Raw genomic sequence first — 57671 nt, forward strand, 5'->3', positions numbered from 1 at the left:
ACTATTGAAGTTATTTCTTTTATTACTTCATTAAAGTCTCTTCCTTCTTTTGCTACTAATGATGGATTTGTTGTTACTCCACAAATTACTCCCATTTCATTTGCTTCTTTAATGTGTTCTACATTTGCTGTGTCTAAGAAAAATCTCATTTTAACATCCCCCTGAAATTCAGTTAACAGCTTCGAGTTAACTGTTACTATTTATTTTTTACTAATTGATAATGAATAATATTCAAGTAAATACATGTTATTTATTTTATACATTCTATAAGACCTTATAAATACATTTTCTTAAAACTATCCATCATCTTATATTTATTAAAAGGTTCACCTTATTTGAGTCACTTTAACTCTAAGACTTACCTCTAAATAACTTTATACTCACAACTTCAAAAATATGTTTTTAAAATTTATTTAATAAGTTTACAAATAGATAGAGTAGCTTTCACTACTCTTTTATTTAATTTCTAAAAATTCTTCAATAGGCATCATAGCTGCTCCTAATAAATATGCTTCTTTATAATCGGCTATAGATATAGTACAGTTGTTTTCATCTGTAAATAAATTATCTTTATAAATATTCTTTTTCAAAATATCTATTTTATCATTTAACAAATTATTTATATCTCCACCTATAATTACAATGTTAGGATCTAATAACATAATTAAATTGGATATTCCCATGCCTAATATTTTCAAATATTTATCTATAACTTTTTTTGTAGCTGGATCTCCTTTTAAATACAATTCTTCAAATTCTTCAATATCTGATATGTTGTCTGAAGACATATCATTGTAGCTTTCTATTAACGAATTCATAGAAGTGTATGCTTCTAAGCATCCTTTAGCTCCACATTTGCACTTTTTGCCGCTTATAGCAACTTTTATATGTCCAAATTCTCCTGATGAATTATTATCGCCTCTATATATTTTTCCATTTATGATTATTCCAAGGCCTAATCCATCTGTTATAGAGATATACAGCAGATTTTTCAATACATCTCTTCTGTTTAAAAACTCATAATATGCTGATAGATTTGCTTCATTATCTACATATATAGGTACATTTAAATATTCAAATCTTGCCTTTAAATTAAAATCTTTAACTCCAAGCAAATATGAATATTTTATTATCCCTTCTTGAAAATCTACAGTTCCAGGCAATGAAAAGCCTACTCCTAGCAGTTTCTCTGAGTCTAAACTATGTTTCTTCATTACTAAATCTATGTTTTCTTTAATGATTTCAATTAGATTTTCTATTCCATTATTTTTATGTCTTAGTTTTATATTTTCAATAATTTCTTTCTTTAAGTTAACTAAGGTTATTTTTATATGATTAGGTGTTAAAGCAATTCCAATTGAGTATCGGCAATTTTCACTTAACTTTATTGCAATTGCTTTTCTCCCACCTGTTGATTCTAAATGTCTAACATCTTCTACTATACCTTCATTTTTTAGTTCAGTAATATTAGTAGAAACTGTAGTTATACTTATATCTAAAATTCTTGAAATATCTAATTTAGTAATTTCACTTTTTTCTAATAATAATCCAATTATCTTTTTTCTATTTGTTTCTTTTATTTTGCTATGATTTACTTCTATCAAATTTGATAATACTCCTCTCATCCATAATATAAACAATTATAGCCTCATTTAAATAATATCACTATTATTGTTTTTGTTGAAGTATTGATAATTTACTATAAATACTTCAACAAATAATATTTATAACTACGTATTATCAATATATAAATAGATATTTAAAGCAATTACAAGTATACTAAATTATTTTTAAATATCTTTAATTCTAGGATATGATGAATTATATACTTCATAAACCTTAGAATATACTTCTTTTAAATCTGCATTTGGCTCTACTTTTAAATTACCTTTTACAATTTTACTGCAAGCATCTTCAACTGATTCATATATTCCAGCTCCAACTCCTGCAAGTATTGCTACTCCAAGTGCACCACCTTCAGATGCTTTAACTGTAGTTAACGCATATCCAAAAATGTCAGCTAAGATTTGTCTCCATATAGCACTTTCAGCACCACCGCCGCTTACTCTTATTTCATCGATGTTAACCTTCATATCTTCAATAAGGTCTAAACAGTTCTTTAAGCTAAAGCTTACGCCTTCAAGTATACTTCTTACAAAATCATCATGATTGTTTATTAATGTTACGCCTAAAAATGCACCTTTTACATTTGGATCTATATGAGGAGTTCTTTCTCCCATAAGATATGGTAAATACACTATTCCATTAGCACCTGGTTTAGAAGCTGCTGCTTTTTCTGTTAAGATATCATAAATATCTCTTCCTGATTTTTCACTTTCTTCAACTTCTTTAGCACAGAAAGTTCTCTTGAACCAATTTAATGAAAGTCCAGCTCCTTGAGTAACCCCCATTATATGCCACTTACCTGGTACTGCATGACATAAAGTATGAACTCTTCCTTCTTTATCAAATCTAGGTGTATCAGTTGCAGCAAATACAACACCTGAAGTACCTATTGTTGTTGATATAATTCCTTCACTTACTATTCCATTTCCTATAGCTCCTGCTGCTTGGTCTCCTGCTCCTCCAACAACTGGTGTATCTATAGCTAAATTTGTTAATTTAGCAGCTTCTTCTGAAACATGTCCACTAACTACTACTGATTCATAAACATCTGCTAAGATATTCTTATCTATGTTTAAATCTTTAAGAAGTTCATCGCTCCAGTTTCTAGTGTTAATATCTAACATTTGCATTCCACTGGCATCAGATACTTCTGTAGCAAAGACATTGGTTAATTTAAATCTGATATAGTCTTTTGGTAAAAGTATTTTATAGATTTTTTCATAATTTTCTGGTTCATTATTTCTAACCCATAATAATTTTGAAAGAGTAAATCCAGTTAAAGCAGGGTTTCCTGTTATTTTAATTAATCTTTCTTTTCCTATAACTTCTGTCATGTAGTCGCATTCTTTTTCTGTTCTTTGATCACACCAAATTATAGAATTTCTAATTACTTTATGATCTTTGTCTACCATAACAAGTCCATGCATTTGTCCACTTAAACCGATACCCTTAATATCAGAAGCTTGTACACCACTTTTTTCAATAACATCCTTTATTCCTTTAACACATGCTTCCCACCAGTCCTCTGGATTTTGTTCTGCCCAGCCTACTTGTGGTTGAAATAAATCATAACCATATGTGGCAGTTTTTATTGTTGTTCCTGCTTCATCAAATAATGCTGTTTTTGTTCCTGATGTCCCAATGTCTAAGCCCAGTAAATATCTCATTTAATATCTCTCCTAATTTATAAAAATTTTATTTAATATCTATTAATTTTCAAAAATATATTGATTAACAATAGCTTCTAGTAGCTCTTGTCTTCCTGATTTATTAACTATCTCATTGTTTTTCAATGCATATGCTTCTAATTCTTTAAGACCAACTTTACCTTCAACTATTTCTTTACCAATTCCTTCATTAAAGCTTGCATACTTATCCTTTATAAAGTTTTCTAATTCACCATTTTCTAATAGCTTATGAGCTACTTTTAATCCTTTAGCAAAAGTATCCATTCCTGCTATATAAGCTAAGAATAAATCTTCTTTTTCAAATGATGCTCTTCTTACTTTAGCATCAAAGTTAACTCCACCTGGTGCAAGTCCTCCATTTTTAAGAATTTCATACATAGCTAAAGTAGCATCGTATATGTTTGTTGGGAATTGATCTGTATCCCATCCAAGCATTGGATCTCCTTGGTTAGCATCGATACTTCCTAAGAAATTATTGATTCTTGCAAAATTAAGTTCATGTTGGAATGTATGTTGTGCTAAAGTAGCATGGTTTGCTTCAATGTTAACTTTAAAATATTGATCTAGGTTATACTTTTTAAGGAATCCTAAAACTGTTGCAGTATCAAAGTCATATTGGTGCTTTGTTGGTTCCTTTGGTTTTGGTTCTATTAAAAATTGACCAGTAAAGCCAATTTCTTTAGCATAATCAACAGCCATTTGAAGTAATCTAGCAAAGTTATCTAATTCTAATCCCATATCAGTGTTTAATAATGTTTCATAACCTTCACGTCCGCCCCAGAAAACATAATTTTCTCCGCCTAATTCTTTTGTTACTTCAAGAGCTTTCTTAATTTGTGCTGCTGCATAAGCAAATACATCGGCATTACAGCTAGTTCCAGCACCATGAACATATCTTGGATTAGTGAAACAATTTGCTGTTCCCCATAAAAGCTTTTTATTATATTTTTTCATCAACTCTTTACATAAAGCTACTATTTCATCTAAATTTTCATTAGTTTCTTGTAATGTTTCTCCTTCTGGAGCAATATCTCTATCATGGAAACAAAAATATTCTATATTTAGCTTGTCCATTAATTCAAAAGCTGCTTCCATTCTTGCTTTAGCTAAATCCATTGGATTTGTTACATCATCCCATGGACGTTGCATAGTTCCAGCGCCAAATGGATCTCCTCCATTAGCAGTTAATGTATGCCAATAAGATAAGGAAAATCTTAGATGTTCTTTCATGGTTTTATCACCAATCACTTCATCTGGATTATAGTATTTGAATGAATATGGATTTTTAGAACTAGGTCCTTCAAAATTTACTTTTTTTACATTTTCAAAATATTCTCTCATTGTAATAACCTCCTCATATTATTTGTTTAGCATAAATTTGTGTTTGTAACTTAACGTAATTTAAAATGACTTTTTAAATGTCTTTTAATAAGTTTATTTTACTTCTATTTTCATTTCTCGTCAATATATTTTAGTAAACTTTTTCACAATTATTTTTTTAAATATTTTATCTATATTTTAAACTTGCCAACTAGTTCATCAAGCTCATTAGAAAGCTCTGCTTGATTAATTGAAGATATTGAAGCTTCTCCAATAGCCACTGTGATCTCATTTATAGTTTTTGATATTTCTTCTGTGTTAATTTCAGATGTTTTAGCAATTTCCAATACATTTTGAATAGAATCTCTAACTTGAACAACCACCCGGTCAATTTGTTTTGAAGAATCAGCAAATTTCTCAATAAGATTATGCATAAGTTCAGCATCTTTTTCATATTTAATTCCTGTATTCATAAGCATTTCATAACTAGGTTTTACATCTTCAGCCATAAACTCTAAAACATCTTGGCCACTTTTAGACAAGCTGTTAAATGCTTCTTCAACTTGAAATACCATATTTTGAATTTTAATTGCAGCTTCTGAAGATTGTTTAGCAAGTTTTTTTACTTCATCAGCAACTACTGAAAAACCTTTCCCTTGTTCACCAGCTCTTGATGCTTCTATGGAAGCATTTAAGGCTAGCAAATTTGTCTCTTCAGCTATCTCTCCAATAGAAACTGTCATTTCTTTCACCTGTTCTACAATCTTTGAATCTTCTATAGCTTTTAAAATATTAGAACGATTTTCATTATAAATCAAATTGTTCTTTTCTATGTTGTTCAAAGCTCTATCTTTTATATCTGCTGCATTTTTATGTATTTCACTTATAGATATTGCTGCATCTTTTGCATTTTTAGCAAGGCTATTAGTTGTTCTGCTTATTTCTTTTGTAGAAACAGTTACCCTTTGGGTAGTAGCACTTAAATCCCGTGTTCCTTTAGATATTAAATTAACAGCTTCATTGACAATTTCCATTTTAGATGATATTTCTTGGGTTGTAGCAGATAATTCTTCACTTGCTGTACTTATATTTTTTGTTCTATTAATAACTTGAATTATTAGATTCCTTATACTTTCAGCCGCATTATTTAAACCTTTTGAAAGATTTCCTATTTCATCTTTTGAATTAATATTTATATTTTTAGTTAAATCACACTCTCCAAGCGCTTGACCAAATATTAAAACCTTATTTACTTGTTTTGAAATCATTAAAGATATTGTTAACCCTAAAATAATTGCAAAACAAAAACCTAATATTACAATTAAAATTGCAAGAAATAATGATGTTCTATAAGTTGAATTACTGGCTTGATTAAATTCATCAGCAGCTTTAGTATTCTTTTCTATTAAACTACTTAAATTTCCATAGGCTTTTTCTCTAGCTTCATTAACACTAATCATACTCTTTTCAGCTTCAGTATATTTATTGTCATGAACAAAGTTAATGACCTTATTACATTCAGCCAAATATATCCTCATATTTTCTTTTAACTCTAAAAAAATTTCCTTATCTGCTTCTGGAAGTAACGTACTTTCATATTTATCAATCAATAAATAGTTTTCATTAATCAACGAATATATTTCTTTTTCCAAAGTATCTTTCTTTTGATCTTTATCTTTTCCATAAACAAGCTCCAATAAATCAGCTCTCATATCTGCATAATTTTGCTTTATGGTTGTTAAATACTTTATTGTTTCAAAATTATAATCATGCATTGAAACTCCATTAGAATTAACAGTGTTCATATTATAAATTCCAACAAACCCAACAACTCCTATTAGTATTGCAATTACTATAAATGCAGATATTAATTTTTGTGCTATTTTTAAATTCCTAAAATAGTTCATAAATACATCCCCTTATATTTAAACCATACTAGAATGATATTTACTGAATTTATATTATGAAATCATACTAGAAATCTACTTGTAAATTCATATAACAGCAGATAATTTTATTTTAAAATAAGACTACCTGCTGCTATATAAAAAATACATTATTTATTCATTTCTTATTATTTAACTAATTACTTTTTATTTTTAGATGATATATCCATCCATACAGCAATTAATAAAATTAATCCTTTAACAATATATTGCCAAAATGTTGGAGTATTCATCATACTCATACCATTATCTATACTTGCCATAACTAGCGCTCCAACTAAAGCCCCAACTACTGTACCACTTCCACCAGCTAAGCTAGCGCCACCAATAACACATGATGCTATTGCATCCATTTCTGCATTTTGTCCTGCTGAAACTGAACCTGCATTTAATCTTGTTGTAAGAAGTATTCCTGCAACTGCACAAAGTAAACCAAGCACTGAATATATAACTATAATGTGTTTCTTTACATTAATACCTGATAATCTTGCTGCATCTCTATTTCCACCAATTCCATATACTCTTCTACCAAATATAGTTTTTGTTCCTACAAATCCAAGAATTAAAGCTAATACTAACATTATAAATGCTGGTATTGGAAAACCTTGATAATCATTAAGAATTACTACTAAGGCTAAGGATACAACTCCAATTCCTACTATTGTTAATACATCAACAATCATTGGTTTCACATCAATATTATATTTGATCTTATTTTTTCTGTTATTTAAGATTAAATATGCTGAACCTACAATTGCTAAAACCACTAAGACATAACCAAAAGCTGTTGGAAGATATGCTTGTCCAATTGCTTTAAAATCTGCTGATAATGGTGCTACAGTATTTCCACCTGTAATTCCTATTAGTATTCCTCTAAAAACAAGCATACTTGCTAATGTTACTATAAAAGAAGGAACATTTCTAAAAGCAATCCAATATCCATTCCAAGCTCCCATTAGTACACCAAGTATTATTGTTATTACTACTGTTGGAACTACTGAAAACCCAAACCATACATTTAATATTGCTGCAACTCCACCAAGTAACCCGAGGGTTGATCCTGCTGAAAGATCAATTTCGCCTAAGATGATTACAAAAACCATACCTATTGCAAGAACACCTGTAATTGACATCTGTCTAAAAAGGTTAGATAAATTTCTTGTTGTTAAGAAATTACCATCAGTTAAAATTGTAAACAAAACCCATATTGCTGCTGTTGCTATTAAAATTGTTGTCATCTTAGATTTAAATATTACATTTAATCCAAACTTCTTATCTTTTTCTGAATCTATACTTTTACTTAATTGCATTTCTAAATCCCTCCTACAGTACTTATAACTTCTTCATGATAATTTCCGTTTGTATCTTCATTCTTTTTACCTACAGAATATTTCATAATTTCTTCTTGTGTTAAACCATTATTCACTAAGCTAGCTTTTATTTCACCTTCATTCATTACCAATACTCTATCACTGATTCCCAAAACTTCTGGAAGCTCTGATGAAACCATTATTATAGAAATACCTTGTTTAGCTAATTTAAAAATAAGCTTATAAATTTCATATTTAGCTCCAACATCAATTCCTCTAGTTGGTTCATCTAATATTAATATTTTAGGCTCAGCCAAAAGATTTTTTGCAAGTATTACCTTTTGCTGATTTCCACCACTTAAATTCTTTATTGCCAATTCAGTTGTTGCAGTTTTGATTTTTATTTCATCGATATAATGAAGAACATCCATCATTTCTTTATCATTATCTATAACATTCAAACCTTTTTTATATTTTAATAAATTACTTATTGTCATATTTTTAGCTACGCTCATGCCTGCAATTATTCCATCTTTTTTTCTGTCTTCAGGAACCATGGCTATTCCCTTACTTAAAGCGTCACTAGGATTTTTTATGTTAATTTTTTTACCTTCAAAATATACTTCCCCATTCTTTTCTCCTTGAAAGCTTCCATATATACTTGCTACCATTTCTGTTCTTCCAGAACCAACAAGTCCTGAAATCCCAAGTATTTCTCCTCTTTTTAAAGTAAAACTTGCATTTTTAACTCTCTTAATATTTTTATTAAATGGATCTAAAACATTAAAATTCTTAATTTCAAAAAATTCTTCACCTATTTCATGGTCTTCTCTTGGAAATAAATTTTTCATTTCTCTTCCAACCATCATTTGAACTAATTTATCTTGATCTATTTCTTTAATAGGAACTTGTCCTATAGTTGACCCATCTCTGATTACAGTAACGTTGTCACATATTCTTGTAACCTCATTAAGTTTATGTGAAATATAAATACATGTAACTCCATCTCTCTTTAAATCTTCTAAAATTCCCATTAATACTTCTACTTCCCCTTCACTTAAAGAAGCAGAGGGCTCATCTAAAATTAATAATTTAGCATTTTTAGATAAAGCTTTTGCAATTTCTACTAATTGTTGATGTCCTATACCTAAATCACCAGCTCTAGTAAGAGGACTTACATTTAATTTAACTCTATTTAAAAGTTCATTTGTCTTATTTAGCTGTTCACTAAAATTAACTAATCCACCTTTACCAATCTCATTACCTATAAAAATATTTTCAGCTATTGATAATTGTTTAATTAGTGCTAATTCCTGATGAATAATTGCTATACCAACTCTTTCAGAATCTTTTATGCTTGCTTGATTTAATTCCTTGCCTTCAAAAATTATTTTTCCAGAATAAGAGCCTGTTGGATGCTCCCCACTTAAAACCTTCATTAAAGTAGATTTTCCTGCTCCATTTTCACCGCAAAGAGCATGAATTTCCCCTTTTTTAACTTTTAAAGACACTCCATCTAAGGCCTTTACTCCAAAGAATTCTTTGACTATATCTTTCATTTCCAAAATATACTCGCTCATGAAATGCTTAACTCCTTTCCTATATTGGGGTTTAAAATCATATTTTTAAACCCCAATATGTTATTTACTTGCTTGGTCTTTTATCTTGTGGTACATTTTTATATACATCTTCAAACTTTTGGAATCCATCTTTAATAACAGTATCTTTCATATTATCAGCAGTAACTGCAATTGGAGTAAGCAACACTGAAGGAACATCCTTTTGACCATTGTTAGTTACACTTCCATTAGTGTCTATATTTTCACCTTTAGCCATTTTTACAGCCATTTCAGCTGCTTTTGCAGCAATATCCTTAATAGGTTTGTATATTGTCATTGTTTGAGTTCCCTCTACAACTCTTTGACATCCTGCTAAGTCAGCATCTTGTCCTGATATCGAAATCTTTCCTGCTAAATTTTGTGCTTGCAATGCTTGAATTGCTCCTCCAGCAGTACTGTCATTTGAAGCAACAACTGCATCTATTTTATTGTTATTAGCAGTTAATGCATTTTCCATGATCTTTAAAGCTTCTTCAGCTGACCAGTCTTTTGCCCATTGGTCTCCAATTATTTTTATATCACCCTTATCTACGAAAGGCTTAATAACATTCATTTGACCTTGTCTAAATAATTTAGCGTTATTATCAGTTGGTGAACCACCCATCATAAAATAATTACCTTTTGGTGTTTTATCTACAATAGCTTTTCCTTGTAATTCTCCAACCTTAACATTATCAAAAGAAACATAATAATCTAAATCACTATTTGTAATTAATCTATCATAAGCTAAAACTTTAATTTTATTTTTGTGAGCCTCTTCAACTATTGGTGCTATCGACTCTCCGTTGTGTGGTATTACTACTAAAACATTTACACCTTGAGATATTAAATTTTCAGCTTGAGACATTTGTGTTGGATCATCTCCATTTGCTGATTGGAATACAACTTCTGCTCCAAGCTTCTTAGCTTCTGTCTCAAAAATTTCTTTATCGTGTTGCCATCTTTCAAGTCTTAAGTCATCCATACTTACACCGATTTTTATTTTCTTACCATCACCAGCAGCTCCTTGTCCACTTGATTTTGAACTACAGCCTGTTAATGCTGAAAAAATTAAAACTCCACTTAATGTAAGACCCAATAGTTTAATCATTTTTTTTGATTTCATAATTTGTATCTCCCCTTTTAATTCGTTAATGTAAATCTTCTTTACAGTCTTAATTATAGTTTTTTTAGTAAACGTTTCGAATAGACTGATTTGCTGACTTATAATTTTATTTTGCTTTTTTATAAGAGCAATTTTTTACTATAAGTAATCATCCAATAACCATACATGATCCAAGCTTCTTTGCTTATTTTATTTAAAAGGCAAATAACTTTGCTAAATAGAAATAATCCAGATCAAATCTTGTTATAAAGATTTGATCTGGATTATTTTGTTAATTAATTACGTTCTAGTAATTTTTTGCTGTATTTATTATGCTAAATTAAATAATTTCATTTTCATTTATTATTTTGTAGTTAGCTGGACTTATTCCTTCATATTTTTTAAACACCTTACTAAAATAATTAGGATCATTATATCCAACCTTAAAGCAGACTTCTTTAACATTCATTTCTCCAGTTGAAAGTAACTCCTTAGCTACATCTATTCTGCATTTATTTATATAATCTGAAAAATTTGTTCCTGTAACTTCTTTAAAAGTCCTGCTAAAATAATATACACTTAAACCAAAATTACCTGCAACTTTTTCCTGCTCTAATTCAGATGCAATATTTTCTTTAATATAATCCTTTACATCATCAAATAATTTTAGCTTTATCTTATTAATATTCTTGTTTTTATTATCTTTTCCATCTGTTATTTTGCTTTCATTTATAAACTTATCTTGAAGCATATTTTCATCAATATCATTTATATGAATAATATTAACATTATCAGAATTGTATACTAAACACTTAGTAGCTTGTCTATACGATTCAACTATTTGTTCTACAGAATTATAAATTTCTCCAAGACCAGCTCTAATTGAAATGTTGAATCTTTTCTTTATTTCTCTTCTTAAATTAAAAGCTAAATCAATCTCAAAATTTTTAAAGTCTTCTGTATCTTCATTTTCTATTTGAATAAAATAACTTAATTCTTCGTAGAACATATAATTTCCTATACACTTATACTTTCTATTAATATACTCCTTAATATAATCTCCTATCCTCATTTTAATTTGGTCTTTTTCATTTCTGTTTAAATTTTCGTAAGCATACTTGTCCTTAATTGATATAACCATAGCATAGCTATTTTCGAAATTCATATCTAAGCATCTTAAATACATTCCATAATCCACACCACTAAGTTTATCATTTATTATTAAATCGCTTAATTGACTTTCAAGTACAGGTAACAAGGTGTATATTTTTTCTTTATCCTCAATTTGGCTTCTGCGCTTATTTTGCTCTTTTTTTACAAATTCAATTGCTACAGAAATTTTTTCAATTATCTCTTCCTTTGAAAAAGGCTTTAAAAGATATTCTTTTACATTAATCTTCACAGCTTCCTTTGCAAAATCAAAATAGTCATAGGCAGTTAATATGATGCTATATAGATTTGGTAAACTTACAGTCATTTCTTTTAATGCCTGAATCCCATCTATTCCAGGCATTTTTATGTCCATTATAGCAATATCTGGTCTAATACTTTCAGATAATTCTATAGCTTCTCTTCCATTTCTAGCTTCATATACCTGCAGCTCATGAGAAAAATTCTCACTTATTATATGTTTAACAGTTTCTCTGTCATATTTTTCATCTTCAGCAAGTAAAATTTTTATCATTAATTACCCTCCCCTACTATCGGTATTTTTAAATATACTTTTGTTCCAATACCCTCTTGGCTTTCTATTTTAAACATATCCTCTTTATCATATAAATATCTAAGTCTCTTTTCAACTATATTTACCCCAAGTCCAGTAGTATGTCCAGTATGCTTTTTTTCATAATTATAATTATTTATCTTATCTAAAATATCTTTCGGAATTCCAACTCCATCATCTTCTATAATTACATTGCACAAACCATTTTCATCTTTTATTCTAATATCTATTTGTCCACCTTCCTCTTTTGACTCTATGCCATGAATAAATGCATTTTCAACTAAGGGTTGTATAGTCATACCTGGAATCTTAACCTTTCTCATATCCATATTAACCTCTAAATTAAATTTCACCCTGTCTTCAAATCTGCATTCCTGTATATAAATATAATCTTTAACAATATTTATTTCTTCTTCTAAAAGTGCATTTCTATTCATGCAGCTTAAAGAATATCTTAAAATATTTGATACTGACTTAATTAATCTGCTTGTTGTTGATGCATTTTCCATAATTGCTGTAGCATTAACACAATTTAAAGTATTGAATAAAAAGTGTGGGTTTATTTGAGATTGAAGTACTTTAAGATCAAATTCTTTTAAAGCATTTTCGTATTTGAGATTTTTCATTTCCTCTTCTTTTAATTTTTTCTCTAAAATAAGCTTTTCACTTATTGAACTAATAAGCTCTTTTATATCCTTTATCATAGTATTAAAAGCATTTGTAAGTACATCTAATTCATATATATCAGTTTTATTTCCTTCATAGTATTCAAATAATCCTTTAGAAACTTTATTTGAAGCTTCAACAATTCCTTTTAATCCTTTAGATATGTTTTTAATAAAGCCCATAGCATAAATTACACATACAGATAATATTAAGACAAGATAAACCGTTAAAAATCCATAAATAGCATTGCTGTTTTGGTTTAATTCTTTGTAAGCTACACTATTAGTTTCTAAATAATTTTGCATAAGAGCAGATGAATATATATTGCAATACGATGCAATATTTTTAGCTGCTATAAAATCATCATAATAAAAAATATAACCTTCTTTATTTTCATAAGCTGAAATTGTTTTTCCAGAATTTTCTTTAAAAGAACTTAAGGTATTTTCTAAATCCCTTAATATGTACTGGCTTTTATTATCCCCTTCATATTTTAAAATTTGAATTTTATTTTGAGCATAATATATTTCCTTATTATAGATTTCTTTATTTTTTTCATTTCCACTTAATATATATTGGTTGAAATTATCTAAAGAATTATCAATATTTTGTTTTATTTCATTTGCCATAAGCATATTGTTAAGCATATCCGAATATCGATTTTCAATTTTTCTACTCATTCCCAAAGAAATAATATTACAAACACCTATTGGAATAATAAGACAGATAACAAACAAAATGAATTTACTATTTAATGTTTTTATCTTCATTTTCTATCATCTCCTTGTTTATAAGTATTAATATTTTCCTTATTAACCACCTTTACATCAGTTAATATTTTTTGCTGCTCCTTGGTTTTATTTTGAATTTTATCCATAATAATATTTACAGCTTTATACCCCATTTCATCACTTTTTTGTACGATTGTTGCTGTAACTAAATCATTATTAATATTTTTTATAGTTTCCTCTAAATCATCAAAACATATAATTTTTACCTTACCCTTATCATTTAGATCCTTTACTGCTTTAGCTGCTCCAATGCCATCAAGTGCTGAGGTACAAAATAATGCATTTATATTATTATCATTTCTATTTAATATTTTCCTTGTTATTATTTCTGCTTCAAGAAGCATAGCATCAGAAGAATCTACATCAACAATTTTCAAATTAGAATTTGAAGTAATATAATTTTTAAAACCTTCTACTCTTTCCTTTTGATTTTTAACTTCTTTACCTCCTATAACAATTGCCACTTTTCCTTCTGTTCCTACCTGCTTAATCATTTCTGCTCCTGCTGCCTGTCCTGCTAAAATGTTATCTGTACCAACATAGGCAATTCTATTACTATCTTCTTCATCTGAATCTATAGTTACTACTGGAATACCTTTTTCCATTGCACTATTAATCTTATTTTTATACTTTCCTTCTTCCTGAACATATGTAATTATTCCACTTACCTTAGCTGATGTAGCCATTTCAAAAAGCTTTAACCCTTCTTCTGTACTTGCAGTTGTAGGTCCTAAAAATTCTATTACAGCACCTCTTTCTTTAGCAGCCCTTTCCGCACCTTCTTTTATATTAATCCAATAAGGGTTTGTCTTTATATGAGATATAAGAACTATTTTAGGTTTAATAGGCTCATTTTCAACTTTTTTATCCCTTAATAAATGTAAAAAATACAAATTACTTCCACAGAAAAGTAAGATTAAAGAAACAACTAATGTTATTTTTAAATACTTTTTCATAAAAAAACAAGCTCCTTAGTACTAATTTATTAATTACAAACTTCAAAATAAAGAAAACATTTACAAAAACGATTATATTAAACAACTTTTTAAATGTTATTTAACAATGTTATTCTATATTGATTAAACTATTTCGTCAACGTTTTTCTATAACTTCAGTATAAAACAGAGATTATCTTCACTTTCTTTTACTTAGTTATTCCACTCTTAACTACATTTGGATTTTAGCAAATAAAAAGAATCTGGTTACGCCCAAACTCTTTAATATTTGCTATTCTTATATTTTTCATACCGTTTCTCTCAATTTAATTAATATCTTCTCTTTATCTTAATTGAATTAGGAAATCTGTCCAAACAAGATATAAAATTATTAATAAAGGCATAAACACAACTATATAAGCCACTATATGTAACTTTTTCCAAACAGATCTCTTCTCATTTCTAAATTTATATTTAATTAATCTGTTTACATATATAGTACTTAATAATGTAACTATTGAAACTATTATTAACGGAATCAAATTCATACCTCCAAAATATTTATATAATTAAAACATTAACGTTTTTACACTTGTCTAATATAAATGATTTAAAGTTGTAACCATCATCAAATGTGAAACCAGTTTTAGAAATCATAATAGCTTTTTTATTAGTCAATCATTACAATATCAAATGCAAACGAAAATTCCTCAGCCGTCTTATTTTCAAAATCAACTTTATACCCAGTTCCATCTTTATAAAAGAAGCCTTGTTTTAATTCTATTTTTACAAAACACATATTTTCATCACTTTCATTATTGTGCGCAAAATACCAAGGTTCAAATACCTTAATTAATTTTTCTCTGATTCCTTGATTTTCTTCTAATAACGGATGTCCAATATTATAAGCCTTTCCACTAAATCTATAAAGTTTATTACATAAGGATATTTCAGAATTCTCTTCAATTTCTTGTACTTTTTGTGACTTTGCATAAGAAACAATATAAAAAGCTCCATCATCATAAAAAGTATCTATAAATCTAACCGATGGAACATTATCCTTTGATGTTGCTAATGCAAATTGATAGTCTCTTGCAAATAATTCCTTTAAAACATTCAAACTTTTTTCGTAGGTGTTCATTTTAAATCTTCCCTTCACAAATTAATATTTACTATATAATCTTTTCATATAATAACGTTTATGCTCCATAGGACAATCATCTAATACGCCAAAGACCTCATATCCATGTTTTAAGTAAAAGTCTTTTGCTTGAAAATCAAAGGTATCTAAGTGAAGCAAATTGATATGATTAAAAACGCTTTTCTCAAAATCAGACAACTGACAATTATAATCTAATATCAATTGAGCTTTAGCAATTTCTATAATATCGGCCTTTATGTTCATGAATTTATCCCATTTATATTTTATACCTAATCTTCATATTACAAATTATTTATTTCTTATCTAATGGTTCTTCAATAAATACTGGCGAAAATCTATTAGTTTCAATATATTCCATTAATTCTTTATGTATATAAGGTAAATAGTTAATATCTTTTAAACTGGATATTTCTACCCACTTCGGCATGCTTATTAACTCTTGATTATTAGGATCTACATCTGGTATCGATGGTTGTTTAATATTTTCATCACCCTTTAAAAAGCAACGAAATACAAGGCTTATGCTAGCCCTTTCTCCATAGATAAAATTACATTTATTAGGTTCATATTCAAGTACATATATCAAATCACCCACAGTGACATCCAAGCCAGATTCCTCAAATATTTCTCTTACCACTGCTTGTTTAACAGTTTCTCCCGATTCAACACCACCTCCTGGTATATTATAATATTTACCACCACCAAATTCATTTAATAAAATCTTACCATTATTAATAACAATACCACGACCACTTACTCTAATATGAAAACTCATTTTAAATTTCCTCCAATAAAAATAAAAAGTTTATTACACTTTAAAATATAATTTTGTTTTATCTGGACATTGTGAATTGTATAATTTAATTTTATTATTTTTCAATAAGGTTATTATGACAAACGCTTTTCTTTTACTTGTTCATCAATCCATTTGTATACATTATTCATTTCTCCTGCATAATCATCATTAATCTCAAAAAATTTAGCATCATTTTTCTTACAGCGTTCTTTGACTTGAGAATGAAATTTAATAAAATTATCTTTATTCATATAAATATCATCACATTCCCTTTGTTCTATCTCACTTCTATGGTCAACAATTCCTGAATCAAAATGTTTCTCAATATAATCCTTTGAAAACCCTATATATAAAGCAATTATCTGTTTTAAATAATTAGGTTCAAAATCACTAATATGTTCTGGAGGTAAATAGCACCCTTCGATGATGATATGCTGTCCATTCTCAATATTGGTCATTATTATCCCTTTTACTATTGGCCATAGTTTATATGTAAGTTCATCATCACCATCAATTGCAGAAAAATCACAATATTTACTTCCACGAATCAATCCCATTTTTATATGGTCTATAGACAAATAGGGAATCTTATATTTTTCCAGTAATTTTTGAGCCATCAATGTTTTCCCTGTACAACTAACTCCACCAATTAAAATAACCATCTTCATTTCCCTCCCAAAATCAAATAATATAATAAAAATTGAAATCACTATATAAGTCACCAAAATTATTCTGTAAAGCTTAATTTAAACTACTTTATTAATCTTATATATTTTATTACCTAACTGTACTAAACATATAATTAAAATAGCTTCTATTATAATACCATTTTTTATAAATAAGCTCTATATTTACCATTAAATATATAATTCTTTTTATTTAGCCAAACTACTTTACAGCATATAGTAATTTATGATATAAGCAGTTATATAAGATGATATCTGTTGATAGCTTTTAGGAAAATCAGCTTAAGAAAAAGTATTAATCCTCTTTTAAAGCTTTTTATAATTACATGTATAATATCAAGTTTAGTTCTACTCATAATTTCCGCTTCCATAAATATTTATCATAATAAAAAATTAATTTTATGTAGCTAACAATATCTAAATTTATTGAGATTACAGTAAAACAAATTAATAACCATATAATAAATTACCTAATAGACAAGGAGGCGTAAGATTGAAAAAATCTGTAAAGAAATCTATTCTTCTTTCTTTAATAACTGTATTCTTTATAATAACTTATATATTTTGTCATTCCACTCCTGAGAGGTCGATAAAGTCATACTTGTTTTTTAACGGTTACTCTGTAAATGCTTTTATAACAGAAGTGTACATGTGCAATGATGACTCTTTTGCTGGAAAATACTACTGTAAAAATCCTGGTATAGGACCTGATTCTATAGCAGTAAAAAAAAGTAATTTTGAACTATGGTATGTTGATCTTCAAAATAGCGGAGGCGGCTGATATCACTAAAGTTTACAATAATTCAAAAGCTACCACAAATAAATCTTCTAAGTAACGATAATGAATCTCTAATAAATGATTTATTCTAAAACACAAAAGATGGACATTACTCAATTGTCCATCTTTTAAATTTATATAGCTATCTTAATATTCCATTTTCTATATATCTATTCTTTTATTTCCTTAATCATTAGCAAATTTAATTCGATTTCTTTATGATAATATTTTGATAATTAGCAGGTAAATCTAAATAATAACTTTTAATATGTTCAAACTTTTCAATTGTAACTTTATCTCCACCTTCTATTTTTAAAGTAATGTAATCATCCCCAATATTAAGATGTGGTCCAACATAGGAACTCACTTCAAGTTTTAATCTAAAAGAAAATGATCTATATCCCATTAGCCTTTCAGCATTTAACACATGAACATAATCTGGTGTGATAATTGGCTTTTTTGTTAAGAAATGTTTGTAATAGTCATCTACAGACTTTTGGATATCTGGAAGAAGTAGCGAAACAAAGATATCTTGATATAGCTCTTCTCTTGACTGCTTTGCAGGATTAGATATATTGTCTGAATTGGATAATTTGTTTTGCGCAGATTGAATCAATGCTCCATCTGAGCCTATAACATATCCATTAATGGTTGTATCACGTACCATATAACCATCTTGCCCAAAATAATACCATTTTCCATCAATCTCTTTCCAACCAACTGACCACAATGAACTTCCTTCTGTGTTCCACCAACCATTAGAATCTTGTTTCCACTCTGCATTTGCACATATTGGATTTAATGCCAACACTGAAATTGCTACTAATAACGAACTTACTATTAATCTTAATTTTTTCATTTTTACTTCCCCCATTTCATTTCGCTCATTACTTACAGTTCCTTTACTTCGATACAAACATCATCTGCAATAATTTTAATTTCATTCAAATTTAGAAATCCTTCAGATGAATAAAGCAAAACTTGAAATTCAAATTCACCAATATGAGACAAGTGAACTTCCTCATAAAGCCATGTATCTCCAACAATATCCTCGATTATTTCAAATTTACTTACTTTCTTAAATATTAAAGAATATCTATCTAGTTCTAAAACTAAATTATCATTTATATCTTTCTTAAAGGATAACACTTCGCTATCATGAAAATTATATTTACTTAATACCTGCATGCTTAATGGTAATTTATATTTTATATCTTCATATTCTGCTTTATAGCTATTACATAAATCTTTCCATTCATTTGCCATCTCATTAATTCTTGTATATAATTTTTCTGCCACCTCTTTATCCGTCATATTTTTCCCTTGAAGGATATCAGCTTTTACTTCTGGAATATGCTGAAGTAACAATTCATAATAAACTTTATCATAATAAGAAGACAATGTGCTAAACTCCTCCAACTGTTCAATCCAATTTTCTTTATTATCAATTTTTAATGGAAATCTACCTCTTATTTGCATTTTTTCATAGCTTTCACGTGTAAAATACATCATAACTAAATTATCAGCCTTTCACTTTTACTTATCCAATTTAATTTTCCCATTTCATCTTCATGAATAATATAAGAATTCTATGCGGACCAATACATTTACTTATTTTCAATAACTTTAGCACCATCATTAGTACCAATAATAATTCGCTTACACACATCAATAAATAATCCTGTTTCTAAAACTCCAGTTATTCCATTAACTTTATCATTAACATAGTTAATATCCATTGGTTTACCTATATGTAAATCAACTATATAATTACCATTGTCAGTTTTAAAAACATTACCATCTTTCATTCTTATTGCAGGATTTAAAGAGTACTGTTTTAATTTTGCAATAACCTGTGTATAACCATAAGGTAATACTTCTATTGGTAGAGGGAATTCACCAATACTATCAACTAATTTACTTTCATCCATAATCCATATAACTTCATTAGCTAAATTAGCAACAATTTTTTCCCTAAATAATGCTCCTCCACCACCCTTAATTGCATTAAATTGATTATCTATTTCATCAACACCATCAATTGCCAAATCAATTCTATCTACTTCATCTATATCTACTAAAGGAATTTGCAATTCTTTTGCTAAGATCTCCGTATTTTTTGAAGTTGCAACTGCCTTTAAATTCATACCTTCTTGAACCAGTTCTCCAACCCTTTTAATCATATAAAATGATGTAGAACCTGTTCCTAAACCTAATATCATTCCATCCTTTATGTATTCTGCTGCCTTTATCCCAGCAACTCTTTTTTGTTCCATATTTACCTCCTAGACTTCACCGTATTTTACTATCATGTCATTTAATTCTCTCGTCTAAAACTAAATTTTTCCTCAGACATCTTTAATTATAACCATTAATATATAGCTTACTTATTGATTTATGTGCAAAGTTAATTATGCCTTAATTTTGAATGCCTTTATACCACTTTATTTTTAATCTAATTCTATAGCTTTCCCGTATTTTTATTGATTAATATATCCTTTATCTTGGAATTCCTTGTATACCATCTCAATTTTATTTGCAAAATCGTCTGACAAATCAAAGTATTGAAGTAACTGATTTAGAACAATTACAACTTGAAATGCTTCATTAACAATATTTTCTTTATTATCCTTGCAATTTCTCTCAATACTTACATTAGTTCTTTCATAATGATTAAGTTCCCATGAAACCTTACCCCATTCTTCTAATAATCTAGACATAATTTTAAACAGTTCATAGCCATTGGGGAAAAGCTTAGATTGTGCTTGTGCAACTAATGATATCTTATTGAATAAATCCATAAAAACTTTCCTTTTATCATTTTAATATATAATAAATTTTGTTAATGTCGGGATATAGTTAGCAAACTCTGAGAATTAACATATCTATGATTTCACAAAAGTAGCTTTCATTCCGTCATGCCTATGCTTTGCTGTTATAGCTCTACACCATAAGGCATTATATCTCTTGCAGTATTATGATGAAAAAGATTCCATGATATATCATTAGTTTCTACTCCTCTAAGTGACCACCATAATGCCGATACTCGTGCGTAATATCGTGACCTGTCAATAAAGTTAGGTATATCAGGATAAACAGAACCCATTCTCTTGACAAATTTTTCACCGAAGTTATCCAAAATAACTCCAACATCATGTGCTGGGTCACCTAATCCTGAAACCCCAAAGTCAATTATTGCATTAATTTTATTTTCTTTAGTATTATATATAAAATGAAATGGTGCCAAATCTCCATGAATAAGCACAGGACTATAATCAAAAAAATTCTCATTAACAATAATTGGTTTAAAAATTTTATTAATACACTCAATAGTGTAACCACTCATAAGAGGAAACAATTTTTCTTGAATTCTTTCAAACTGTTTAATATGGTCATATCTTGTACCATTCCCAGGAAAATCGCCAATTTTATTTTCATTTATTTTCTTTAACGGAATAGAATGCAACTGTTTTAAAAAGATTCCTATTTGCTCTGCTAATTTATCCTGTTCATACTCCCGTAAACTAAGAATTTCATCTCTATAAAGAGGAATCCCAGAAAAAAATTTGCACTTTCCTATACCACGTTCAATATATTCATAATTAGGTACAGGTATATTAACAAAATCTTTTACAAGATTTAATATGTTAATCTCCTTTTCAAAGAATTCCACAGTTTCTTTTTGCTTTGCAAATCTAAATACCTCTGCATTTCTTACAATTACAACATCATTATGAAGTCCATAAGAAAATTCAAAATTTAAATCTTCAATGCAAACATCTCCTACTTTGTTTTTGATATATTCATAATATTTGTTTTGTTTCTCTTTATCCATTTCTTAATTTCTCCATTTATAGTTTAATAGTAATATAATACTTTATTAATAATTACAGCTATAATCCAGTAAGAACAAGGTGAATCAGTTGACCACTTTAATTTAAGTGCTCTGTATTTTTTCACAATAATCTGTTTTTAGTTTTATTTAATAAGCCGCAAATCAATCACATTTCTAATTCCATTATTTCGTTATTCATTAAAAATCCTTGTCTTTCATAGAAATCTACTGCCTTTTTGCTTGGCCAAACAAATAATAATTCAATTTTATTATTTGTAGCCCATTGTTTTACCTTTTTTAAAAGTTCAGTTCCTACTCCTTTATTTCTAAATTGAGCCTTTGTGTGAACATTTGTTACATAACCTATCTCTGCAAATAATTTTTGTGGCTTTGGTACTTTTCTTATTCTATTTATATAAATATTTGAAACAATTATATTATTTTCTTCTGCAATCCAATACTCCCAAGTTCCACTTTTAAGTCCATTAATTAAAAATGAATTGCACTCTTCAATAAACTCCTCTTTTGAAATATCAAAATTCCCGTTTTCATCATATTCATGTTCCCATCTCATTTCCGAAAGCATTGAAATATCGCTTTCAGTTGCCAATCTATATACCAAATTAACATCTCCTTATAAATAATTAAATTCAATTTTCTTGTTATAACACATTTGTGGGATATCAAATCTTAAATTAGCTGATTTTGTGTTTCACTTAATTCTTTTTCTAAATATTCTTTACTCTCTATCAACCACGAATGAGGATGTAGGATCATACCATTATCTATAATATAATTTATGTAAGATAGACATGCTTTTTCCAAAGAAGCAGATAAACTTTTAATTAGTAAATCATAAAATGGCGGGGTTCCTTTTTGGTCCCACGAAAGTTTATCAGCTATAAAAAGAGCCATATCATACTGCGAAGGATTTGACTTTAGAGTTGTATGACATTCAATAGCAGATAATATAGTTTCATCATGAATATTAAAAAAAGTTTTTGCCAATAACATTGAAATTCTTTGATGTAAAATAAAAGGATATTTACTTTCTGATTCATCAACAAACAAATCATTTTCCATCATATAAGATAGCATGTCATTTGGGTGAATTACTACACTTATATCATGCAAGTAACCACTTATAATACATATACTCTTATCTAGCCCATATTTTTCTGCTATTTTACTATTTGTATTTGCAACCTCCATAACATGTTTTAAAGTTTTTTCCTTATTGTTTTTTAATAGAAAGTTATTTACATCAACCACTATATCACCAGTTATTTCTGTAATATTAACATATTTATAATTATTTATATTCATCCATATACCTCACTCTATAATCTACTCAATTACAACTTAATAGGACGGGTGTAAAATATAGCAACTCCACATATTATACTTGCTTATGTAATGAAATGTACTCTGACTCCATTATTCCCATATAAATATCACTGCAGTAAACATTATTAATCAATGCACCTTCTCTATCTATACCTTCTTTTACAAATCCACATTTCTCATAACATTTTATAGCCCTAATATTAAAATCTAAAACTCTTAAATATACCTTGTGGTATTTTAAGACTTCAAAGGCATAATTTAAAACCATCTTAGTAACAGCAGTTCCTATTCCGCATCCATATACATTTTCATCATATATTTCAATTGAAAACTTTGCTTTATTATCCTCTTTATAAGGTCTAAGCCCTACTACTCCAATACAACTCCCATTATATTCGATAATCCATTTACAAGGATGTCGAATTATTCTTTCATACCATTTAACAGCTTCATCCATAGTAAATTCCCTTAATTTATTAATACTTCCACCACACATTTTAATACATTCTATGCACTCTCCTAACTTTAAACGTGTATCAATATCTTCTTTTATCGGTTTACGTAATACAATATTATAGTTTTCTAACTTTACAGCACCGTTCACATTATTCCTCCTGTAATATAAAAACAATTTGCAATTATTTACTACAATCCAATATTAATCTATTTATATTTTTTAACGAATCCAGTTTTCACACCTCTTGCAAAACCTGCTTCTTCATAAAACCTAAGTGTTTCTTCCTTCTTTGAGCCTGTTAAAAGCATTACCTTATAACAATTGTTTTCCTCTGCTATATCACTAGCCATGTTTAACGCTTTTGTAGCATATCCTTTTTTTCTATAACTATAATCAGTAATAACATTTTCTATTAATCCATATGGTCGCAAATTTCGAGTTAAATTTTTTATTATGGATATATTACAAGATGAAACTATCTTCCCATCTACTTCAACCACAATATAATAAAGATTGGGGTCATTATATATTGAATCCCACATATCTTTTAGTCCTTCATTTTCAAAGACGTCTGGATCACTGGGTTGTAATTGCCTATATAAATTTAATAGTTCATTTAATTCATCATATTTTATTAAACGTGTACTCTCTGTCATAAAAATCACCTCTGCTTTTATATAAGTTTGATACAACACTTGTTATTTGTTGCAACATAAATCATATCAATAATTTACAATCACTTGTACTAATTGTAAGTTAAACCACAATTTTATATTACACTACTTATTTCTTAATTTCTACTTACTTTCTAATTATAACCATACTTTATTAGCCTTCTAATAAATTCTACTGAAAGTGTCGCACTTAAAAATAATAAAATATTTTAATTATAATTCATATTTAGCTAGAAGCTTAATTGATAAAACTTCTAATTAATTGCTTAATCTTTTTCACACAAAAAAGAGCTGCGCACTAATTATTAGTGCAACAGCCCTATTTCTATATCCACTTTAATGCAAACCTATGTCATTGGTATTATTTTTATTAATTCTTCAATATTTTCGTCTTTTGATGGAATTCCAAAGTTTGGTGTTCCATCTTCATTCCATTTAATCACTTCAATTCTAGTATGTCTATTTGGATCATATAATGGATCACCTTCAATTTCAGTATAATTTCTAGCATGATACACTAAAATATCTTCTGTTCCATCTTCTGACACTGTAAAGCTATTATGCCCTGGTCCATATTGACCATTTTCCCATGAAGTTTTAAATACAGGTTCTTTTGATTTTGTCCATGAAGATGGGTCTAATAAATCACTATTTTCATCAGCAGTAAGCATTCCCATACAATAGTTTTCATCAGTAGCACTTGCAGAGTATGTTAAATATATCTTACCATTTTTCTTCAATATTGCTGGACCTTCGTTAACCCAAAATCTAACTACTTCCCAATCTAATTCAGGCTTTGTCAACAGTACATCCTTTGTTTTTAACGTCCAAGGGTTCTCCATTTCTGCAATATATAAATTAGAATGAGATTCCGGTTCTATCTCTGTTTCTTCCTGTGCCCATACATAATAAAGCTTGTCCTTGTTTTCAAATACAGTTGCATCAAGAGAAAAAGATTCCCATCTTGTTTTAATTTGTCCTTTTTCTACCCAATTATCTGTAAATGGATCTTCATTAGAATTTTCAATTACATACATACGATGATTAAATGTAATTCCTGTTACTTCACCATTTGGAGCAGCAGCAAAGTATATATACCATTTCCCTCTGATAAAATGTATTTCTGGTGCCCATACTAAATGGCTCATTTCTCCTTCATCATGTTTTAACCAAGCTACAAAAATTTCTCCATCACCTAAACCTTGCAAAGTTTTTGATCTTCTGATTTCAATTCTATCATATTCTGGGACTGATGCTGTTAAGTAGTAATATCCATCAGTATGTTTGTATATTAAAGGATCTGCCCTTTGAATTACTATTGGATTCTTGTAAACATTTTGTGACATTATTATTCCTCCTTAATTTTATTGCTTTGTTATAAGGGCTTGTCCCAACAATACTTAATATATTTTATAATTGTTTAAATCAAATTCTTTTATTATTAATTAAAATGCTGTTCTAATTATCAAAATAAAATATGCCTGCTTGCTGAATGCTGAGCCTTATATATCTTTTATAAATTAATTATATACTGCAGCTTCATTTTTATCAAGACTTTATTTTAAATTTAACTATATTTATTTAGCTTTAGTTAAAATAAATACAAAATTTATGAACCGGCATGCCATTCCATCAACTTCAATTAGAATTTTCATCGTTTCTTACTCCCTTAAATCTATTTCTCCACATGGAAAAGAGCCGAGATTTTATTCTCAGCTCTTTTCTTAGGTTGAATTTTGGTGGCTGTTATAGTTTTATAACTTATTTAAAAAATCCTGTAGCATTTCTGCCGTAATTCCCCAAATATTATAATCTTCATATTTATAGAATAGCGATCTATAGGTTGCCTCCCTAAATTTATAATTTTCTTTATTAACTATCAAATCATAAGGAAAATCTTTGGGTCTATCTATCTTTATTTTACTATTTACTTCTAAGTATTTGTGATTTATAAAATAATCTAATGGCACAAAAAATATGTGATCTACTTCATCTCCATTTACATTAATTTCTTCAACATCTTTAATTACTCCTACAAAAGGATGAATTATTATCCCATCATATCTAACCACAGTATCTAATTCATTTACTATTTCAATATTGCCTATACCAAGTTCTTCTGATATTTCCCTAAGTGCTGCTTCCTTTGGTGTTTCACCTTTATCTATTCTTCCACCTGGAAAACAAATATCACCAGGCTGGCTATTTAACTTTTTTGACCTTACCTCAAATAAAATCTGCACTTCCTCATTAATTTTTATAACAGGAATAATTACTGCTGATCTTCTCATTCTTTCCCAACCATTGATATATGGTTTAATGTCTTTAATTTTGCTCTTTATATTTTCTATATCCATATATATCACTAACCTTTCCTCTTATAAAATTTAACAGCCTCTATAATTAAATTATATTATAAACTTATTATCATTTAAATAAGGCAAAGTAATTCATTTAATATGTTTCAAGATGATTTCTACAATGTTAAAATAAGGTATAGTTTATTTTAATTGTGCTGGGAGGATTTTTAATGAAAGAGATTGCTTTTTTTGATATTGATGGTACTTTATATGGCTTCGATGGGACAAGTCATAGAATTCCTCATAGTACTGTGTTAGCTATACAAAAATTTAGAGAAAGGGGAATCTTAGCATTTATATGCACTGGTAGACCAATGCGATTCATATGACATTACAATGTTTGAAACTGTAAAACAAGGAATAGCAATGGGAAATGCAGTTAATGAATTAAAAAAGGTGGCTTCATATGTAACAGATGATATTTTTGCTGATGGCTTATATAATGCTATGATAAACTTTGGTTACATAGAAAAATAACTAGCACTAATTTTTCTATATTAGAAAGAGCATCTGCGTTAAGTTTATAATTTTAAGAACTCAAAAATTCATATTTATAATCAATTCTTGAGTTCTTATTTTATGTACTAAACAGATAATTCTTCGTACAACTCCTTAATAGTATCAAAACTATATGTAGGCTTAAATTCCGTATCTATTAAATCCTCTTTTTGAGCCTCTCCAGTAAATAATACACAAGTATCAACGCCTCCATTGATACCACATGCAATATCTGTATACAATCTATCACCTATAACTAAAGTTTCCTCTTTGGTAAATCCAGTTTGTTTTAAGCACATATTAACTATTTTCTTATTAGGCTTACCAATATAAATTGGTTCCCTTTTAACTGCATGACCTATCATTTCACAAATTGCTCCACAATCTGGAACAAAGCCAAAAGTTGTTGGGCATACCAAATCTGGGTTTGTAGCAATATAATCAATATTTCTAGTTAAGAGTAACTCGCATATATTTTCAATCTTTTTATATTGCAGTTCATTATCAAACCCTACAACTGCACAAACTATATCTTCCTCCTGCTCTTCAGTAACATTTATTCCAAACTTAATCAATTCTTCAATAAAAGATTTTGTTCCAAGTACGAATATTTTTTTATCTTCGTATGTTTCTTTTAAATATAGAGCCGTTGCATAAGATGAAGTTACAAAATTAGTTTCATCAACTTTTATACCAAGCTTTTCAAATTTCACAACATAATCATCTATGCTTTTAGTTGAATTATTGGTTATAAAAATATATTTTCCACCAATACCTAACACATGTTTCATGAAGTCTAAAGTCCCATCAATTAATGTAGTATCCAAAGCTATAGTTCCATCAATATCCAATAAAAATAGTTTCTTATCTTTTAACATATTGTACTTCTCCATATAATAAAATTTATTTTTTTACGGATTAAATTCTAAGAATTCAATTTATCTTAATTTTAATTCTAAAATTCAAGCATGCTTAATCATATTTTTTATTATAACATAAATATGATATGTACATATCCCATGCATATTTATTAATAAAATAATTTTGTTAATTTATCTGCACATTCTTCTAACTTATTTTCATTTTTAGCATATTGTAAAATAGTAAATCTAGGTCTGATTTCAAGGGCATGAATCACACTTCTATGAAACAATTCTTTTTCTATACCTAATGCTTTTGGATTTGATTTTGCCCCAATAGAGTTTAATAATTTTATAATTTGTTCTGGATCAGGTACCCTTATTCCATATTTTTCTTCAATTTTAAGTTCTTTATAAATCCATGCAGATATAATTGTTCCAACACCAACAGAATTTCCATGAAGAGGATGTTCTAGATTTCTTGAAAGTTTATCAATTTCCCAATAATGAGAAAGATGATGTTCAGCTCCTGAAGCTGGTCTTGAATTACCTGTTAACGTCATTGCAACTCCCGATAAAATAAGTGCTTCTGCTATATATTCTATTGCCTTAGGATCTCTATTAACAGCTCCTTCTATACTATCAAAACATTTATTCATTGCTTCTCTTACAAGTTTTTCTGTTGTTTGGCAAAAATATTCATCATATATTTTATGGGATAACATCCAATCTGAAAGAGCTGTGTACTTTCCAAGAATATCACCAAATCCAGCACATATCATTTCGAAAGGGGCCTCTTTCATAATAGTTGAATCAGCTAAAATTGCATATGGATGTGTTCCTGGATAAGTTAACTTTGTTTTATCAATTATTAAAGGAGAAACTGTTGATGCATATCCATCCATAGAGGGAGCTGTTCCTACAATGATGTATGGTATTTTTGTTCTTGCACTTACAATTCTGCTAACATCATTTATAGTTCCCGAACCTACTGCAATCAATAAATCCGTTTCATCACTTACTTCTACTAAAAGCCGTCCTATAGTTCTTTCATCTGGAACTAAATCTCCTTCTCCACTGCTTAAAATAATATTTTTAATATTAAATTGGACTTTATTTATTATAGCCTCCACATTTTCACCGAGTACACTATAAGTATTTCTATCCGAAACTATCAAAATTTCTTTAGGAGAAATTTCTTTTACAATATCAACTGTTTTAGTATATACACCTTCCCCAACATGAATATGTTTCATTTCGATTTTATGTTTTTTACCACAGCTACATTGAAACTCCATATCAGCCATTTCTTTTATTTGTTTGCTTAAGATCTCATCCATTATAAACACTCCTATTTACACAATCAATTTAATATATATTAAATTAATTTATTTATTTTTAAATCTTAAATATATTATACAATAATCTATTATGTATAAAAAGCTTACAAACTCTTATTTCAATAATATTTTCAATATAAAATATAGAAAATATTATATTAACCAATAAATATATCCTAAAATTTTCTTGTTATTTTTATAAATAATTACAAATTCCGTTTTGTTTTATAATTCCCTAAAATAATTGTTTTCTTTTATCAAATTTAAGGGTATAATTATATTAATTATTAATAATATATTAAAAGTGTATTAAAAGATTATTAACATATTACCTAATTAATATTTATATCCGCTGTTAATTAAGTAATTTATAATATTAATTTTATTAAGGAGATTACTATGATTCATATTACTAATTTAAAAGATAGTTTACCTGTTTTTAAAGCTTTAAGTTCTGATGTAAGAATAAATATTCTAGATATTTTATCTCAGCATAAACAATTAAATATGAATGAATTATCTGAGAAGCTAGATTTAACAAATGGTGCTGTTACTATGCACATTAAAAAATTAGAAGAGTGTGGATTGATAAAAACTACAAATCTCACAGGAAAGCATGGCTTACAAAAAATATGCTCTTTACATGAAGATAAATTTGTAATTGATATAGGAACACAAGATTTAGAAAATTCTTATGATATAGATTTAAATGTAGGACATTATTCTAACTATGATATTACTCCTACTTGTGGTATTGCAACTAAAGATAAACTTATTGGAGAAGTTGACAATCCAAATTATTTTGCAGATCCAGAAAGAATAAATGCAGATATTTTATGGTTCACTAAAGGCTATATCGAATATAGAATTCCAAACTATTTAAAGCCTAACGAAACATTCTCAGAAATTCAAATTTCAATGGAAATAAGTTCTGAAGCTCCAGGAATATGCAATGATTGGCCTTCAGATATACATTTTTATATTAACAGTGTAAATGTAGGTAGCTGGACTAGTCCTGGTGATTTTGGTGACAGCAAAGGAATACTAACTCCATCTTGGTGGTTCTCTAACTGGAATCAATATGGGCTTCTTAAGCTTTTAAGTATTAACTCCTTTGGAACATTTATTGATGGAATGAAAATTTCAGATGTTACTTTAGAAGATTTAGAATTAAATTATAAAAGTGATATATTATTAAAATTAGCAGTTCCAGAAGGCACAAAACATATTGGCGGCTTAACAATATTCGGTAAAAACTTCGGTAATTACAATCAAGGAATAAGCGTAAGATTAGTTTACAATGTTCTATCAGTATAGTTATTTATTATAATATAGCATGTTTATATAGATAATATCTGTATAAACATGCTTTTTTAATGGAGCTTCTATATAAAATCTTATTAAATCTTATAAAATCATTTTTAACAAAAATACTTTACAAACATCATATTAAACAAGTTTTCCCCATAAAGAAACTCCTTTTTTATCTATTGCTGTGAACACCAAAGTTTGTTTTTTGTTTTCCCAATCCCAGGATGCAATTACTTTCCCATTATACTCCACTTCTTCTCCTTTATCATTTGGTATTTTCACAGTAATTTTATTATCTCCTGTTAATTCCCATTTTCCTGACTGCTTTTCATTTTTTACCTTACTGCTACTTGTAAATTCATATTGCACAGAAGGTATTATCTTATTATCATTTTTATCTTGTACTATGAGTTGCCAATTTCCAACTAAAGCTGCTTTTTCAATCTTTTGCTCAGTTTCTCCTGCATATCTTTCAGGTGATACCATTGGCCAACCATCTTCTGACCACAAGATCTTTCTAACATTTAAATAAAACCAATCTGGCTTTTTCTCTGTTCTTACATGGTGAACAATATAATAATTTCCATTGTCATCTAAAACAGAATTATGTCCTGGAGCCAGCCATCCTTCTGCATCCCCAAATTTATATCCGCCCATAATTTTATTCCCAATTTCATTTGGATTAGATTTAGATACATCTGTCATATCTTTTCCATTAATATCTACATAAGGACCTTCAATATTATCTGCCCTTCCAACTCTCACATTATAATCTGAAGATAGTGAATCATATGAAACAAATAAATAATATTTATTTTGTTCTTTATTGTATATAATATATGGGCCCTCAACGGCACCACTTACAGATACATCTCTAGTAGCTATATTTTTACCTTTATCCTTAGGATCAGCTGGCTTACCAGTATTTTTATCAAGCTTTACTATATATATTCCACTCCAGAATGATCCATAGGACATCCACATTGCACCATCTTTATCGAAAATAATATTTGGATCTAATGCATTTCTGTCATCACCTTGATTAGTCTTTAACACAAGTCCCTGATCTTCCCATGACCCTTCAATTGATTTACTTTTTAGAAGTCCAATATAAGATTTATTTTTCCCAAAACTTGAAGCACAATAATATAAATAATACTCATCTCCTACTTTTGTTACTTCTGGTGCCCATAATCCTTGAGCACGACTCCATGTTTTAGCTTCATCTGGAATACTCTTTAAAGCTTGACCTACAAACTCCCAATTAATTAAATCCTTAGATTTTCTGATTTGTATAGCCGGAGTTGCATTTCCTCCAACTCTTGCATCTGTAGAAAATACATAATATGTATCTTTATCTTTATATATTGATGGATCATGAGCACCTAAAGTCCCCCATTTGCTTTTATCAATTGTTACACTTAAATCTCTAGACTCTTCTACTTTAGGATCTTGTGGAAATTTCACTTTTGCAAAACTCTTTTCTACATCTTCTTTTGATATGGATGTACACCCAATCATTCCAATTGAAAATATCACTAATAATAAAATCGAAATACTTTTTTTCATTCTATCACCTTTCTTTTAACAACAATAACTTTTCTCTAAAGAATAATTATTGTGTAATTTTACTCATCCACATTATAAAATTAATTAGAATTTCTATATTAAAATAGGATTTAGCCTTTCTATTTGTTAGCAGCTAAATCCTATTTTATATAAATCATAACAGATCTTCTAAATCTATTTTATTTACAAATCATAATATGTTAAGCAATCGAACTTCATTAATTATAGAAAAAATATATTAATATTTTTATTTATTCTTTCCTAAACGAATTACGTTCCAAGATGCTTTTCTTAAAGATGAAGTAATAATTCCATCTACTAATTCACTTCTATCTACATTCTTTGGAGTAACTGCTTCACCCTTTGGAGAATTTACTATTTTCACATCATCATGTTCTAATACAATATGTTCAATAATTTTGTAATTTTCAAAACATCTTACATCACAAGTTAATTCAATTTCTTCACTTAAATTACGATTAACTGCAAATATGGTCACTTCTTCTTTTTCTTCATTATATACTGCTATAGATTCAATATCAGTTACATCTGTAAAATCTATAGTATCATGTTTTGGTGAAGATAATACTGGTTGCAATGCAATTCCTCTACCATATTTTGAAGCATGTAAATATGGATAATATATTGTTTGCTTCCATGCTGGTCCACTTTCTTCAGTCATAATTGGGGCAATAACATTAACTAATTGTGCTAAACATGCCATTTTAACTCTATCTGAATGTTTCATTAAAACTATTAGCATCAATCCAACTAAAAGAGCATCTTCAAAATTATATACATCTTCTAAAAGTGCAGGAGCCTTTTGCCATGGATGATTTTTCATTATATCATCATCTTCTTGATTAGAATGGAACCATACATTCCACTCATCAAAACTTAAATTCATAGTTTTCTTACTACGCTTTTTTGCTTTAATATAATCACAAGTAGCTGTAACTGTTTTAATAAAATGTTCCATATCAACACTTTGAGCTAAAAAGTTTGGAGTATCATTAAATCTGTTTCCATAGTATTGATGAAGGGATACAAAATCGACTACATCATAAGTATGATCTAAAGTTGTAGCTTCCCATTCTGGGAAAGTTGGCATTCCAGTATTTGAACTTCCGCAGGAAACCAATTCAATATCCGGATCAATAAGTTTCATAGCTTTTCCTGTTTCTAATGCTAATCTTCCATATTCTTCAGAGGTCTTATGTCCTATTTGCCATGGTCCATCCATTTCATTACCTAAACACCATGTCTTTATTTTATGAGGTTCTTTAACTCCATGTTTTATTCTTAAATCACTATATTTTGTTCCACCAATATGATTACAGTATTCTAATAAATTGCAGGCATCCTTAATTCCCCTTGTTCCAAGATTAACTGCCATCATCACTTCTGAGCCTACTGCTTTTGTCCACCTAGAAAATTCATTTAATCCAATTTCATTAGTTTCTAGACTTCTCCAAGCTAACTCTAATCTTTTTGGTCTTTCTGATATAGGACCTACACTGTCTTCCCAAAAAAAATTTGAAACAAAATTTCCGCCCGGATATCTTATAATAGGCACATTTAATTCCTTTACAAGTTCCATGACATCTTTTCTAAAACCTTGTTCATCAGCGGATGTATGATCTGGTTGATAAATACCACCATATACAGCTCTTCCTAAATGTTCAATAAAAGAACCATAAATCCTTTTGTCTATTTCAGATATTTTAAAATCTTTGTCTACTACCATTTTTGCTTTTTTTTGCATTATAATTCATCTCCTTCGAAATTTAGGTTGAACCTTTTTATGAAAAATTTTTAACTTCTTATTGAAACTATTATCCCTTTACCGCTCCTGCTGTCATACCATCAATAATATACTTTTGGAAGAATAAGAATATAATTAATATTGGTAAAATTGATAAGAATGATCCAACAAAAACTACATCATAATTGTTTCCGTAAGGAGTAAATAGTGTATTTATACCAATTGGTAAAGTAAATTTGCTTGAAGTCTTTAATACTAATAATGGCCATAATAGGTTATTCCAAGAACCCATAGTATTTAAGATTGCCATTGCCGCAAATGCTGGCTTCATAACTGGTAATATAATTCTAAAGAATATACCATATTCTGATGCTCCATCGATTCTTCCTGCCTCAGCTAAATCTCTAGGAATTCCAGATAAGTATTGTCTAAAGAAGAATACAGTTCCAGCTGCTACTATACCAGGTAACACTATACCAGTGTAAGTATCTGTTAAATGCATATTGTTTATTTGACTATATAAAGGAAGCATTAATATTTCAAAAGGTACTGCCATAACAAATAGCACACAAGTAAACAAAAAGTTTTTTCCTTTAAAATCATATCCTGCAAATCCATATGCAACATATGCGCTTAAAAGTAATTGAAGAAAAACTGACACTATTGTTAAAAATAAACTATTACCAAACCAAGTAAAAAAACTATTAGGTTGAGTAAATAGTACTATATAATTTTTTAAAGATAATCCTTTTAATGATATATCCATACCATTTGAAATAACTGTAGCTCCATTTTTAAATGTTGTAATAACAAGTGCATAAAACGGAAGTATTAGTACTACACTGATTGCAGCGAATAATAAGAAATTTATTATTTTAAGCACAAAAGTTTTACTTTTGGTTTGTTTATTTGCTTTATTATTTATATTACTTTTTGTCTTTATCATACTTGCTGCCATATTTTATGCCTCCTTATCAAATTGTCCACTTAGTTTTAATTGAATTAAGTTAATAACCATCGCAAGTATAAATAACACTATACCAACTGCTGATGCATAACCCATTGCATTTTTTTCGATTCCTTGTCTATACAAATAACCTACAATAGTAGTACCAATATTATTTGTTGAATTGTTCCCTCCAAAAATTATCAAACTTTCAGTAAACATTGAAAGCCCAGCAATTACTGATATAGTAACTACATAGATAGTTGTTGGTTTAAGCATTGGTATTGTAATACTTCTAAAAACTTGTAAAGTAGATGCGCCATCAATTCTTGCAGATTCATATAATTCTGGTGGTATATTTTTTAATCCTGATAAAAAATACATCATATTAACGCCCATCCATCTCCAACACGCAAAGATTATTAACACAATAAATCCTGCAGGTGCTACTTTTAACCACTTAATAGGTTCTACCCCAAATAGTGCTAAAAATTGATTCCCTAATGAAGTAGCTTTTTCTCCAAAGAACATTCTAATTATTATACCTGCTACAACAACAGAAGTTAAAGATGGTAAGAAAAACGCTGATTTGAAGAATTCTCTCCCAATCATTATCTTACTGTTTACAATACATGCAAGTACTAATGGAATTGGAACAAGAAATACTATTGTCCAGAACATATATTTAACACTATTCCAAACTGCAATTACAAATATTTTATCACCTAATAATTTCGTATAATTTCTTAATCCTATAAATTGTCTTGAACCTGGCAATACGTCTTGAAAACTCATGATTATTGCATTTACCATTGGAGAAATGAAGAAAACTAAAAATGTTAACATGAATGGCAATATAAATACATATGGTGCAACTTTTTTATTATAAATAAAGCTTTTAATCATTGCTTAACTTCCTCCTACCTAGATATATTACAAAGAAGCTATTTCATAGCTTCAAGCTTTTATAAAATAGCTTCTTTGTATGATTAATAAAATAATGTTACTTCAATTCATTTTCTACTTGTGCTTGAGCAGCATCTAATGTTTGTTTTATATCTGCATTATCATCGAAGATACTAGGTAAAACTGTTTGTGCTATAGCTCCACCAACATTTGGACTTGCTTCAACTGATTTACATAATCCAATTTCATTTTTAATTGCATTTAATGTGTCAAATGGTTTAGTTTTGAAATATTTAACAAATTTATTTTCTGGATTATCAGTAACAGTCTTATCAGACCATAAAGCTGTATTAACTGGATCGAATCCTAAATCTTCCCAGATTGCTTTTTCACCTTCATCAGATAATTTAGCCCATGCTAAGAATTCTTTAACAGTTTGTTTGTTTTTAGCATTTTTAGTAACAACTGTACCAGTACCACCATCACCTACTGAACGTGGTTGACCTTCTTTAAATACTGGAGCTGGAGCAATCGCCCATTTACCTGCTCCATCTGGAATTGATTGAGTAAATCTTGACATCATCCAGAAAGCTTTGATTACAACAGCGATATCTCCACTGTTCATTGCTGCTTTACCTGGATCTGTATCAGGTTGTCCACCATCGATTGTACGAATAGCATTAGCATTTTGTAATTCTTTTAACTTTGTAAGTGCTGTAACCATTTCCTTACTGTTGATATTTGGCTTACCATCAGAAGTAGTATAGTCACCACCTTGTTCAGCAAGCATTAATGTTAATGTTGTACTACCTGCTGTATCACAAGTACCCATTACTTTACCAGTAGCTTTATAGTATTTTTCACCAGCTGCTTTAAAATCATCCCAAGTTTTTATTGTCTTATAATCAATTCCTGCTTTTGATAAAAGATCATCATTGTAATATGCAACAACTGCACCTACGTGATAGTCAAAACCATAAACATGTCCACCTTTGCTATAAAGATCAATACGAGACTTAACTACCTTATCTTTATATGGAGCAACTACATCATCAAGGGTTTCTAATTGAGGTTCACCCTTTAAGAAGTTAGGGAATTTACCTACTTCTACGTCGCATATATCTGGAGCTCCTTGTCCGGACAACAATGCTGATTGTAATTTGTTATGCATGTCATCATAAGGAAGAACTGTGAATTTAATATCTAATTTCTTATCTGGATTCTTTTCATTCCATTTACCTTGCATTTTTTCAAAGAATGCCGCATGTTGATCAACAAATGTCCACATTTCTAATTGATCACCCGAAGCCGCTGAATCTGATTTCTTTTCCCCACTATTACTAGAAGTATTGTTTGCTGCTCCACTGTTACCACACCCAACTAACATAGTAGCTGCAACAGATGTAGCTGCTATTACAGTTGCAATTTTCTTTAATATTTTTACACTTTTCATATTATTTACCTCCCATTTTATGAATGAAGTTAATATATTTAGTGAACATTATTCCCTTGTAATTTAAAATAACTTTAAAGAATAATGACCAAAACAAATGATAATAATTTGTATACGTTTGTTATTAAGTTCGAAATAATACTAAGGATCTAATTTCAATATGTACTGGAAAAGTTTATTTTAGATTATTGTAAAATATATTTTAATGTAAATTCTTTATCCTAATCATTTTTCTACCATAAATATACTTTTTATTCTATGAATCTGTAATAATATATCTTTTTTTACCCAGGTAATCCTTTTCATATGCTTTAGTATCATATTTTGTTTTATCCTTATGATTTTATTATACACTGTTATAAATTAAAGTCAACACTTTTATATTATATTTTTCTAAATTATTTTAATTTATTTTAAAACATATAATTAGCAAACATTGCAACCCTTTCTATCAAATGATATACTATTTATAAACCTATTCATTCATATATTTATTATATCTATTAATAAAATATTTATTGTTATATTAGCTTTTTAATATAGCATTATTTAAATTTATTATGAATTATTGTAAAACAATTATATATAATATTAAAGGAGATTGATTTTATGGGAATATTTTCACCTAATTTCCAACACGAAGGTTCTGGAGTAGAAAAAAACGAACCCTCCAAAGAAGGGTTATCTTTATTTTTTGATTTATTTATATCTCGGTTTTGGGATCTAATGAAGCTAAATATCATCTTTATAATATATTGTATACCAATAGTTACAATTGCCCCTGCTTTTGGAGCATTAACTTCTATTACAATGTCCATTGTCAGAAGAAAACCAGTATTATTTATGATTAAAGATTTCCATGCTGCTTTTAAAAGCAATTGGAAACAATCATTTGTTTGTGGCTTTTTATCTTGTTTTATTTTTTCAATATTATATTATGCCTCTGTGTTTTATTATAAGCTTTCTCAAGCAAATCCTATTCTATATGTCATTTTCTTCTTATGCCTTTTTATGATGATTTTGCTATTATTTGCATGGATATATATATTCCCACTACTTACTACAATATCACTTTCTATTAAAGATATATTTAAAAATGCATTATCATTGAGCATTGTATGTTTAAAACATACATTAATAGGCTCTTTAGCTTATGGTTTTATTTTAATTGGAACTATTATATATTTACCTTTAGTTTTTCCTCTTATTTTCATATTCACCTTCAGTCTCATGTCATTTATTTCTTCATTCACTTCTTGGTATGGAATAAATAAATATCTAATAAAAGAATAATTTTTTATAACTACAAAACCACAAATCAACTTATATATTACAGCTGATTTGTGGTTTTAATTTTTATAATTCAATTTTTAACTCTACAGGGCAATGATCTGATCCAGTTACATTCATATGTATATCAGCATCAATTAACTTTTCCTTTAAACATTCCGAAACTAAAAAGTAATCTATTCTCCATCCAGCATTTTTTTCTCTTGCTTTAAATCTATATGACCACCATGAATACACCTCTTCTTTATCAGGATAAAAATATCTATAGGTGTCTATAAACCCATCATCTAAAAGCTCTCCTATTTTATTCCTCTCTTCATCTGTAAACCCAGCATTTTTTCTATTTGATTTAGGATTTTTTAAATCAATTTCCTCATGAGCAACATTTAAATCTCCGCAAACTATAACAGGTTTATTCTTTTCAAGTTCTTTTAAATAACTTCTAAACACATCTTCCCATACCATTCTATAATCAAGTCTTTCTAATGCTTGTTTGGAATTTGGTGTATAAACATTTACTAGATAAAATTCAGGATATTCTAATGTTATTACCCTTCCTTCTTTATCATGTTCCTCAATTCCAATTCCTATTTTTACAGTTATAGGTTCTTCTTTAGTAAACACTGCTGTACCTGAATAACCTTTTTTCTCTGCATAGTTCCAATAAGACTTATATCCTTCTAAATCCAAATCTATTTGTCCTTCTTGGAGCTTACTTTCTTGAATACAAAATATATCTGCATCCACTTCTTTAAAAAATTCTAAAAATCCCTTATTAACACAAGCTCTTAATCCATTAACATTCCATGAAATTAATTTCTTCACTATTATATCCTCCGACTTTCGTAAATTCTAATCAATAATAATTATTATATAACATAATATAGATTTAATCCACTTGATTTCATATATATTTTTTAAGTTAGTATTCTATAGTTGATTATAAAAACTAGTTATAAAATCATTAAATGATTTCATTAAAAACTGCTAGTTGTCGATTCCACATTGTTAATTGAAATCCATACTATGTAATATGTAAAATAAATAAAAGTGATGTGATTATTAAAATACTAATAGGAATACTTAATGAATTCACTACGCCTGCTAACCCTTCATCACTTTTACAATATCCTGTAAATACTGGAGAAAGCACCGAAATAGGACCAAAAACTAATATTATTAAAATATGCTTTATCTCTATCGAAAATGGAAGTAAATAATAAATTATTATTGCAAAAATAAAAGAACTTATATAGCGTATACCTAACATAGACACAACTTTAAACAATTGTTCTCGTTTTAAATTACATTCAAATACCATACCTATCATAAGCATTGACAAAAAAGCATTACCTACACTTAAGTTTGAAGTAATATTGTAAATCACTTGTGGTAATTTAATTCCTGTTACAGTTATAATTAGCATTAGTAAATATGTATCAAAGGGTACAGAAGAAAATATCTTCCTAAGAAAGCCTCTAACACTTTGATTACCACCTTCCCCTGCCACTCCAGAAGCTATTGCATAAGTTCCTCCAGTACACATTATTGAATTTCCCGTATCAAAAAGACTTGCAATTCCCACTGCATATGGTCCCAAAAAACTTTGTACATAAGGAAGTGTAAAACATCCTATGTTATATCCTGCTAGATTAAGCATATTAAATGCTTTTTCTTTATTGTCTTTGTTCTTTGCAAATATGTACCCTATTGTTGACATGATTATATTGGCCAAAAATCCAAATAAAACAATTAAAAGCATTGATGTCTCCATTTTAAAGTTAGCAAAACCTGTAATTAATGCGCATGGCAGCGTAATATTCATAATAATTTTAGTTACAATCTTATAATCCTTAGGCCCAAACACCCCAATTCTCTTTAAAACATTACCCAAAACAATTATAAGAATGAAGCTAAATGCTTTTATTATTATCTCCCACATCTTATCTCCCTTTCTTTTGTTATCTTATAAATTCTAATTAATATTATACATTTTAATTTATGAAATTCTAGAAGCATTTCTAATTAATAATTGAGAATTAATAATTTGCTCATAAAGATAATTATAGCATATAAAAATGACTACCTTAATAAATTTTCCATTTTATTAAGGTAATCACTATGATTTATCTACTATCTAACTCTACTTTTATGCTTTGAGGTAGTTTTTGTCTTATCTTTTCCATTAGCATTTCTTGATTTATGTTTATCACTTATTTGCTTACCCTTACTCCCTCTATTATCATTAGTTTTATTACTTTTAATGTCCTTATTACTTTGCTTATTTTTATTGTATTGGTTATTTTTAGAAGTGTTATTCTTATCTCTTATGAGACAATTAGGTCCATTTCCAATTAAATCCGTTCTTCCTGCTTCTGTTAAAGCTTCATACACTAATGTATAGTATTTAGGATTTTTAAACTGAAGTAATGCTCTTTGCATAGCCTTTTCATGTTTAGATTTTGGCACATAAACTTCCTTCATTGTAGCCGGATCTAGGCCAGTATAATACATAGTAGTTGCCAACGTTCCTGGAGTTGGATAAAAGTCTTGAACCTGCTCTGGCTGATAATTTATATCCCTTAAATATTCTGCAAGCTCAATAGCACATTGCAAAGTACTACCTGGATGAGACGACATTAAATACGGAATTATATATTGCTTCTTCCCCAGCTTATTCGTTATTTTTTCAAATTTTGCAACAAATTTATCATAGGTCTCTCCTGCTGGCTTACCCATATACTTTAATACATCCTTAGATACATGTTCAGGCGCAACTTTTAATTTTCCACTAACATGATGCTCTACCAATTCCTTAAAGAAAGTATCATCTTTATCAGCCATTATATAATCATATCTTAATCCAGACCTTACAAATGCTTTTTTTACCTTTGGAACTTTTCTTATAGCTCTAAGTAATTCCAGGAATTCAGAGTGATCTACATCCACATTGCCACAAACATTTGGCGATAAACAATCTTTACCCTTACAGGCACCAAAAGCTAATTGCTTGCCGCAGGCAGGTTTTCTAAAGTTTGCAGTTGGTCCTCCAACATCATGTATGTATCCTTTAAAATCAGGCATCTTTGTTATTTCTTCAACTTCTTGTAATATAGATTCTTTACTTCTACTTTGGACAACTCTACCTTGATGAAAAGTTATAGCGCAAAACTTACAATCACCAAAACAACCTCTTGAGCTTACAGTACTAAATTTAACTTCTTCTATTGCAGGTATTCCACCTTTTGCTTCATATACTGGATGATAATTTCTCATATAAGGCAAATTATACACTTCATCTAATTCTTCTCTGTTTAATGGAGTTTCTGGAATATTTTGAACCAAATATTTATTTCCATGTTTTTGAACTAAAATATGCCCTCTTACGGAATCTTGTTCATCATCTTCAATCTTACTGGCAAGTGCATATTTACGTTTGTCTATACTCACTTCTTTATACGAAGGTATTTCAATATAATCCTGAATATCTTCTAAACTTTCAGTAAGATAACAAGTCCCCCTAACATAAGTAATATCCTTTGCACGAACTTTATTCTTTAAACTTTCTGCTACAGCAACAATTTGCTTTTCCCCCATACTGTAAATCAAAAGATCAGCTGTACTATCTACAAGTATTGACTTTCTTACTTTGTCACTCCAATAATCATAATGAGCAAATCTTCTAAGACTTGCTTCAATACCACCTATTACTATATCAATATCTTTATATGCTTCTCTTATTTTATTACAATATACAATAGTTGCCATATCTGGTCTATGACCCATTTCGCCACCTGGAGAATAAAGATCCTTTTCTCTTAGCTTTTTACTAACTGTATAGTGGTTAACCATTGAATCCATATTTCCTGCATTGACTAAGAAAGCATATTTCGGTCTCCCTAGTCTCTGAAAATCGTAGATATTTTTCCAATCCGGCTGCGGTATTATTCCAACTTTGTACCCTTGTGCTTCAAGCACCCTTGAAATAATTGCAGTTCCAAAACTATGATGATCTATATATGCATCTGCTGTGACTATTATAAAATCGCACTCATCCCAGCCTCTTTCTCTCATATCTTTTTTACTTATGGGTAAAAATTTCTTTTCATTTAACATGCTTCCACCTACTTAATTTCCTTTTGCGTAATTTTCCCTTTGGTTATTATAACATAAAGACTCTTAATTCTGTATGTATATAATACTATTTCATTCATTTATCTGTAAAATTCATCTTAATTAACTTGATACTCTTTTAAGTTTCATATTTATTTCATTTTAAAACAAAATTTATAAATAAATTATTTATAAATTTTGTGTACATTTTTTAATTATGTTGAATATATTATTACTATAACAAATGATTAAAGATTCAAAGGAGAAATAAATTATGAGTAGATGTTGTAGAAGATGTTGCTGTAATAGATGTTGTAACAACTGTTGCGGATTTAATAATTGTGGTTTTAATAATGGATTTAATAACGGTTTTAGTTGGTGGCCTCTATTATTTTTCTTATAAAATTTATTAATAAATATTTTTTTAGTATTTTTGATCATAAGATACAGATGATAAATTCTTTATCTTCAGGAATCAAAAGTGTTTGATGCTTTTAGAAAGATAAAGATTAATGATTAAATTTTAATATAAGAAATGCATGGACTGTTTATATATTAAACTTTCCATGCATTTTCAATTTACATATACATATATAAAATCTAAGCTATATTGTTCATCAAACTAGAAGTTTTCAATCACTTATGAATTGAGTAAGAATTATTTTAATTTTTAAATGAATGTATTGGAGCTGGAATTCTTCCACCTCTATTTGCAAAAAGCTCTGAAGATTTTCCATTGACCTTCATTACTGGTGCTGTGCCTAAAAGCCCTCCAAATTCAACCATATCTCCAACTGTGCATCCTGGTGCTGGTATTATTCTAACAGCTGTAGTCTTATTGTTAATTACTCCTATAGCTGCTTCATCTGCAATCATACCTGCAATTGTTGAAGTAGGTGTATCTCCAGGAATTGCAATCATATCAAGGCCAACTGAACATACACATGTCATACCTTCTAATTTTTCCAAGTTCAATGCTCCACTATTAACTGCATCAATCATTCCTGCATCTTCTGACACTGGTATGAAAGCTCCACTTAAGCCTCCAACATGACTACAAGCCATAACTCCACCTTTTTTAACTGCATCATTAAGCATAGCTAAGGCTGCAATAGTTCCATGAGTTCCAACTTGTTCTAAACCTATTTCTTCTAAAATTTCTGCAACTGAATCTCCAACAGCTGGTGTTGGCGCTAAAGATAGGTCAACTATACCAAAAGGTACACCTAATCTTTTTGATGCTTCATTTGCAACTAATTCTCCCATTCTTGTAACCTTAAATGCTGTTTGTTTAATAGTTTCAGCTACTACATCAAAAGATTCTCCTCTTACTTTTTCAAGCGCTCTCTTAACTACTCCTGGTCCACTAACTCCAACATTTATGATTCTTTCAGCTTCTCCAACCCCATGAAAAGCTCCTGCCATAAACGGATTATCTTCAACTGCATTAGCAAACACAACCAATTTTGCACATCCAAAACCTTTTTGGTCTTTAGTAAGTTCTGCCGTTCTCTTGATGACTTCAGCCATATCTCTTACAGCATTCATATTTATTCCTGATTTAGTACATCCAACATTAACTGATGCACATACCTTTTTTGTTACAGCTAAAGCTTCAGGAATTGATTGAATTAAAATTTTATCTCCTTTTGTACAGCCCTTTTGAACTAAAGCAGAAAAACCTCCTAAAAAGTCTATTCCTAGTGTCTCAGCTGCTCTATCTAAAGTTCTTGCAAATTCCACATAACTAGTTTCATTTGTAGCACCTGCAATTATAGACATTGGAGTTATTGAAACTCTTTTATTTACAATTGGAATTCCAAATTCATTTTCTATTTGTCTTCCAACTTCAACCAAACGTTCAGCTGATTTAGTAATTTTATCATATATTTTAATTCTAGCTTTATCACCATCTGGATCTATACAATCAAGTAATGATATTCCCATTGTTATAGTTCTTACATCTAATTTTTCTTCTTCGATCATTTTAATCGTTTCAAGTATATTATTAGTATTCATAAAGCCCTCCTAATTATAGCGAATGCATTGATTTGAATATTTCTTCTCTTTGGATCTTAACTTCTACCCCAAGTCTTTCACCTTCTGCTGTTAGTCCTGCGCGAACTTCTTCAAAGCTACCTTTCATATCTGTACATTCTAATACCATTATCATTGTGAAAAAGCCCTGCATTATAGTTTGATTAACATCTAATATATTGATGTTATATTCTAACATTTTTTGACTTACCCCTGCTATAATACCAACTTTGTCTTGCCCAATTACTGTTAATATTGCTTTCATGCTTATCTACTCCATTCATATGTTATTTCAGATGTATATTAAAAATATTATCCAATTCTTATGAATTGGATAATATCAAAAACTACATCACTGCTATATTCATTCTATAATTTATATTATATTTTGTCAATTTTATCAGAACATTTTATGATATATTTTTATTTTTGTTCGTCTCTATAATAAATATTCTTTACAATTTATCGTTTAATATAGTTATTTTGCCGTTTGATTTAATATTTTTTCTATATTATAAGGTTTATATGTATAATCCACACACATTCTGTATAATTTATCAGGATTATCTCCTATACCAACATACCCTCTGTCTATTGTAAATCCCATAGAGTAGCCTGCTTCGGAAACAGCCTTTATTGTATCATCATTATACTTTCCTTCTGGATAAGCAATTGAAAAAACAGGTTTACCAGTTAATTTTTCTAATGTTTCTTTAGAATTTTTAAGTTCGCTTAATTGTTCTTCATAAGATAGCTCCGAAAGCCTTCTATGTGAAACAGTATGGGATTCTATGTCAATTCCATAATCACTCATTTCTTTGACACTGCTTGGTGACAAATATTCTTTTCCATCTAAATAGCTAGAAATCACAAAAATAGTTGCATTCATATTAAATTCTTTTAATATAGGGAATGCATTTGTATAGTTGTCCATATAACCATCATCAAAAGTTATTAAAACACTTTTTTCAGGAACAGGCTTGTCCCCTAAAATATATTCTTTAAATTGTGCCATAGTTAATGTTGTATATCCATTATCTTTTACAGCTTTAAGATGCTGTCTAAACTTTTCTGGTGAAATAATGATAGGACTTTTCCCTGATGGATCTTTATTTATTGAATGATAGCATATTACTGGTATTTTGATTTTATCATTTCTAGAACTTTTTACTTCTTCTACAGATGTATTTTCTGTGTTTGAAGCTTCTACTTTTGTCGAGACTTCCTTTGAAGATGGTTTTGAATTACCAGTAGCACCATAAGCTGCAATAACAATTACACTAATACATAGCAATAACTTAACCAGCACTGATCCCATATTTATTTTTTTAACTCTTTTATTTTTCTTCCTTGTTTTCATTTATTTTTCCTGCTTTCATATAATTCAAATACAATTTTAAAGCAGCAAGCTAATTTCACATACTTACTGCCTTAAAACTATATTATTAATTTAATAATTAATTTCTTGCGCTTATCTTTGTAGTGCTTAAATGTTCTCCTGATATTCTTTCTTTTCTTTTGGATTTGCCATAGTCATTTGAAAAATATATAATTAGACTTTCATCATTGCTTTCAGCGTTAACTTGATACATTACACTTTGAACATATCCATGGATAAAATCATCTTTGCTGAAAGACAAATTTATTTCAGTACCAACCTTAGTAATTACATTAATTACATCTTTCAAATCCTTTGACTCTTTTGTAAAAACAATATCACCGCTGTCTATAAGACAAAACTCAACCTTCATATATTTCACCTCCCGCTTAATTTAAATTATATAATATATATTTTATATTTCAACCCTAAAACATCAATTTGCTAATAAGCACAAGGAAAGAATTAGTATCTAGTATTTGTTTAAAATCCAAATTCTTTAATTGTTACAACAAAATAAGGTGCTCTATATCGAACACCTCATTTATTAATTTAACCGCTGCAAATAATTTTAGTGACTTTAGTACAATTTAAGTACTTCATAAATTCAAAAAATATCTCAAGCCCTTATAATTGATTTACTGGTCTCAAGTATGTTTTTGTTATCATTCCCATTCAATGGTTAGAATCTCTAATTCACCTTCTTTTAAGGATACCTTATATCCATCTGTAACCAACCAAGCTGCTAAATCTGTAACCATATTCCTTCGAATCTCATCTCTTTTACTTACTGCAAAAACTGCTGAAACTTTATTAACTCCAGCTCTTTTCCCCTGCTGTATATTTCTTAATATTATGTTCTTATTTTCATTTAATCTTTGTTCGTATTCATTCACAATATTTCCTCCCAAAAATTATTTAATAAATTAATTATTCTTTAGAAGATGTTTTGTATCACCTATTAAATTTTATTTATCCTCATATAATTTTATGATATATACTTTTAAGTTATTCCATATTCATTATTATAAAAATCACAGTTTTATTAAAAGAAGCAAAACCCAAAAACAATTAATATTACTCTTTATTTTTCTAAATATAAAAAGAGCCCTATTAAATGTACTAAACATTTAATATAGCTCACAAATAATTTATGTATATTATTCTTTATCAATTTCCGAAGACACATCTATTCCCCTATGTTCAACTGCTGTTGAGAAAACTATTTGAGTTTCTGTGTTACCAAACTTTTGAAGTTCACCAATAAAAGCATCCAATTCTAATGTTGTATGATAAGCAACCTTGATTAGCATTGAATACTTGCCTGTTACACAATTGCACTCCAGTACATTAGGACATGATGCTATAAAAGGATAAAACTCAGGTTTTTGTTTAGGTGACATTTCCAAGTTAATAAACGCCTTAATGTTATAACCTAATTTTAACGGATCAACATGAGCTGAATATCCAGTGATTACTTTTGCTTTTTCTAATTTTTCAATACGAGCTGATACTGCTGGTGTTGATAAAAACACTTCTTCTGCTAAATGTTTTAGTGGATAACGTGCATTTTTTTGTAAAAGTTCAATTATCTTATAATCAATTTTATCCATTTCCAATACCTCTATTCCTCTGAAATTACTTTACTAACATATATCAAATCTTTTTACTAAAATATATAATAAAAAGGCATATCAAATAATCCACAGTTACTGATACGCCTCTTTGCGCTATTTTATTAAATTAATATCTTTAAAATGAAAATCTTTTTTCTCTAATTATATTTTATATGCCTTTTTTAAAATAAACAAGAGTTTTCTTTTATTTAAATAAATAATGTAGAATATCTTTTCATTTTTTTGCATATAATATAATGAACATAACTATATAAATTGTTCTAATTAACCAAATAGATGGCATATACAAAAGTATGCTATCTATTTTTATTTTGAATATATTGTTTTACTTTAAATAAAGAAAATAATACTTAAATCAAAATCTAATTAAATTAAATCAACTTAAACAATATTCATCACTAACATAAGTAATTGGAATTCTTTGAAGTTTATTAAACTGATTTTTAGTTTCAATATTAAAGAAATTTCTAGAAGAACCTCCAAACATATTAGAAAAATAATCTTCCATGTAGCATCCCTCTGGCAATTCTTTTTGCATTTTTATAAACAGTTCTCTTAAATCATAACCTTCAACTTTATAACAGGATTCCTTTAAACATAACGAAAGCGAATTATTGTAGTAATTTTTTCTTCTTTCCACACGAAGGAAAAATTCTTTTATAATTTCTTCATTATTATAAATTAATGTTATTGGAATTTTAACATCTAATACATAATCTATCAACTCATCATCTTTCAAATAAAAAAATTCATTAAATTCTTCTGAATTTTCCCCATAGAACTCAAAATTCAAACTGTCGTTTTTAAAAGTATATCCTCTTACTTTAAGTAAAAACTCTTCTCTTGAAAAATATACTGTTGCCTGCTCGCATCCTAAATTATCAGTATATAAAGCAGCATATTTTAATTTGACCATATAATTCTTTATATCCCCCTCTTTTTAAACTTTTTCTTATACCCACATATGTTTTCTCAAAACCACCTTAATATTATATTACACTTTACCATAAATTAGAAGAACAAAATATATAAATTTTCATTTTCACTTAATGAAAGTCTTACTTTGTGGTTCGTAAAAAGATAATTCATACTTCTTCGCATACTCCTGAACTAAATTATTAACGTACTCAGCCCTGCTGAATTCACATGACATAATAATATGACCTTCAGATTTATCAAAAATCACATTCCAAGGACACAACTCTAAATCCCCAACTTCCTTTTCATCAATATCATCTATTTCTGGATGTTTCGATGTCAATTCTTCATAAAATTCTTGAGTTCTTTGAGTCGGTCCAATTAATGAAGTATCCCCTTCACAAAGCTTTAAATATAATTTCTCAGCTTCTTCTTTATTTTTAACATAATTAGAATGCCACACCGCGCAATTCCAGCTCATAATATTTATCACCTGTATTCCTCTAATATTAATTACTTTTTATCATATCACTATCTAATATAGTATAATTAGCTCTATGAATGTATAATGCCTTTCCATCTATATTTAACCTTGTCATCTTAGGCAGATCTTTTGGAACAGTCACAAAAACATCATTTCCTTGATAAACACCTATAGGTATTCCCATTTGAGAACTTATAATAATAGTTTTCTTTTTGCCTATTTCATTTTTAACCTTGTTAACAAATCGATCGATCGAAACCAAACCTCCACCTTTGTTTACTTCTATATTAGTTGGAACCTGATAATCTTTTACCATATCTAATCCATCTTCTGAAAATATCATTGTATTTCCAACTTGGAACATTTGATTACCATTAATGGTAACCTCTAGAACTTCTGATTTAAAAGTTTCAGTATTTTTATCAAAATTTTCGTTGTTTTGAAGCAACCCAACAGAAACTTTTTTACCATCAACAGTTAAAGTTTTATTTCCATAATCATCATATGTACTTATTGAAAAATGTTGTCCCACTAAATCTCCTTTTATTTTTCCAATCCAGTCATTCAATTTTGCACAACCTATACCTGATACAATTAGAATTGAAATTGCACCTGCTAAAATAGCTAGTTTTAATTTTACCTTCACGATTTATCGCCTCCCTACAAAGAAAATAATTCTACAAAATATTTAAAACTCCTCTATTTTAAACTATTTCTCGATTTTTTCTCATACTTTTTTCAAATATAATTATAGTTATAATTCCAACAAATATTCCAATAATCATTCCTCCTAAAACATCTGATGGATAGTGAACATATAAATATATTCTTGAAAATCCAATAAAAGAACTTAAAATTAAAGCAAAAATTCCAATTCTCTTGTTCATATTATATATTACTATGCTTGAAGTAAATGAGCACATGGTATGTCCCGATGGAAACGAAAAATCCTTGGGCAACTTTATAAGCATTTGCCCAAATAAAGGCATCGCATTAAAAGGACGTGTTCTTGCAACTATAGGTTTAATAGTCAAACTTCCTATTAAATAACATAAAATCAAAGCAGTAATAATCATAAAGCCATGTTTTCTATATTTTTTGCTCAAAATCAATGCTAGTCCAATTATTGTCCATATTGTTATACCATTTCCTAAGCTTGTGATTCCAATCATTATTTTATCTAAAATTGAATTTCGTATATTCATTTGAATAAATTCTAAAATAGTATTATCTAAATTTTGAATTAAATGCATAGTAACTATTTTCTCCTCAAATTAAAAGTATATTTTCCCATATAATAACAAAGAGCTATAAGAGTAAACTCTTATAGCTCATTTTTACAAACAGACTATCTTCTGTTGTTTTGTTGCTTTCTAGCTCTTCTACAATCAGCACATCTTACTGGTTCGTTTTCGAAACCTTTTTCTTTGTAGAATTCTTGTTCTCCAACTGTGAATATAAATTCTTTTCCACAATCTTTACATACTAATGTTTTATCTTCCATTTTCAATTCCTCCAAATTCAAAAGACTTACTTAACTAACACTTTCTCATAAAGGAGAAATTTTAATGTAATTAAATCTTTGATCTATATTTTTTATTCCCTTAGGAACATTTTTATTATATCATAGCAATTTTAAAATTACAAGCTTTAAATTTATTATTATTGGTTTTTTTCTTCAATTTTTGTAAACGATACATTGTTGAAAGAATTGGTTACTATATATTTGCTGTTTCCTACTTTGATGAACTTCATTTCCACAGTGTCTCCAACTTTAGTTAAGGCAACATCTCTAGATGTTTCAGTTGAAACTGAGAATATACTGTCAACATTTTTTAGTTTTATATCATATATACTAGTTCCTTCTTTAATCACCAAACCTATTCTCTCAACTTCTCCTTTTATAAGCTCATCTTGATTACCACTTTCTAAAGAAATATTGGTATTCGTTAAACCTTCAAGATATTTATTTAACGCTGCCTGTAAGGAATCTCCTACTCCAACAGTATTATAATTTTTAACATTTACCATTGCATATTGCTTTACTAATCCATTAGAATCCTTTAATGTCATAAAATAAGTTGGTTCATTTTGAATATTTATTAAATATGGGAAAGTTGCCTTATAACCATATTGTTAATGTGATTAACTTTATTGAATTTAACAATATAACTATATATAAAATGTATCTAAGCATTTATATAAGCTAATTACATCAATTCAACATCAAACATTTATTGTGTTGAATAAAAATAATAACTAAAGTATAATATAATAAAAGAAAGAGTAATGGGAGTGATGAACATTAGTAAGTATGTCATGAGAGAAAGGATAATAAGAAATATAGTTAATGGTGAACTGGTTAAAAAGAATATAGCAGTTATTATGGAAGAAGTAAAACTACCGAATAATCAACAAGCATATATACCAAGTGCTTTAAATAAATTACTATATAAAAAATATTACAATAAAAATATAAATAACGCAAAGAATGTTGGATACACAATATGTGAGTTTTTAAATTACGTTAGTGATATGACTAATATGAACGAAGACGAAATTTTTAAAAAATTAAAAGATGAAGGTTTATATGGTTTGAACTTCTATCATCTATCTTCATTTCTAAACTTTTGTATAATATCTAAAAATAATGGATATGACACCATTAAACAAAAAGAAAAAAGACTATTTGAATTTTATAGCAATCTAATTGACTTAGGTTTATTAAACAAGTCATTGAGTTTTAAATATAAGATGATAATGGGAACTGATAATGAAAGACATAAGATAATAATTTCGCCTTGCGATACGGTTGAATATCAAGTAGCTTATCCCTCTAAAAATGCTAATAAAGTAGTAAAACTTAATAATTTAGAAGAATACTTATATCAATTACTAATTGAATTAAGTGAAAAATATACGCCAGATATAACATTTGGTATAGTTCTTCAAATCATGAGCGGTGCAAGAAAAGGTGAGCTTGTTAATTTAAGACTGGAAGATGTTCATTTAAATAAAGATAAGAATAGAATGGATTTGCTGATAATGAAAAGACCTGAATTATTTACTGAAAGAAAGATTGATATTAGCAGTAGTGATGTTAAGAAACCAAGAAAACAAGTTGTATTCAATGTAGATGGTTCACTATATAAATATTATGAACACCATATAAAATATAGGTTATATTTATTAAATAAAAATAATTCATTCACTAATGCTTTAATGGTAGATACAAATGGACAATCAATGTCTGGTTCTACTTATGTACAAAGATTTACTAAGTTAAAAAATATATTCCTAAAAAAGCTAAAAGAAAACTCGTATTCAACATATTCCAATATAAAAGATACCAAATGGGGTACACATATTTGTAGAGGAATATTCACAAATATATGTATTCAAAAGGGATATGCTAAGAATATTAGGGATTTAGCAAGTTTAAGAGGGGATTGGAGCGAGGACTCATCAAAAGTCTATTGGGATACAGCTCTATTAGCTAAATCAATAAATGAAAAAGTGAATCAAATTAACAACTTTGAAATATATGAAAAAGAAGATGGTGATATGGATGACTGTCGATAGAAATGACATAACTATTATTGATAACAAGGAATGTATTAAAGTAATTTTAGTACACAAATATTTAAATACTCCACCAGATAGTACAAGACGTAATTTAGTTAAAGATAACACGATTAAAACTGTTAAATACAGATACGCAAATTATATTGAATTAGATACTGTCTTCAATCTTATCAAAATGCAAAAAGAATTCTGGGAAACACATGTGGAATTTCAAAATGCTTGTAAAGAATATTCAAAATCTTTTTTAAGACGAGTTAGTAGAATAAAGATACCTTATTATGCAAAGACGGTAAATACTTCAAGTGAATGGGCATGTGCTATATCAGAAATCAATACGCTATCCAATTCAATAGATAAAGAATTCAAATTATATATGTCAAGAGCTAAAGCAAGAGAAATTCTATGTCTTTCTGATATAAACTTTACCAAAACTATTATAGATTGCTGTATTGGTGTAAAGAAATTTAATAACAACTATTATTACTTGATACAAGATATAGAATTTGTGAAGGTTCAACAACAAGAGATAGGAATAAGGTATCTTCCTTACAAAGAAGTCGATGAATTATATGGAACAGCAATATTTACACATATAACTTCTTATCCACTACCCTACTTCGCAAAAAGGGATGACGTTTTTCCTCCAAAGTCTTTGAATTATTATGATAAAAACGAAATAGAAAAGTATATCGCTGATAGAGATAGTAGAGAGTTGTTTCATAGTATAGCTGAGGAAAATTTATTTGAAACCTTTAATACAAAACTATCTATTAGTGATAATTTTAGATGTTTGACTGAACTTAATTATACTTATAATAAATGGTTAGATTATGTATCAAATTATCTAAAAAAAATAAATCGTAATGATAGAGGCAAAGTTAGAGTAGTTAATAGCTTTGTTAAAATCACATACGCCTTAGATAAATTCCTGTGTGAAAATGAAAGTAAAGAAATTTACACTCTAACATCAGCAAATGTAAATCTTTTATTAAAAACACAAAAAAACCAAAGAAACGCTATGTTTCTATATGGATTTATAAAGTTAGTAGCACAAGATATTCAGTTAAAACTAAAAACTGTTAGTGGCTATAACAGAGGCTTTAATTTTACTAAAATAGATAATCCTTATAAAACTAAAAAAAATAATGATGATGAAATTTCTAATGATATTTATGACTTTAAACAATACAAAGAATTATTTACTTTTTTAACCAACATAGAGTATCATCAACAAAATATATTTAACAACACTTTAACTGTTAAGGAAAAAGGTGTTTATCTCTCGAATTGGCTATATTTAATACTACATCTTAATAATGCTTGGCGTAATGGAGATATATTGAATTTCCCAATCTTAAATTTGAATGATATAGAGAATAACTTTGGAATAGATAGTATGAATTGGTTTAAATCCAATAAGGTGACATCAGATTTAGCAAGACTGGTCATTGCTAAAGTCAATAGCTATGAGTTTATTGTAAATAAAACACAAGTTGAGGGTCACTTCTTTTGTAGTGACAAATTAGCTCCTGTATTTGCTACTGTGCTAATTATGTTGGATATGTATATAAAATACGATTATATAGGCTCAAAAAGAGAATATCACACACCTGTAATGAATTACTATAACAAATATAACGAGCCTTCATATAAAGGTTTAAAAGCCTTTATACGCAATGCTAAAATAGATGATTTTGAATTCCTCAGTAAAAAAATGAACAAAACTATATTGACTTATATTTATCTACTTTCAGATGAAAAAGACTCTTTACTGTTGTCTAAACATATGCGTTCTCACATAAAAGGTGATAGTACACTTCATTATTTAAATATTAATAAGAAAGAGATTGAATTTTTAACAGAGCAATTATTTATTAGAGGTGAATTTGGTTATATTTATGATACACTTGTAAACCTAATTGATAATGAAACAAAATCCCTAAATGAAAAAACTGCTGATATAGCGAGAATAAAAAATACATTTGGAGATGAATTAAAGATTGAAGCTACGTTAGCAATTCTTAATTATTTTTCGGATGAACGAACAGAAATAATGCAGTTATTTATAAATGAAGGCTATGAAAATTGTGTTAATACATTAAACGATATATATATGAATAAATTGCCTTCAAGAAATGAAAATGTGCAATGCTTATATTCTAAAAATGGATGTATCTGTCCTAACATAGAAAGATGTATAGATTGTAAATATTCTATTCCATCAATATATGCTTTGAATACTATTTGTGAATGTTTGAAAGAAGACTTCAAGCGTTATAACAATACCAAAAATATACCTCAAAAAATTAAAATTTCAGTGCAATTATATAGAAAAAAAGAGCTGTTAAAAGAAGCTATTAAAAAATATGGTAAAGAGCATATCTACAGTATTTTAGAAATGGAAAGCATTGAATTTTTAGATACTTTTAGCAGGATAGCTAAACCAGAGGAACTAACAAAAATGCTGAAGGAGGAAAATTAATGTTAGATTATATGGATATAGACTTAAATAACATTGGTGAGGAACTCTTTAATTCCAAAGAGATAATTGATAAATATAGAGAACTATTAAATAAATCCAACTACTTAGAAACAGGCGTATTTAAAGGAATAAATTTAATTGGAAAGTTTGAAGAAAATCTATGGGTTTGTAGCAGATATCTTAACAAAGGATATATGTATTTTGATTTTAATGAATTACAATCTTTTAAGTTTTACGGTATGACAACTGAGGATATAAACCTTATAAAATGTTGGGTTGGAGAGAATATAATAAATGGCGTATATGAATATCATGAAACTAATGATATCAATATATCGTCAAAAATTATAACTGAGTACAACTATCTTGTTGATTTCATTAAGGTTTCCAAGAATTTTTCATATGAATTTATAGATGAAACAACAGGGTCTATGATTGAAGATTATTATAGAAGAAGTGTATCTGATGATACTAAAATAATGCAAGTTAAGAGTATTTTGAACTATATAACGTTCATAGAAGATAAATTTATAGAAGACAAAAACTCCGTTGCAACAACTTATATAGAAAAACTTAACAATATTCTAAGTGACCTTAATCACTCAAATAAAAGTAGAACTTTACCATGTAGTAAAGATATATTAATGTTTAATAATTATGTTAAAAACTTTTTTGACTCAGTTGAAATTCCGTATGAGTTAAAAATGTATTATTACCCTATTAAAATATGGTGGAAATTAACTAACATAATACCATTTAGACCAAGTGAATTTTGTTTGAAAATAAGTAGAAATTCATTAATAAAAAAAGAAGATGGTCATTATTTAAAGATAGGTAGATTAAAGAAAAAAGCTAACTTGGGTGAAAATCTATTACCTGTATTGAATGAATTAAAAATAACAGAAGACATCCATGAAATGATATCTTATTACATCGAGCAAACCAATGAATATGGTAAAAGTAATACTCTGTTTTCTTACCCTGCGTTAATACATTTTAGAAAATGTTTAATGAAGAACGATGATGATTTATTTACTGAACAGTATTACACTAATAATTCAAAAAATTTACCAGAATATTTTACAAATGCTATATTTAGCACATTATTAAATTCTTTTTATGATAAAGTTGTAAAGACTTTATATAATGACAAAGAAATAAAAGAACAGATTTTACCTAATGATACTCGACACTTTGCATTTACTTCACTTATATTGCAAGGGTTATCACCTGTAAAGGTCGCTATATTAGGTGGTCATAGAACATTAGAAACTTTAGACTCATACACTTGCTCTTGTAACACTTATATTGACTCAGAAGTTATTACAATAATTCATAAGAGCTTGTCAGAAGGCACATTAAACAGAAGTTCATTAAAGAAAATAGCCTTTGACAAACCAGAAATTTGTCCAAAGCATAATGATACTTCATTCAAAACGGATATTGGTAGTATATCATTAGGATATTGTGTAGCTGATTTTACAAATGACCAATTTCCTTGCAAATGTGAGGAGTGTTATGATTGTCCTCATTGGTGGTGTCCACCAACTGAGGAAAGCTATAATATATTAATTGATGTGGCATCAAATAAACTAAATGCTGATGAACACAAACTTGATAGAGATATTAAGTTTATGAAAAGTTTATTTAAAAAATCTGCATTAGTAAATATTGATGGCAAAATATGTCTGGATAGAAATACTGAAATTCAGCTAAAAAGAGCTTCTCTTTCAGTAAATAGTGAAGCTAATAAATTAATAGAAATGAAATCTAATATTATAGATGTTGACGATACAAAAGAAGCACTAAAATTATTAGACGATATCAATTCCTATACAGAAAACATTAAAAATAAATTAGCTATTAAAAGGAGTGATGATTAATGGCTAAAACGAAAACCATAGTGGATAAAGACGAGGTTAATGAAATAATTAATCTATTTATAAAAGAACAAGGCGGTATAGTTCCAGAATTAAAATTTAAAGCCATATCAGATTTTAATAACAAGATTGCCAATAACGAGAAATACAAACGTTCTAATGGAACGTTATACACCTTATATAAGTATAATTTTTGGGGTGGTAGTTACAAAGGTGAATTTAATTATGGTAAATTAAGGATTATTGAACTTAATGAAAAGAACAAAGTTCAAGTTGTTGGTAAAGAGTTTGATAGTGATATGGCTGATATAGTTACACTTGTAAATGACCTTTATAAAAAACCACAAGAGCTTACAAAATACTTAATTTCAATATTTGAAAAAGAACGTAAAAAAGCTAAGAATACTGAAACTGAA

Annotated in this window: 58 protein-coding genes and 1 pseudogene (1 of these 59 running past the window's edge); 10 read left to right on the top strand and 49 right to left on the bottom strand. The window is 28.3% G+C overall.

Translation table 11 applies throughout. The features are described from left to right. The 16 genes from GXK56_RS15990 to GXK56_RS16065 form a co-directional block, all read right to left on the bottom strand. Window positions 1–149, bottom strand: a 149-nt coding sequence (locus tag GXK56_RS15990; protein WP_279283111.1) for a transaldolase family protein, incomplete at its 3' end; no start/stop codon positions are given. A 306-nt stretch (window positions 150–455) separates the two neighbouring features. Next, window positions 456–1604, bottom strand: coding sequence for an ROK family transcriptional regulator (locus tag GXK56_RS15995; RefSeq protein ID WP_160689179.1), 1149 nt, complete (start codon window positions 1602–1604; stop codon window positions 456–458). 186 nt (window positions 1605–1790) lie between these two features. Then, window positions 1791–3293 (bottom strand): xylulokinase, encoded by a 1503-nt coding sequence (gene xylB, locus GXK56_RS16000; protein ID WP_160689181.1) that lies wholly within the window; start codon window positions 3291–3293, stop codon window positions 1791–1793. A 42-nt stretch (window positions 3294–3335) separates the two neighbouring features. Continuing rightward, on the bottom strand, window positions 3336–4655 hold the full coding sequence (gene xylA / locus GXK56_RS16005; protein WP_160689183.1) for a xylose isomerase: 1320 nt from the start codon (window positions 4653–4655) through the stop codon (window positions 3336–3338). A 170-nt stretch (window positions 4656–4825) separates the two neighbouring features. Continuing rightward, complete coding sequence (locus GXK56_RS16010; protein WP_160689185.1) at window positions 4826–6541, bottom strand: methyl-accepting chemotaxis protein; 1716 nt, start codon at window positions 6539–6541, stop codon at window positions 4826–4828. A 179-nt stretch (window positions 6542–6720) separates the two neighbouring features. Further along, window positions 6721–7890, bottom strand: coding sequence for a sugar ABC transporter permease (locus tag GXK56_RS16015; protein WP_160689187.1), 1170 nt, complete (start codon window positions 7888–7890; stop codon window positions 6721–6723). A 2-nt stretch (window positions 7891–7892) separates the two neighbouring features. Next, complete coding sequence (locus GXK56_RS16020; RefSeq protein WP_160689189.1) at window positions 7893–9470, bottom strand: xylose ABC transporter ATP-binding protein; 1578 nt, start codon at window positions 9468–9470, stop codon at window positions 7893–7895. A 64-nt stretch (window positions 9471–9534) separates the two neighbouring features. Further along, entirely contained in the window at window positions 9535–10614 is a 1080-nt protein-coding gene (xylF, locus tag GXK56_RS16025; RefSeq protein ID WP_160689191.1) for a D-xylose ABC transporter substrate-binding protein, read from the bottom strand. A gap of 319 nt (window positions 10615–10933) precedes the next feature. Continuing rightward, window positions 10934–12277, bottom strand: a complete 1344-nt coding sequence (locus GXK56_RS16030) for a helix-turn-helix domain-containing protein (RefSeq protein ID WP_160689193.1) — start codon at window positions 12275–12277, stop codon at window positions 10934–10936. Continuing rightward, entirely contained in the window at window positions 12277–13752 is a 1476-nt protein-coding gene (locus GXK56_RS16035; RefSeq protein ID WP_243156147.1) for a histidine kinase, read from the bottom strand. Before GXK56_RS16035 ends, GXK56_RS16030 begins: the two co-directional genes overlap by 1 nt. Beyond that, on the bottom strand, window positions 13749–14729 hold the full coding sequence (locus GXK56_RS16040; RefSeq protein WP_160689195.1) for a substrate-binding domain-containing protein: 981 nt from the start codon (window positions 14727–14729) through the stop codon (window positions 13749–13751). Before GXK56_RS16040 ends, GXK56_RS16035 begins: the two co-directional genes overlap by 4 nt. Before the next feature lie 323 nt (window positions 14730–15052). Further along, a complete protein-coding gene (locus GXK56_RS16045; RefSeq protein WP_160689197.1) occupies window positions 15053–15250 on the bottom strand; it encodes a hypothetical protein in 198 nt (65 codons plus the stop codon). Window positions 15251–15378: 128 nt separating this feature from the next. Further along, a complete protein-coding gene (locus tag GXK56_RS16050) occupies window positions 15379–15849 on the bottom strand; it encodes a pyridoxamine 5'-phosphate oxidase family protein (protein ID WP_160689199.1) in 471 nt (156 codons plus the stop codon). A gap of 21 nt (window positions 15850–15870) precedes the next feature. Then, on the bottom strand, window positions 15871–16113 hold the full coding sequence (locus tag GXK56_RS27820; protein WP_202127900.1) for a hypothetical protein: 243 nt from the start codon (window positions 16111–16113) through the stop codon (window positions 15871–15873). Window positions 16114–16162: 49 nt separating this feature from the next. Continuing rightward, window positions 16163–16645, bottom strand: a complete 483-nt coding sequence (locus GXK56_RS16060; RefSeq protein ID WP_160689201.1) for an NUDIX domain-containing protein — start codon at window positions 16643–16645, stop codon at window positions 16163–16165. A gap of 113 nt (window positions 16646–16758) precedes the next feature. Then, window positions 16759–17328, bottom strand: coding sequence for a 2-phosphoglycerate kinase (locus GXK56_RS16065; RefSeq protein WP_160689203.1), 570 nt, complete (start codon window positions 17326–17328; stop codon window positions 16759–16761). Window positions 17329–17845: 517 nt separating this feature from the next. Here GXK56_RS16065 and GXK56_RS16070 point away from each other — a divergent pair. Further along, window positions 17846–18133 (top strand): hypothetical protein, encoded by a 288-nt coding sequence (locus GXK56_RS16070; protein WP_160689205.1) that lies wholly within the window; start codon window positions 17846–17848, stop codon window positions 18131–18133. 199 nt (window positions 18134–18332) lie between these two features. Here GXK56_RS16070 and GXK56_RS16075 read toward each other — a convergent pair whose 3' ends face one another. The 11 genes from GXK56_RS16075 to GXK56_RS16125 form a co-directional block, all read right to left on the bottom strand. After that, window positions 18333–18989 carry a DUF3888 domain-containing protein gene (locus GXK56_RS16075; protein ID WP_160689206.1) on the bottom strand — a complete coding sequence of 219 codons (657 nt, stop codon included), beginning with the start codon at window positions 18987–18989 and terminating at the stop codon, window positions 18333–18335. A 32-nt stretch (window positions 18990–19021) separates the two neighbouring features. Beyond that, window positions 19022–19642, bottom strand: coding sequence for a DUF4085 family protein (locus GXK56_RS16080; protein ID WP_160689208.1), 621 nt, complete (start codon window positions 19640–19642; stop codon window positions 19022–19024). 95 nt (window positions 19643–19737) lie between these two features. After that, a complete protein-coding gene (gene rpiA / locus GXK56_RS16085; protein ID WP_160689210.1) occupies window positions 19738–20406 on the bottom strand; it encodes a ribose-5-phosphate isomerase RpiA in 669 nt (222 codons plus the stop codon). A gap of 204 nt (window positions 20407–20610) precedes the next feature. Further along, window positions 20611–20931, bottom strand: a complete 321-nt coding sequence (locus tag GXK56_RS16090) for a hypothetical protein (protein WP_160689212.1) — start codon at window positions 20929–20931, stop codon at window positions 20611–20613. Window positions 20932–21065: 134 nt separating this feature from the next. Further along, complete coding sequence (locus GXK56_RS16095) at window positions 21066–21965, bottom strand: aminoglycoside phosphotransferase family protein (protein ID WP_160689214.1); 900 nt, start codon at window positions 21963–21965, stop codon at window positions 21066–21068. A 166-nt stretch (window positions 21966–22131) separates the two neighbouring features. Continuing rightward, window positions 22132–22587 carry a GNAT family N-acetyltransferase gene (locus tag GXK56_RS16100; protein WP_160689216.1) on the bottom strand — a complete coding sequence of 152 codons (456 nt, stop codon included), beginning with the start codon at window positions 22585–22587 and terminating at the stop codon, window positions 22132–22134. 68 nt (window positions 22588–22655) lie between these two features. Next, window positions 22656–23291, bottom strand: a complete 636-nt coding sequence (locus GXK56_RS16105; RefSeq protein ID WP_160689217.1) for an HD domain-containing protein — start codon at window positions 23289–23291, stop codon at window positions 22656–22658. 73 nt (window positions 23292–23364) lie between these two features. After that, a complete protein-coding gene (locus GXK56_RS16110) occupies window positions 23365–23916 on the bottom strand; it encodes a GNAT family protein (RefSeq protein ID WP_160689219.1) in 552 nt (183 codons plus the stop codon). A gap of 59 nt (window positions 23917–23975) precedes the next feature. Further along, entirely contained in the window at window positions 23976–24425 is a 450-nt protein-coding gene (locus tag GXK56_RS16115) for a GNAT family N-acetyltransferase (protein ID WP_160689221.1), read from the bottom strand. A gap of 365 nt (window positions 24426–24790) precedes the next feature. Continuing rightward, complete coding sequence (locus GXK56_RS16120; RefSeq protein ID WP_160689223.1) at window positions 24791–25789, bottom strand: family 43 glycosylhydrolase; 999 nt, start codon at window positions 25787–25789, stop codon at window positions 24791–24793. Window positions 25790–26197: 408 nt separating this feature from the next. Further along, the gene (locus GXK56_RS16125) at window positions 26198–26800 is read right to left on the bottom strand and encodes a CoA pyrophosphatase (protein ID WP_160689349.1); all 603 of its coding nucleotides are present in this window, start codon (window positions 26798–26800) and stop codon (window positions 26198–26200) included. 173 nt (window positions 26801–26973) lie between these two features. On the opposite strand from GXK56_RS16125, the gene GXK56_RS28240 reads away from it, so the two are divergent. Then, window positions 26974–27132, top strand: coding sequence for an HAD hydrolase family protein (locus GXK56_RS28240; protein WP_243156148.1), 159 nt, complete (start codon window positions 26974–26976; stop codon window positions 27130–27132). Between the two features lie 7 nt (window positions 27133–27139). Further along, window positions 27140–27280, top strand: coding sequence for an HAD hydrolase family protein (locus GXK56_RS28245; RefSeq protein WP_243156149.1), 141 nt, complete (start codon window positions 27140–27142; stop codon window positions 27278–27280). A gap of 107 nt (window positions 27281–27387) precedes the next feature. Here GXK56_RS28245 and GXK56_RS16135 read toward each other — a convergent pair whose 3' ends face one another. Then, a complete protein-coding gene (locus tag GXK56_RS16135; protein ID WP_160689225.1) occupies window positions 27388–28179 on the bottom strand; it encodes an HAD-IIA family hydrolase in 792 nt (263 codons plus the stop codon). Between the two features lie 152 nt (window positions 28180–28331). Continuing rightward, window positions 28332–29501: a sn-glycerol-1-phosphate dehydrogenase gene (locus tag GXK56_RS16140; protein WP_160689227.1), complete on the bottom strand. Its 1170-nt coding sequence runs from the start codon at window positions 29499–29501 to the stop codon at window positions 28332–28334. Between the two features lie 399 nt (window positions 29502–29900). On the opposite strand from GXK56_RS16140, the gene GXK56_RS16145 reads away from it, so the two are divergent. Beyond that, window positions 29901–30818: a winged helix-turn-helix transcriptional regulator gene (locus GXK56_RS16145; RefSeq protein ID WP_160689229.1), complete on the top strand. Its 918-nt coding sequence runs from the start codon at window positions 29901–29903 to the stop codon at window positions 30816–30818. Window positions 30819–30950: 132 nt separating this feature from the next. Here the strand turns inward: GXK56_RS16145 and GXK56_RS16150 are convergent, their stop codons facing one another. The 5 genes from GXK56_RS16150 to GXK56_RS16170 form a co-directional block, all read right to left on the bottom strand. Continuing rightward, the gene (locus GXK56_RS16150) at window positions 30951–32381 is read right to left on the bottom strand and encodes an arabinan endo-1,5-alpha-L-arabinosidase (RefSeq protein WP_160689231.1); all 1431 of its coding nucleotides are present in this window, start codon (window positions 32379–32381) and stop codon (window positions 30951–30953) included. Between the two features lie 247 nt (window positions 32382–32628). Next, window positions 32629–34146 (bottom strand): alpha-N-arabinofuranosidase, encoded by a 1518-nt coding sequence (locus GXK56_RS16155; RefSeq protein WP_160689233.1) that lies wholly within the window; start codon window positions 34144–34146, stop codon window positions 32629–32631. A gap of 70 nt (window positions 34147–34216) precedes the next feature. Beyond that, window positions 34217–35104 carry a carbohydrate ABC transporter permease gene (locus GXK56_RS16160; protein ID WP_160689235.1) on the bottom strand — a complete coding sequence of 296 codons (888 nt, stop codon included), beginning with the start codon at window positions 35102–35104 and terminating at the stop codon, window positions 34217–34219. 3 nt (window positions 35105–35107) lie between these two features. Then, complete coding sequence (locus GXK56_RS16165; RefSeq protein ID WP_160689237.1) at window positions 35108–35998, bottom strand: sugar ABC transporter permease; 891 nt, start codon at window positions 35996–35998, stop codon at window positions 35108–35110. Between the two features lie 97 nt (window positions 35999–36095). Then, window positions 36096–37451, bottom strand: coding sequence for an extracellular solute-binding protein (locus tag GXK56_RS16170; protein WP_160689239.1), 1356 nt, complete (start codon window positions 37449–37451; stop codon window positions 36096–36098). Window positions 37452–38060: 609 nt separating this feature from the next. Here GXK56_RS16170 and GXK56_RS16175 point away from each other — a divergent pair. Further along, window positions 38061–38744, top strand: a complete 684-nt coding sequence (locus tag GXK56_RS16175) for a DUF624 domain-containing protein (RefSeq protein ID WP_160689241.1) — start codon at window positions 38061–38063, stop codon at window positions 38742–38744. A 63-nt stretch (window positions 38745–38807) separates the two neighbouring features. On the opposite strand, the gene GXK56_RS16180 is transcribed toward GXK56_RS16175, so the two are convergent. From GXK56_RS16180 to GXK56_RS16190, 3 genes are all read right to left on the bottom strand, one after another. After that, window positions 38808–39572, bottom strand: a complete 765-nt coding sequence (locus GXK56_RS16180) for an exodeoxyribonuclease III (RefSeq protein ID WP_160689351.1) — start codon at window positions 39570–39572, stop codon at window positions 38808–38810. Window positions 39573–39765: 193 nt separating this feature from the next. After that, window positions 39766–40683 carry an AEC family transporter gene (locus tag GXK56_RS16185; protein WP_160689243.1) on the bottom strand — a complete coding sequence of 306 codons (918 nt, stop codon included), beginning with the start codon at window positions 40681–40683 and terminating at the stop codon, window positions 39766–39768. 191 nt (window positions 40684–40874) lie between these two features. Further along, on the bottom strand, window positions 40875–42857 hold the full coding sequence (locus GXK56_RS16190; RefSeq protein ID WP_160689245.1) for a YgiQ family radical SAM protein: 1983 nt from the start codon (window positions 42855–42857) through the stop codon (window positions 40875–40877). Window positions 42858–43128: 271 nt separating this feature from the next. Between GXK56_RS16190 and GXK56_RS28580 the strand changes: the two genes are divergently transcribed. Beyond that, entirely contained in the window at window positions 43129–43257 is a 129-nt protein-coding gene (locus GXK56_RS28580) for a hypothetical protein (RefSeq protein WP_279283110.1), read from the top strand. A gap of 260 nt (window positions 43258–43517) precedes the next feature. On the opposite strand, the gene GXK56_RS16195 is transcribed toward GXK56_RS28580, so the two are convergent. From GXK56_RS16195 to GXK56_RS16250, 12 genes and pseudogenes are all read right to left on the bottom strand, one after another. After that, window positions 43518–44873, bottom strand: a complete 1356-nt coding sequence (locus GXK56_RS16195; RefSeq protein WP_160689247.1) for a PFL family protein — start codon at window positions 44871–44873, stop codon at window positions 43518–43520. Between the two features lie 13 nt (window positions 44874–44886). Next, on the bottom strand, window positions 44887–45156 hold the full coding sequence (locus tag GXK56_RS16200; protein WP_160689249.1) for an ACT domain-containing protein: 270 nt from the start codon (window positions 45154–45156) through the stop codon (window positions 44887–44889). A 213-nt stretch (window positions 45157–45369) separates the two neighbouring features. Continuing rightward, complete coding sequence (locus tag GXK56_RS16205) at window positions 45370–46251, bottom strand: polysaccharide deacetylase family protein (RefSeq protein WP_160689251.1); 882 nt, start codon at window positions 46249–46251, stop codon at window positions 45370–45372. Between the two features lie 97 nt (window positions 46252–46348). Then, on the bottom strand, window positions 46349–46642 hold the full coding sequence (locus tag GXK56_RS16210; protein WP_160689253.1) for a hypothetical protein: 294 nt from the start codon (window positions 46640–46642) through the stop codon (window positions 46349–46351). A 292-nt stretch (window positions 46643–46934) separates the two neighbouring features. Then, the gene (locus tag GXK56_RS16215) at window positions 46935–47165 is read right to left on the bottom strand and encodes a hypothetical protein (RefSeq protein WP_160689255.1); all 231 of its coding nucleotides are present in this window, start codon (window positions 47163–47165) and stop codon (window positions 46935–46937) included. Window positions 47166–47429: 264 nt separating this feature from the next. Further along, the gene (locus GXK56_RS16220) at window positions 47430–47882 is read right to left on the bottom strand and encodes an Lrp/AsnC family transcriptional regulator (protein ID WP_160689257.1); all 453 of its coding nucleotides are present in this window, start codon (window positions 47880–47882) and stop codon (window positions 47430–47432) included. Between the two features lie 400 nt (window positions 47883–48282). Then, on the bottom strand, window positions 48283–48822 hold the full coding sequence (locus GXK56_RS16225; RefSeq protein ID WP_160689259.1) for a DUF6304 family protein: 540 nt from the start codon (window positions 48820–48822) through the stop codon (window positions 48283–48285). Window positions 48823–48948: 126 nt separating this feature from the next. Then, entirely contained in the window at window positions 48949–49305 is a 357-nt protein-coding gene (locus GXK56_RS16230) for a hypothetical protein (protein ID WP_160689261.1), read from the bottom strand. A gap of 28 nt (window positions 49306–49333) precedes the next feature. Continuing rightward, window positions 49334–49954 (bottom strand): DUF5052 family protein, encoded by a 621-nt coding sequence (locus GXK56_RS16235; protein ID WP_160689263.1) that lies wholly within the window; start codon window positions 49952–49954, stop codon window positions 49334–49336. Window positions 49955–50012: 58 nt separating this feature from the next. After that, window positions 50013–50561 carry a phosphatase PAP2 family protein gene (locus GXK56_RS16240; protein ID WP_160689265.1) on the bottom strand — a complete coding sequence of 183 codons (549 nt, stop codon included), beginning with the start codon at window positions 50559–50561 and terminating at the stop codon, window positions 50013–50015. A gap of 95 nt (window positions 50562–50656) precedes the next feature. Further along, window positions 50657–50812 (bottom strand): zinc-ribbon domain-containing protein, encoded by a 156-nt coding sequence (locus tag GXK56_RS16245; protein ID WP_015392682.1) that lies wholly within the window; start codon window positions 50810–50812, stop codon window positions 50657–50659. A gap of 158 nt (window positions 50813–50970) precedes the next feature. Beyond that, window positions 50971–51444 (bottom strand): annotated as a pseudogene (locus GXK56_RS16250) (cell shape-determining protein); the annotation flags it as partial. Between the two features lie 183 nt (window positions 51445–51627). On the opposite strand from GXK56_RS16250, the gene GXK56_RS16255 reads away from it, so the two are divergent. The 4 genes in view from GXK56_RS16255 to GXK56_RS16270 are tightly spaced (each overlapping or abutting the next) and all read left to right on the top strand, a layout consistent with a single transcriptional unit that may run on beyond the window. Next, window positions 51628–52890: a hypothetical protein gene (locus GXK56_RS16255; protein WP_207710275.1), complete on the top strand. Its 1263-nt coding sequence runs from the start codon at window positions 51628–51630 to the stop codon at window positions 52888–52890. Beyond that, complete coding sequence (locus GXK56_RS16260; RefSeq protein WP_160689269.1) at window positions 52853–55375, top strand: hypothetical protein; 2523 nt, start codon at window positions 52853–52855, stop codon at window positions 55373–55375. The genes GXK56_RS16255 and GXK56_RS16260 overlap by 38 nt, the downstream gene beginning before the upstream one ends. Beyond that, on the top strand, window positions 55375–57258 hold the full coding sequence (locus tag GXK56_RS16265; RefSeq protein ID WP_160689271.1) for a site-specific integrase: 1884 nt from the start codon (window positions 55375–55377) through the stop codon (window positions 57256–57258). The genes GXK56_RS16260 and GXK56_RS16265 overlap by 1 nt, the downstream gene beginning before the upstream one ends. After that, a protein-coding gene (locus GXK56_RS16270; protein WP_160689273.1) for a hypothetical protein crosses the window boundary here: on the top strand, window positions 57258–57671 show its 5' portion. 297 nt of this gene lie beyond the right edge of the window; only the first 414 of its 711 coding nucleotides appear in the window; its start codon is at window positions 57258–57260; its stop codon lies beyond the right edge, outside the window. The genes GXK56_RS16265 and GXK56_RS16270 overlap by 1 nt, the downstream gene beginning before the upstream one ends.

Source organism: Clostridium sp. C2-6-12 (assembly GCF_009928485.1).
Lineage (GTDB): Bacteria > Bacillota > Clostridia > Clostridiales > Clostridiaceae > Clostridium.

Coding starts and splice junctions, on each gene's coding strand:
- xylB (WP_160689181.1), bottom strand. CDS start 3,293: ATGAGATATTTACTGGGCTTAGACATTGGGACATCAGGAACAAAAACA.
- xylA (WP_160689183.1), bottom strand. CDS start 4,655: ATGAGAGAATATTTTGAAAATGTAAAAAAAGTAAATTTTGAAGGACCT.
- GXK56_RS16010 (WP_160689185.1), bottom strand. CDS start 6,541: ATGAACTATTTTAGGAATTTAAAAATAGCACAAAAATTAATATCTGCA.
- GXK56_RS16015 (WP_160689187.1), bottom strand. CDS start 7,890: ATGCAATTAAGTAAAAGTATAGATTCAGAAAAAGATAAGAAGTTTGGA.
- GXK56_RS16020 (WP_160689189.1), bottom strand. CDS start 9,470: ATGAGCGAGTATATTTTGGAAATGAAAGATATAGTCAAAGAATTCTTT.
- xylF (WP_160689191.1), bottom strand. CDS start 10,614: ATGAAATCAAAAAAAATGATTAAACTATTGGGTCTTACATTAAGTGGA.
- GXK56_RS16030 (WP_160689193.1), bottom strand. CDS start 12,277: ATGATAAAAATTTTACTTGCTGAAGATGAAAAATATGACAGAGAAACT.
- GXK56_RS16035 (WP_243156147.1), bottom strand. CDS start 13,752: ATGAAGATAAAAACATTAAATAGTAAATTCATTTTGTTTGTTATCTGT.
- GXK56_RS16040 (WP_160689195.1), bottom strand. CDS start 14,729: ATGAAAAAGTATTTAAAAATAACATTAGTTGTTTCTTTAATCTTACTT.
- GXK56_RS16050 (WP_160689199.1), bottom strand. CDS start 15,849: ATGAACACCTACGAAAAAAGTTTGAATGTTTTAAAGGAATTATTTGCA.
- GXK56_RS27820 (WP_202127900.1), bottom strand. CDS start 16,113: ATGAACATAAAGGCCGATATTATAGAAATTGCTAAAGCTCAATTGATA.
- GXK56_RS16060 (WP_160689201.1), bottom strand. CDS start 16,645: ATGAGTTTTCATATTAGAGTAAGTGGTCGTGGTATTGTTATTAATAAT.
- GXK56_RS16065 (WP_160689203.1), bottom strand. CDS start 17,328: ATGGTTATTTTAATTGGTGGAGTTAGTTGTACAGGGAAAACATTGATG.
- GXK56_RS16075 (WP_160689206.1), bottom strand. CDS start 18,989: ATGAAAAAATTAAGATTAATAGTAAGTTCGTTATTAGTAGCAATTTCA.
- GXK56_RS16080 (WP_160689208.1), bottom strand. CDS start 19,642: ATGATGTATTTTACACGTGAAAGCTATGAAAAAATGCAAATAAGAGGT.
- rpiA (WP_160689210.1), bottom strand. CDS start 20,406: ATGGAACAAAAAAGAGTTGCTGGGATAAAGGCAGCAGAATACATAAAG.
- GXK56_RS16090 (WP_160689212.1), bottom strand. CDS start 20,931: ATGGATTTATTCAATAAGATATCATTAGTTGCACAAGCACAATCTAAG.
- GXK56_RS16095 (WP_160689214.1), bottom strand. CDS start 21,965: ATGGATAAAGAGAAACAAAACAAATATTATGAATATATCAAAAACAAA.
- GXK56_RS16105 (WP_160689217.1), bottom strand. CDS start 23,291: ATGAATATAAATAATTATAAATATGTTAATATTACAGAAATAACTGGT.
- GXK56_RS16115 (WP_160689221.1), bottom strand. CDS start 24,425: ATGACAGAGAGTACACGTTTAATAAAATATGATGAATTAAATGAACTA.
- GXK56_RS16120 (WP_160689223.1), bottom strand. CDS start 25,789: ATGTCACAAAATGTTTACAAGAATCCAATAGTAATTCAAAGGGCAGAT.
- GXK56_RS16125 (WP_160689349.1), bottom strand. CDS start 26,800: ATGGATATAGAAAATATAAAGAGCAAAATTAAAGACATTAAACCATAT.
- GXK56_RS28240 (WP_243156148.1), top strand. CDS start 26,974: ATGAAAGAGATTGCTTTTTTTGATATTGATGGTACTTTATATGGCTTC.
- GXK56_RS28245 (WP_243156149.1), top strand. CDS start 27,140: ATGTTTGAAACTGTAAAACAAGGAATAGCAATGGGAAATGCAGTTAAT.
- GXK56_RS16135 (WP_160689225.1), bottom strand. CDS start 28,179: ATGTTAAAAGATAAGAAACTATTTTTATTGGATATTGATGGAACTATA.
- GXK56_RS16140 (WP_160689227.1), bottom strand. CDS start 29,501: ATGGATGAGATCTTAAGCAAACAAATAAAAGAAATGGCTGATATGGAG.
- GXK56_RS16145 (WP_160689229.1), top strand. CDS start 29,901: ATGATTCATATTACTAATTTAAAAGATAGTTTACCTGTTTTTAAAGCT.
- GXK56_RS16150 (WP_160689231.1), bottom strand. CDS start 32,381: ATGAAAAAAAGTATTTCGATTTTATTATTAGTGATATTTTCAATTGGA.
- GXK56_RS16155 (WP_160689233.1), bottom strand. CDS start 34,146: ATGCAAAAAAAAGCAAAAATGGTAGTAGACAAAGATTTTAAAATATCT.
- GXK56_RS16160 (WP_160689235.1), bottom strand. CDS start 35,104: ATGGCAGCAAGTATGATAAAGACAAAAAGTAATATAAATAATAAAGCA.
- GXK56_RS16165 (WP_160689237.1), bottom strand. CDS start 35,998: ATGATTAAAAGCTTTATTTATAATAAAAAAGTTGCACCATATGTATTT.
- GXK56_RS16170 (WP_160689239.1), bottom strand. CDS start 37,451: ATGAAAAGTGTAAAAATATTAAAGAAAATTGCAACTGTAATAGCAGCT.
- GXK56_RS16175 (WP_160689241.1), top strand. CDS start 38,061: ATGGGAATATTTTCACCTAATTTCCAACACGAAGGTTCTGGAGTAGAA.
- GXK56_RS16185 (WP_160689243.1), bottom strand. CDS start 40,683: ATGTGGGAGATAATAATAAAAGCATTTAGCTTCATTCTTATAATTGTT.
- GXK56_RS16190 (WP_160689245.1), bottom strand. CDS start 42,857: ATGTTAAATGAAAAGAAATTTTTACCCATAAGTAAAAAAGATATGAGA.
- GXK56_RS28580 (WP_279283110.1), top strand. CDS start 43,129: ATGAGTAGATGTTGTAGAAGATGTTGCTGTAATAGATGTTGTAACAAC.
- GXK56_RS16195 (WP_160689247.1), bottom strand. CDS start 44,873: ATGAATACTAATAATATACTTGAAACGATTAAAATGATCGAAGAAGAA.
- GXK56_RS16200 (WP_160689249.1), bottom strand. CDS start 45,156: ATGAAAGCAATATTAACAGTAATTGGGCAAGACAAAGTTGGTATTATA.
- GXK56_RS16205 (WP_160689251.1), bottom strand. CDS start 46,251: ATGAAAACAAGGAAGAAAAATAAAAGAGTTAAAAAAATAAATATGGGA.
- GXK56_RS16210 (WP_160689253.1), bottom strand. CDS start 46,642: ATGAAGGTTGAGTTTTGTCTTATAGACAGCGGTGATATTGTTTTTACA.
- GXK56_RS16220 (WP_160689257.1), bottom strand. CDS start 47,882: ATGGATAAAATTGATTATAAGATAATTGAACTTTTACAAAAAAATGCA.
- GXK56_RS16225 (WP_160689259.1), bottom strand. CDS start 48,822: ATGGTCAAATTAAAATATGCTGCTTTATATACTGATAATTTAGGATGC.
- GXK56_RS16230 (WP_160689261.1), bottom strand. CDS start 49,305: ATGAGCTGGAATTGCGCGGTGTGGCATTCTAATTATGTTAAAAATAAA.
- GXK56_RS16240 (WP_160689265.1), bottom strand. CDS start 50,561: ATGCATTTAATTCAAAATTTAGATAATACTATTTTAGAATTTATTCAA.
- GXK56_RS16245 (WP_015392682.1), bottom strand. CDS start 50,812: ATGGAAGATAAAACATTAGTATGTAAAGATTGTGGAAAAGAATTTATA.
- GXK56_RS16255 (WP_207710275.1), top strand. CDS start 51,628: ATGAGAGAAAGGATAATAAGAAATATAGTTAATGGTGAACTGGTTAAA.
- GXK56_RS16260 (WP_160689269.1), top strand. CDS start 52,853: ATGAAAAAGAAGATGGTGATATGGATGACTGTCGATAGAAATGACATA.
- GXK56_RS16265 (WP_160689271.1), top strand. CDS start 55,375: ATGTTAGATTATATGGATATAGACTTAAATAACATTGGTGAGGAACTC.